Consider the following 55,287-nt stretch of genomic DNA (forward strand, 5'->3'; position numbering starts at 1 on the left):
TACCTGATTCATATTCTTTATAAACCAGATTTTTGATAACCGCATTATCAGCATCTTCAATCCATTGTCCATATTTGTGGCAAACACGCTCTATTTGCTTGGCATTGACCCCTGCACCTGTCAAATTATTGATCACATCTTCTGCTTCACTAAATACCAAATACTGACCCATATAGCACATGGTTTCTTGAGCCAAACTACTAATACCCATAAAACCTGGGGATTGAGCAATAACATGAGACTTGCAGGATTCTATCTTTCCAAATCTGGTTTGTAGTTTTTTTTTAAGTTCTTGCTCTTGGGAACACGACCAACAGATAATTGTAAAACTTCTTGCTCAACATTTGACATCATTGCAGCGTACGTAGATTCGTATTGATATCCATTCTCCATACGAGAAGGATCAGATAACCATTGTTCAAAATGTTTGTCGAAGATTAACGAGGCTTGAGTCTTTATATCCATTAAATATGTTTCTAATAAAAGTACTAAATTTTAACAAAAAGGGAAATTTGTCGTACACCCGTTTTATTTAGAATCAAATGAGTTAAAAATATTTATTATGATATGTAGCCCTTTTGGATTTATTTTTCTGGTAAAATACATGATAGCTAAGACATTAGTCTTGAAAGCAGAAGAATTTGAAGGTTTTTGATTTTGATAGAATAGAGTTGTTTTTGATAATTGTTCTTTTTTTACGTTATAAATTAGTATTTTGTATACTATTTTATAATTCATTGCGATTTCTTTGAGAAAAACAGACGTCACATACTCCTTTTTTCATTTTGCTTGTTTGGTAGTTGTATCAATAGCTATTTTTTTTAATAAATGGCTGTTGGTCTATGTAAAGCCAGTTGTGCCAATAGCATTAATAGTGTTGTACCTAAGGTTTGTTAAGAAGCCAGATTTTTTATTTCCCTTAAGCATGGGAGTAATTACAGCGATTAATGTTTTTATTTACTTAGATTTTGAAAAACACTACACTTTTATTGCCATATTGACTGCAATATTTTATGTGCTATGCGTGTTATTGCTTAAGAAATTTATAACTAAACGAGATATAAAACTGAGACTGTTGCTAACACCACAAGTATTACTAAGTATAATGCTAATAGGATATCTTATTTATTCTTTGATTGAATTAGTGTTTCCGAAAATTATTAATTCTCTAGAAGAAGTCACTCTTGTAACAATAGCTCTTCTTCTTTTTGTTACAGTTTGTTTTTTTATTTATTCAGCAAATCGATTCGAGAAATCAATTTACCTTTTTATAGCAGCTTGTTGTACTTTGTTTGTAGATGGTCTTTTGACTATCAATGAATTGTATTACTATAACAAGGTGTTTACAGTTCTTATTAATATAACAGAAGTCATAGGGCTTTATTTTTTAACTATATTTTTTATAGAAACAAAACTGTTAGATGAAAAATATGTAGATGAAGAATATTTTTAAATTTAACAAAAAATACTATGTTGTTTAATTATGTGATTTTTCTTTTTTTCTTAAAGTATACGAGATGATTTTAATTTGTAAAATAGCTACATTTGTGGTCTATCAATTTTTTAGTAAATGATTTTAAAAGGCCTTAAAAGGAATGCAATAAAAAAAGGTGTAGAAACGTATCTGAGTAAGAGAGACGGAAAATCTCAAAGCATTTCTAATCTTAAGACACTTGCAGTTCTTATCGATGCATCCCAGTCAATTAATGTTGTTTCATTATTGAAACTAGCTAATGAGTTAGGGGTGAAATCTGATAAATTAAAGATAGTAGGGTATAAAGAAGATTTGAAAGAAATTGAAGATGATAAAGATACGACGTATTACAATGATAAAAGCTTTGGAGTTACTGGTGCTGTAAAAAGAAAGTCTTTGCAAAATTTCATAAATGAAGATTATGACGTGTTGATTAATTTTTATGAGAAAGATGCAATAGAATTAAACTATGTAGCGGCAGCATCCAAGGCAAAATTCAAAGTAGGTTTTGCAGCAGTAGATAATCGTATTAATGATTTGATTATTGGAGCAACTACAAATGATACCAACCTCTTTATCTCAGAACTAAAAAAATATTTAAAAATTTTACAGATTATATAGTATGAGTGATTTTTTAAGAGGTACAGGTGTAGCATTAGCTACCCCTTTTAATAAAGATGGTTCAATAGATTATGAAGGAGTGACGTCATTAGTTAATTTCTGTATAGAAGGTAGTGTAGAATACCTTGTTGTATTAGGAACCACAGGAGAATCGGTTACGCTCTCCAAAGAAGAAAAAAAGAAATTAATAGGACATATTGTTGCGGTAAATAACAAACGACTTCCTTTGGTTCTTGGGGTAGGAGGTAATAATACATCAGTAGTGTTAGAAGAGGTTAAAGAAGTGAATTCAGATGATTTTGATGCAATTCTTTCTGTAGTACCTATGTATAATAAACCTAGCCAAGAAGGAGTATATGAGCATTATAAAGCTATAAGTAAAGTGTCTAGGTTGCCAATTATACTCTATAATGTACCATCAAGAACAGGCGCTAATATGACGGCAGAAACTACTTTACGTCTAGCGCAACTGGATAATGTAGTAGGTGTAAAAGAAGCAGTGGGTGACTTTACGCAAGTTCTTAAGATTATTAAAGATAAGCCTGTAGATTTTAAAGTAATTTCAGGAGATGATGCCTTGGCATTACCTGCGGTGACTGCTGGAGGAGATGGAGTTATAAGTGTAATAGGGCAAGGATTTCCTGTTGAGTTTTCAGAAATGATACGACTAGGATTATCAGGAGATATAAAAAAAGCATACAGTATATTGTATAAGCTTATGCCTGTTTTGGATTATGCATTTGAAGAAGGGAACCCAGCAGGGATTAAAAGCATATTAAAAGTAAGAGGAATATGTGATGATCACCTTCGTTTGCCTTTGATTCCAGTTTCTTCTGCTCTAGCAGAAAAAATTAAAGCATATATTGCGCAGTAGTATTTTTCTTAAAAAATAATGGCAAAAAAGATAAAAGATCCAGGAGTAGGTAAATCCTCAAATCAATATGCAAAACGATTTATCAACCCAGATGGATCTTTTAATATTAAACACGTTAATAGATCCGTTTCATTATCTGAAAGTTACAACTATTTGATTAGCATTAGTTGGACTCGTTTTTTTCTATGGGTAATATTGGGATATACCTTGATTAATGTGTTTTTTGCAATTATTTATACATTTTTAGGTATATCTCAGATAACCGAGCCTACGGGAGATATTTTTAAAGATTTTTTGAATGCATTTTTTTTCTCGGCGCAAACAATTACTACAGTAGGGTATGGGGTAATGGCTCCAAAAGGACTTCTCTTTGGTGTTATATCTTCCTTTGAAGCGCTTATAGGGTTGTTGAGTTTTTCATTTATCACAGGGTTGTTATATGGTAGGTTTTCTCGACCAAGAGCAAATATTAGATTTAGTAGTACGATGGTTTTGCGAGGACATAATGAGAATGATTGTATTATGTTTAGATTAATGAGTAGAAATACTAACGTAATGATTCGTCCACATATAGAAGCGACACTTATTTTATCTCAAAAGAACCAAGAAAAAAAGTATGTTAATAATTTTTATAACCTCAAGTTAGAACGAAACTCAATTACATACCTGCCAACAACATGGACAGTAGTACATCCAATTAATGAATCAAGCCCTTTAAGAGATTTTAATAGAGAAGAGTTGAAAAAAATAAATGGTGAGGTATTGATATTGGTAAGTTATTATGATGAATCTTTTGCACAAGAAGTACACCAAGTACATTCTTATGTTTTAAAAAACCTAGAACATGATCAAAGATTTATTCCTGCATTTTATTATGATGATGAAGGTTATACGATTCTTGATCATGAAAACCTTGATAAAACATACTCAGATAAAACGACTTAAGTTTTTGTAGGTCGTTTTTTGTGTTGTGAATATTGATGGGTTTTGCAACAACTGCTTAATTATATAGTTATTGAAATGAGCTAAAATTGTTAATGCAATAGACGCTTATTATGTTTATTAATAAAATTTATCGATCGATTTTGTGGCAGTAATATGTTATGGCAAGTGAATAGATGAATTAAAGTTTTTGTAATACGGCAGAAATACATACTTTTGCCAGATGTTTTTTAAGATATGAAGAAATTACTGTATTTACTTATTTTTGTATTGTTTTTAGGGTCTTGTGGTGAATACCAAAAAGTATTTAGAGGAGAAGATTTACCAGCTAAATATAAGGTTGCAGAAGAGTTGTATAAAGAAGGTAAGTACAAAAAAGCTTTGAGACTTTTTGAGCAGATAGTGCCACAGTTTAGAGGAAAGCCTCAAGCAGAAAGAATTATGTATTATTATGCTGATACATATTATCAATTAGAAGACTTTTATTTATCTGGCTACCAGTTTGAAAGATTTGCAAAATCTTACCCGAAAAGTCAGAAAAAGGAAGATGCAGCTTTCAAAGGGGCAAAAAGCTATTCTCATTTATCACTACGATATAGTTTGGATCAAGAAGATACAGATACTGCAATAGAAAAATTACAAGCTTTTATCAATGAATATCCTGAAAGTGAAAAACTCAAGGAAGCCAATGATTTGGTAGCAAAGCTTAGAGATAAAAAGGAGAAGAAAGCTTACAAGATAGCAAAACAATACCATCATAGAGAAAAGTATAAAGTAGCTATTTATGCATTTGACAACTATTTGGGAGATCATCCAGGTTCATCTTATAGAGAAAAAGTATTGTATTATAAGCTAGAATCAGAATATCTTTTGGCAATAGGAAGTTACCAAGTTTTGGTAGAAGAACGTTTGAAAACTGCTCAAGGATATTATAATAACTATAAGAAGTATTATAAAACTGAAGGAGAATATCTGGAAAAAGCAGATAAAATAGGAGAAGATATAAAAAATAGATTAGAACAATTTAAATAAAATATAGTAGAAGATGGATTTGAAAAAAAGTAATGCGCCGGTAAATACAACGACAATTGATAAAAATCGAATTGATCAGCCAACAGATAATATTTATGAGGCAATTTCAATAATATCAAAAAGAGCTACTCAGATCAATACAGATATCAAAAAAGAGCTTCTTGAAAAACTTGATGAATTTGCTACTTATAATGATAGTCTAGAAGAAATTTTTGAAAATAAAGAGCAAATAGAAGTTTCTAAGTTTTATGAAAGATTACCAAAACCACATGCATTAGCAGTTCAAGAATGGTTAGAAGGTAAAATATACCATAGAAACACAAAAGTAGACACCGAATCACTATAAGTCGATGTCTATTTTAAGCGGTAAAAAAATTCTAATAGGTGTAACCGCTGGTATTGCTGCGTATAAAACAGCCACTTTGGTGCGTTTATTTATTAAGTCTGGAGCAGAGGTAAAAGTAATTATGACTCCTGCGGCAAAAGACTTTGTCACTCCGCTTACCCTATCCACATTATCCAAAAACCCTGTACATTCTACTTTTTTTGATGAAAAAGATAAAGACGCAGTTTGGAATAACCATGTAGATCTTGGGTTATGGGCGGATTTGATGCTTATAGCACCAGCCACAGCCAATACGATGTCAAAAATGGCAATGGGTACTAGCGATAATTTATTGCTGGCGACCTATTTGTCTGCAAAATGCCCAGTGTATTTTGCTCCAGCCATGGATTTAGATATGTATAATCATCCCTCTACTCATCAAACATTTAGTAAGTTACAAGAATTCGGGGATAATATGATTCCTTCAGAATCAGGTGAACTGGCAAGTGGATTAGTGGGGCAAGGACGTATGGCTGAACCAGAAAATATCATTGAGTTTATAGAAAAAGATATCCTAGAAAAGCTACCATTGCGAGGACAGCAAGTTCTTATTACTGCGGGGCCTACCTATGAAGCGATAGACCCTGTACGGTTTATAGGTAATCATTCTAGTGGTAGAATGGGGATAGAATTGGCTACAGCGGCGGCAAACTTAGGAGCGCAAGTGCATTTAGTTTTAGGGCCTTCTGCGCTAAAAGTTGATCATAGTCAGATACAGGTGGTAAATGTAGTAAGTGCGCAAGAAATGTATGGGGCTGTTGTATCATTGTATGATGATTGTACAATCGCTATTGCATCAGCAGCTGTTGCTGATTATAGACCTAAGAATGTTTCAGATCAAAAAATAAAGAAAAAAGATACTACGTTTTCAATTGAATTGGAGCGAACAAAAGATATCCTTAAATGGATGGGACAAGAGAAAAAAAATCAATTTCTTGTTGGGTTTGCTTTAGAAACTGAAAACGAAGAAGAAAATGCTAAAAATAAGCTCAAAAAAAAGAATCTAGATTTAATAGTTCTTAACTCTCTTAATGATAAAGGTGCTGGTTTTAAAGGGAAAACGAATAAAGTGACTTTGATTAATCATAAATTAGAGATTAAAGCGTTTGACTTAAAAACAAAGTCAGAAGTTGCGCATGACATATTTAATGAAATTAAAACATTAAAAGGATGAATAAATTGTTTCTTGTCATAATACTAGTAATAGGGGTTAATCTTAATGCTCAGGAATTTAACGCAACTGTAGCTGTTAATGCTGAGCAAACAGGAAACCCTAATCTGCAAGTTTTTAAGACTTTGGAGCGATCACTGACAGAATTTGTCAATAACACAAAGTGGACAACTGTAGATTATAGAACAGAAGAGCGGATTAACTGTAGTTTTTTTATTACTATAAGTAGTTATGATAATGATAATTTTTCTGCGACTTTACAAGTACAGGCGTCACGACCTGTGTATGAATCTAGCTATAGTACAACTATTTTTAATATAAAAGACAAACAGTTTAATTTTAATTATTTAGAGTTTCAACCGTTGAATTATAATCCTAATAGTTACGAGTCTAATTTGATTTCTGTCGTGGCATTTTATTTATACACTATTTTAGGAATAGATGCAGATACTTTTGAATTAAATAGTGGTACACCATATTATCAAGAAGCTAAAAATATAGTTGGTAATGCTCAAAGTAGTAATACAGCTGGTTGGGCTAGAGAACAGAACCCTAATAGATTTAGGCTTAATGATGATTTATTGTCTGGCACTTATGAAGGGTATAGAGAGGCTATGTATACATATCATAGAGATGGATTAGATGTTATGCATAATAATATTAAGCAAGGAAAAGAGACAATTGCCGAAGCAATGAAATCTTTAGAAGGGATGCATGATGCTAGACCAAATTCGTATATAATGAGAGTCTTTTTTGATGCCAAAGCAGACGAAATTTCAAATGTTTTTTCAGGGGGCCCTTCTGTTAATATTGCAGAAACAATTCAAATACTTAATAGGGTAGCGCCTACATATTCAAAAAGCTGGGAGAATATAAAGTTTTGATAAAGAATGTTTAATGTATTGTGCTTTATCAAAATAAATAATATTGTCATGTAATACATCATGAATTATGATCTATTTAAAAAAAAATAGAAATGAACTGATGTAATCTTTTTAAAACTATAGTATCTTTACTTTTTTATAACAATAAAATTTCACTATCCTTTGTTAAGAGGTCTTTCTATAAAAAACTTCGCATTAATAGAGCAACTACAAGTATCTTTTGATGCCGATTTAATAACGATAACTGGAGAAACAGGAGCGGGTAAATCGTTGCTACTTGGAGCTCTAGGATTGCTATTAGGGAAAAGAGCAGATTTGAGTAGTATCAAAGATAGCTCTCAAAAATGTGTGATAGAAGGAATTTTCGACGTCAAAAAATACAACCTTATTTCTTTTTTTGAAGAAGAGGCGTTAGATTATGAAGACCAAACGATAATCAGGCGAGAAATTTTACCATCTGGTAAGTCTAGAGCCTTTATAAATGATACCCCTGTTACATTAAGTTCTCTAGCTTCTCTGGGAGTTCGTTTGATAGATATTCATAGTCAGCATCAAACATTGGAGATTACTACCAATGATTTTCAGTTTGAAGTATTGGATGCTTTGGCCAGTGCAGATCGACAAATTCAATCTTATAAAAGAGGGCTTGGTTTATTGAAAGAAAAGAAAAAAGAGGTAAGCACGCTTATTGAAAATCAAGAAAAGTTCAATAAAGAATATGATTACAATTCTTTTTTGTTACAAGAATTAGAAGAAGCAAAGCTTAAACCAAGAGAGATAAAAGAGCTCGAAGAGCAGTATGAGAAACTTAATAATATAGAAGAGATACAAGAACGTTTGTCTGGATCAGTTGCTATTGTTTCTTCAGAAGAAATAGGTGTAGCAGATCAATTAAATACTGTAAAAAACAATCTTTCTAAAATAGAATCATATTCAGGTTCTTTGCAAGAGCTGTCCAAACGTATTCAGAGTATTTATATAGAGTTAGATGATGTAAGTAATACGCTCTTAGACGAATTAGAAAAATTGGAAGCTGATCCTGAGAGATTAGAACAAATTAGTCAACGATTACAATTATTACACAATCTTCAAACAAAACATAATGTTTCTAGTATAGAAGAGTTGGTTCTAATAACAGATTCTTTGCGAGAAAAAGTTTCTGCAACAGAATCTTTGAGTGAGGATATAGAACGATTAAATAAAGAAATATCTATCACTGAATCTCAATTGGATGAAGTTGCAAAAACGATTCATAAAAAAAGAAATAAAGCACTCCCGCAATTAATCAAGGAGTTAGAGGTTATCCTTAAAGCGTTGGGAATGCCTAATGCTTCGTTTCAGGCTTCATTGGAGTTGCAAGAAAAATATTTAGTCAACGGAAAAGAGGTGTTGACCTTTTTGTTTTCTGCAAATAAAGGAGGAACATATGGGCAACTTAAAAAAGTAGCCTCTGGTGGTGAATTATCTAGAATTATGATTGCTGTAAAATCTGTTCTTTCTAGATATACCCATTTGCCAACTATTATTTTTGATGAAATAGATACAGGAGTTTCTGGAGAGGTAGCTCATAAAATGGCAGACCTTATGATGAGTATGAGTAAGAACTTACAAGTTTTTAGTATTACACATTTGCCACAGATAGCTGCCAATGGCCAAAATCATTATAAGGTTTATAAAGAGGATGTCAAAAATACGACTATTACTCGCCTAAAATTGTTAGATGAAAAAGAGCGAGTGAAAGAAATTGCCGAAATGATAGGAGGAAAAAATATTTCTGATTCGGCAATAACTCATGCAAAGTCTTTACTAGGTTCAAGATAAGGTCATTAAGTATGTTAAACTAAAACCTATTTAGATTAGTTATGATTTGCCTGTTTTATTATCTTTACCGCTCGTATAACCATACTTTAATTTATAATTAAATGTCACATAATTTATTAAAAGGTAAAAGAGGAATTATTTTTGGGGCGCTTGATGAAAATTCCATCGCCTGGAAAACTGCAGAACGTGTTTTTGAAGAAGGTGGAAGTTTTGTTCTTACCAATGCACCCGTTGCAATGCGTATGGGAGCTATAAATACCCTTGCAGAAAAGACTAATGCTCAGGTTATACCAGCTGATGCAACTTCATTAGAAGATCTGGATAATCTTGTAGAAAAAGCAATGGAGATTTTGGGAGGCAAAATTGATTTTGTTTTACATTCTATAGGAATGTCTGTAAATGTAAGAAAGGGACGTCATTATACAGATCTTAATTATGACTGGAGCCAAAAAGGTTGGGATGTATCTGCACTGTCTTTTCATAAAACAATGCAAACTTTATACAAGAAAAAAGCAATGAATGATTGGGGAAGTATAGTTGCGTTAACTTATATGGCGGCACAACGAGTATTTCCTGATTATAATGATATGGCTGATAATAAAGCTTATTTAGAATCTATAGCGCGTAGTTTTGGGTATTTCTTTGGTAGAGATAATAAGGTGCGTGTCAATACAATTTCTCAATCTCCAACACCTACTACGGCAGGAAAAGGAGTAAAAGGATTTGATGGATTTATTGAGTATGCAGATAAGATGTCACCATTAGGTAATGCATCGGCAGACGAATGTGCTGATTATACAATCACACTGTTTTCTGACTTAACCAAAAAAGTAACACTTCAGAATTTGTATCATGATGGTGGTTTTTCTAATATGGGAGTAAGCCAACTTGTGATGGATAAATTTGTTGACGAAGAATAATAACTTCACAAAAATAAATAGTATATCATAAAAAATCCCATTCTTTATAAATTATGGGATTTTTTATATATACCGATTGCCTATAAGATATGGAAATAAGCTTCTCTTTTATTGTACCTGTCTACAACAGACCTAATGAAATCAAAGAACTGTTAGAGAGTATGACAGTTATGGATTATTCTAAGCCATATGAGATTGTAATTATAGAAGATGGATCATCTGAAACCTCAGAAGATGTAATAAGTACTTTTGTCGATAAACTATCCATAAGTTATTATCAAAAACCAAATACGGGCCCTGGTGATTCTCGTAATTATGGTATGCGAAAAGCAAAAGGGAACTATTTTATTATCCTAGATAGTGATGTTGTGTTGCCAAAGGAGTATCTCTCTAAAGCAGAAAGTTTTTTATCTAAAACCTTTGTACATTGCTACGGAGGGCCAGATGATGCTCATAAGAGCTTCTCAAATCTTCAAAAAGCAATAAGTTACAGTATGACTTCTTATTTGACTACAGGAGGAATTAGAGGTCGAAAAAAGACGGTGGGTAAATTTCAGCCTCGTAGTTTTAATATGGGGTTATCAAAAGAAGCTTTTCAAGCATCAGGAGGGTTTGGTGATATTCACCCTGGAGAAGATCCTGATCTTACCATAAGGCTATGGAAACTAGGGTATGATACTGCATTAATACCTGACGCAAAAGTGTTTCATAAGAGAAGAATTTCTTGGCATAAATTTTATATTCAAGTAAATAAATTTGGTTTAGTAAGGCCAATTTTGAATCAATGGCATCCAGAAACAGCAAAGATGACCTATTGGTTTCCTACATTATTTGTTGGGTATACTCTTTTGTCATTTATATCATTATTTTTTGGGTGGTGGTATTTTATGGCTTTTCTGATTGTGTATCTAGGGGTTATTTTTCTTGGAGCCACAGTTCAATATAAAAATATCTCCATCGGTTTGCAGTCAATTTTGGCGGTGATGATACAATTTTATGGGTATGGCAAAGGTTTCTTGAAATCTTATTATTATATTCATTTATTGAAAAAAACACCCGAAAAACAATTTAAAAAATTGTTCTTTTCAAAGTAATTCATATGTCAGCTAGAAAAAATAATAAATTTTCTTTAAAAAGAAGTAGTGTAAAAACCTTTTTGTTTTTTCTAATATTTACTTCTCTATTGTGGTTGTTTATACAGTTTTCTAAAAACTATACTCAAGAGGTAGAAGTAGTAATACAGTATACTAATATACCTAAAGATAAAATCTTTAATGATAGAAGTGATCAAAAATTAAGAATGATACTTAATGGGAATGGTTTTAGATTGATGAATCATAACTGGAGTAAGCCTACTTTAGAATTTGATGTCAAAAAAGCTATTGTTCAAGAAGAAGATCAGTATTTATTTTATGTTGATAAGGAGTCTTCTCTTTTAAAGAGAAAATTAGATTTTAAAGGAAGAATTTTATCAGTCCAAAAAGATACTTTACGATTAAAAGTAGATCACAACCTTACAAAAAAAATCCCTGTAAAAGTAGATCGGGATATTGAATATGCCGTAGGGTATGGTAGTGGTAAAGGGTTAGAGGTTGCTCCTGATTCAGTACAAATAAATGGCCCTTCGCAAATTATCGATACTATACGATATATTCCAACAGAAGATTTAAAACTAGAAGGATTAAATGTTGACTATTCGTCAGAATTAAAGGTGAGTCTAGAAGAGTTACCAAAAACAATTACAGTTGTTCCCTCACAAGTAAAGGCATCTATATTGGTTAGTAAGTTTACAGAAGGTAGTCAGAAAATTCCAATAACATTGAATAATGTACCAGAAGGAGTAGAAATTAAGATTTTTCCAAAAGAAATTTCAGTAGTCTATAGGGTTGGTTTAGATAAATATAATGAAGTAAGTCCTCGAGATTTTATGATTGTTGCTGACTATGCAAAAGCATCTGAAGAGAGCTTGTATCTTACCCTAGAGTTAATCAATAAACCAGCGTATATTCATGATGAGAGGTTACAGGTGAAACAAATTCAATTTGTGGTTCTAAAGTAAAAGAAGAGTATGATGATAGTAGGATTAACAGGAGGTATTGGTAGCGGTAAATCAACTGTAGCAAATATATTTAAAGAATTAGGGGTTGCTGTGTATATAGCTGATGATGAAGCAAAAAAAATAATGAATACAGATAGAGGTGTAAAAGATAAGGTCATGTTTTTATTAGGAGATGAAGCCTATGTGAATAATGAATTAAATAGGCCGTATATAGCCAATATCGTTTTTAATAATGTAGCAAAACTGAAACAATTAAATGAGATTGTTCATCCTGCAGTTGCAAATCATTTTGATAGTTGGAAAAACAAACAAAGTGGAAATTATGTGATAAAAGAAGCGGCTATACTTTTTGAAAACAAGGGATATGAACAATGTGATTATACCATTTTGGTTTCTGCACCAGAAGAAATAAGAATCCAAAGAGTACTAAAAAGAGATAAGGGTAGTTCTATAAATGATATAAAATCAAGAATGAATAATCAATGGAGTGATGAAAAGAAAATACCTATGGCAGATTTTGTGATAAATAATGAGTATTTAGAAAAGACCAAAGATCAAGTGTGTGAAATTCATAAAAAAATATCTTCTCGAGAGCCTTATAATTCGAATCTTTCATTTTGTTAACATTTGGTTAAACCCTAAAGTAGCTAAATGTTAAAGTCTTACTTTTGATATATGAATAAAAGGTTATTCGTGTTGCTGATAGTTCTTATGAGTTTGTCGTTAATCGGAATTATTTTTGTTCAGGGATACTGGATAAATAATACGGTAGAAAACAATGAAGAACAGTTTTCTTTTAATGCTAAGCAAATACTGACATCTGTATCCAATAGGATTCAGTATAGAGAGTTTGAGGAAATGTTTTTCCCCTTACGAGAAATTTTGGATAGCATTGATGAGCCTGATAATAAAACGATACGTCAACTCTTGGATATTAGTGTTGATAACACGACAAAATCATTTGCGAGAGCAAATGATATTTTAGAAGAAGATCATAAATTATTTTCATCTTTTATTAATTTAGATATAGATACAGTACGATTGAAGAATATTTTAAATCGTAATACTGATTCTGCAGAAAGAAGTAATCAAAATGATTTGATGAAGCAGAATTCTAAGTCTAAGTTAGAAAGAATACAAGGTTTGACAGATCTAGAGCGGGTAGATTATGAGGTAGTTATAGGAGAAATAGCAAGTTTTATACCAATTCACAGAAGGGTTCAGGAACGTGAAGTAGAGTATCTGTTGAAAAAAGAGCTGGAAGAGAGAGAGATAAAAGTAGACTTTGAATACGCAATATATAGTAATGCACTTGCAACCAAAGTACGTTCTGATGATTTTAGTTTGGATTATCCAACAACATATGCAATACCACTTTTTGTAAATGAAGAAGGTGTAAGTGAGTATCAGTTATATGTTAACTTTACTGGAAAAAAACAGTATGTTCTTTCCTCTATAAAAGGGATGGCTATATTATCAATACTGTTTACACTAATTATAGTGGTAGCATATTCCAGTGCTTTGTCACAATTAATGCAACAACGACAGATATCTCAAATTAAAACAGATTTTATTAATAACATGACACATGAACTCAAAACACCTATTGCTACCATTAATTTGGCTTTGGATGCTATAAAAAATCCAAAGATTGCAGGTGATTCAGAGAAGATACATCGGTATATGAGAATGATAAGAGAAGAAAATAAAAGAATGCATGCGCAAGTTGAAAATGTATTAAGGATATCTCAATTAGAAAAAAATGAACTTAACATTAAAAAAGAAAAACAAGAGCTTCATGATGTTATAGAAGATGCTATTACACATGTGTCTTTGATTGTAGAGAATAGAGAAGGTTATATCAAAATGCATTTTGGAGCACTTAAGACCACAATATTGGCTAATGATAGTCATTTGACCAATGTAATTGTAAATATCTTAGATAACGCAATAAAGTATTCTGAAGATGAACCTAAAATTGATGTGTATACAGAAAATGTAAAAAATAGTATAGTTCTCAAAATTAGAGATCAAGGAATTGGTATGAGTAAAGTTGCGCAAAAAAAGATTTTTGAAAAGTTTTTTAGAGAGCATACAGGCGACTTGCATAATGTAAAAGGACATGGGTTGGGGCTAACTTATGTAAAAAGAATTATTGATGACCATCATGGTCAAATTTGGGTGGAGAGCGAAAGGGGAAAAGGCTCCACATTTATAATTAAATTACCGTTAATATCTTAAAATATGGAAACAGAAAACAAAAAGATTCTGCTTGTAGAAGATGATCCAAACTTTGGAACAGTGTTGAAAGATTATCTTGTTATGAATGATTATGATGTTGTACATGCTAAAAATGGTATGGAAGGCTTCGAAAAATTCAAAAAAGATGATTATGATATGTGTATATTGGATGTAATGATGCCTTATAAGGATGGATTTACATTAGCAAAAGAAATAAGAGAAAAAAATGAAGAAATACCTATCATCTTTTTGACTGCAAAAGCAATGAAAGAAGATGTACTAAAAGGGTATAAGGTAGGGGCAGATGATTATCTTAATAAACCTTTTGATAGTGAGGTATTATTGATGAAGATACAGGCTATTATGCAGCGTAAAAGCACAGAGTCTGTTGCAGATAGTAAACAATTTGAATTTAAAATTGGTGGATTCCACCTTAATTCAAAACTTCGCTTTTTAACGTTTAAAGAAGAAGACCCTATTAAGCTTTCTCCAAAAGAGAATGAACTTCTACGTTTATTAGCATTACATCTCAATGATTTGATGCCTAGAGAATTGGCATTAACAAAGATATGGAGAGATGATAACTATTTTACCTCTCGTAGTATGGATGTATATATTGCTAAGCTTAGAAAGTATCTTAAGAAGGATGAAAATGTAGAAATTCTTAATATACATGGAGAAGGGTTTAGGCTTGTTATAAGAAATCTAGATTCTTAGAAATAGTAACGGTAAGACTGATACAAAGAAGTTCACTGTGATTTAATCATAGTGAACTTCTCTCTATATACAAGCTAATTTTTTCAATAGCATCTATATAGTCAAACCATTTGGTTTCGGTATCTTTTTTGAACCAAGTGAGTTGTCTTTTGGCAAAACGTCTGGTGTTTTTTTTGATTTCTGAAATAGCGAAATTTACATCCCATTCCTTATCTAAGTACTTAAAAATTTCTTTGTAGCCAACGGTGTTTAGCGCATTTAAATGCTTATATGGGTAAAGTTCTGTTACCTCATCTAGTAATCCGTTTTCTATCATTATATCAACCCTCTGGTTTATTCTGTCATAAATAATCTCTCTGGTTGCAGTGATTCCTATTTTTATGATATTAAAAGATCTTTTCTTTTTTGGTTTAGAAAGAAAAGAAGAATACGGTTGCCCGCTACCAATGCACACCTCTAGAGCTCTCATTACTCTATGCGTATTTTGTAAATCAACCTTATCATAATATACAGGATCTAACAGTTTGAGTTCTTGTTGTAATGCTTCTATCCCCGAAATATCATATTTTTCTTGAATTTTTTTACGAACCTCTATATCTATTTCAGGAAAATGATCCAACCCTTTGGTTACAGCATCTATGTATAAACCAGAACCACCAATTAGAATAGCGTAATCTTTGGTTTTGAATAGCTCATCGATTTTATTTAAAGCAGCTTTTTCAAAATCTCCAACACTATATTCATCGTGGATACTTATATGTTGAATAAAATGATGCTGTGCTTGTGCTAATTCTTCTGGAGATGGAGCAGCGGTACCAATGTACATTTCTTTATAAAACTGTCTGCTATCTGCTGAAACAATTTCACAATCAAAATGTTGAGCAAGGCGAATACTCAAATTTGTTTTTCCTATACCAGTTGGTCCTGTGATTGCAATCAGGTTTTTATTCATGATCGTTAAATAAGTGTTCTCCGCATTTGTGACAAAACTTAGCACTGTCAGAATGCTCATCCTCATTACAGTTGCTGCATGATTGTGTATTTAGATGTACTTTGTTGATTTGATGTTGAGTGTACTCTGCACTTACAATACCAGTAGGCACTGCGATAATACCATACCCCATGACCATAATAATAGCAGCAATAAATTGGCCTAACGGAGTAATAGGTGCAATGTCTCCATAGCCAACGGTTGTTAATGTAACAATACACCAATAGACACTAATAGGAATGCTTTTGAAACCGCTTTCTTCTCCTTCTACAATATACATTACAGTACCCATGATAATGCATAGAACCAATACAGCAAATAAAAATACGAGTATCTTGGCTCTACTATCTTTGATCGCTTTGGCAAGTCTATTAGATTCACTGATGTAACGAGATATTTTTAAAATCCTAAAAACGCGAAGGAGTCGTAATGCTCTTACTGCAAGAAGTGCACTGGTACCAGTTATAAAAAAAGATAGATATAAAGGAAGTGTAGACAAAAGATCAATTATACCATAAAAACTAAAAACGTATGAAGATGGTTTTTTTATAGAAATAATACGTGCTACATATTCTAAAGTAAAAAATACTGTGATTACCCACTCAGCATAATTTAATAATCTATACGTTTCTAGAGGTAACCCTTTGACGCTCTCTAGCATTACAAAAATGATACTTAATACGATCAAAATAAGCAAAATGACATCAAATAATTTTCCTATACGAGTATCAGCTTCGTAGATGATACTATGTAATTGGTTTTTCCAGGTAATATTGGGTGAATTGTTGTCCAATTTTTTTTTGATTTTGAATAAAAATAATAAAACTTAGATATTAAACTTTAGGAATAGGAATAATCTTCAGTTTTTTATGTGTTCGTACATAACTTTGGATGATATGTTGAGCATCTCTATTATGCGTCATAGGGGTAATAATAGTTCGTAAAATATCAATGTTATTAATTTGATAATTGAGGTTGAAATATCCAATACCTTTAAATTTTCCTTCCTCAATCAATATAATACTTTGTTCATCGATATCTCTACCTTGATCTACTATAATCATATCTTGACTATGAAAAGAGTGATTAAAAATGAGTTTTTGAGCACGAATATTATACTCTTCATAAGTTTCATCAAGAATACAAGCTCCTTGACATTGTTTTATAGTGTAATTAAAACAATTGCTTTTTCCGTTATCTAGTCCCATCAATTTTTGGCATAAGTTGTATTCCTTTGTCCATCGATGCATAAAAGATTTAGCTTGTTGTCTGTTGGAGAAGGTGGTAATACTCTTTTTTCGATTATCAACTTTTGCGACTTTAAAATTTATATACCCGTTTTCGTCTGTAAATTGATATAATGCCTGATCAAATTTTGTTTTACGTAATGCTCTGTTGTATTTGGGTTTAGTACGTTTTATTTCTTCATTTTCCTTTAAGAGGGCTAAAAGTTCACTGCCTGTAGTTTCATACGTTACATTAACAACTTCTTCTTGAATATTTTTTGACTTTCTGTTGTCATTGGTAAAATGCTGATTAAGTCTTTTTTTGATGTTTTTACTTTTACCGATATAAATAATCTTTCCATCTTCTCGATGCATATAATATACACCAGTAACACTAGGAGCCATTTCAATTAACCCCAAAAGTTTACTGTCTACTTGTCGCTTGGTTTCTGTGCGAACGGTTTCTGTAATAATCTTTTTTTCTAGATCCTTTGCCAAAAGGAGCTTGAATAGTTTTACTGTTGCAAGAGCATCGCCATTGGCTCGATGTCTGTCAGAAATAGGGATGCCTAACCCGCGAGTTAGCTTACCAAGACTGTATGATTCTTGATCAGGGATTAATTTTTTAGAGAGTTCTACTGTGCATAGAGATTGTCTTGAGAATTCAAATCCTAATCTAGAAAACTCTGTTCTTAATATTCGGTAGTCAAAACTGGAATTATGGGCAACAATCAGACAATCGGTAGTGATTTCTACGATTCTCTTAGCTACTTCATAAAACTTAGGAGCATTATGTAGCATTTTATTGTTTATTCCTGTAAGATTGACTACAAATGGTTGTATGGGGCGTTCAGGGTTGACCAAACTTATAAATTGATCAACTACGGTATGCCCATCAAATTTATAAATAGCAATTTCAGTAATTCCTTCTTCATTATACTTTCCTCCAGTTGTTTCGATATCTAAAATTGCGTACATAGTGTGGTGTCAGTATAGCTACTATTTTTTTGGTTGTGTAAGATATAATTTATTTTACTAGTTGTAATTTCTGGCTCCAAAGATAGAGCTTCCTATTCTCACCATTGTACTGCCAGAATCAATTGCAGTTTTGTAGTCACCACTCATGCCTATAGATAGTGTTTGTAAATAGGGGTGTTTGGGCTGTAGTTCTTTATAAAAAGTTGAAATCTTTTTAAACTCATTTTTAATTTGTTGTTGGTCACTAGTAAAAGTAGCCATGCCCATGAGACCTTGGATATGAATATTAGTTAGTGATTTAACCTCTTCAGAGTTTAATAATGTAATAGCATCGTTTTGAGTTAAACCAAATTTACTTTCTTCTTCAGCAATTTTGATCTGTAGTAAGCAATTAATAACTCTATTGTATTTTTTTGCCTGTTTGTTGATCTCTTTTAATAATTTGTAACTATCTACAGCATGTATTAAATCTACAAAAGGAGCCATGTATTTAACCTTGTTGGTTTGCACATGCCCAATCATATGCCAGCTAATATCTTTTGGTAGCGCTTCCCATTTTTCTGTCATTTCCTGTATTTTGTTTTCTCCAAAGACACGTTGCCCTGCATTATATGCATTTATAAGGTCATTAATAGGCTTGGTTTTGGATACAGCAACTAAAGTAATTTCTTGGGGAATCGATTTTTTTATAGCTAGTAGATTCTTTTCAATATCATTCATAATCAACAAAGATATCTAAATTCCGTTAGTTTGTTACAATAGATTTTATCATTGCATTATAGAATGTTCTTTGTATTCATTGTTTTTAAAACTCATATATGGTAATGCCACTTCTTAATTTGGGTTCTATATAGGTGCTTTTTGGTGGCATTGTTAACCCTTGGTCAGCAATTTTTTTAATCTGACCTACAGATGCAGGAAAGAGTCCAAAACCTACTTTGTAGTCTCCTTTGTCTACCATGCTTTTTACATAAACAATATCATTTTTACCATGAGAATACTCTATACGAGTATCTGTTCTTAGGTCTTCGATATTAAGAATAGGTTTAAGCACTGTTTTATACAAAATTTGAGCATCTAATTCTTCTAATGCATCTGCAAATTTATATGCTGTTTTTCTTAAGTATAGCGAATAAAATTCACCATCTAAATACATGCTAAAATGATGAGGTTTTGAAGGTTTGTAGACCTCTAAGCCTCTGTTTTCTATACGAAACCATTCATCTAATAAGATAAGAAATTCCTCTTTAGTTAATCCATTGAGATCTTTTATCAATCTGTTAAATTCATAAATTTTTAAATCTGATTCAGGTATAAGGTAACTCATAAAGAAATTATATGATTCATTACCTTGATGTTTTGGGTTACTTTCTTTTAGGTCTTTAGATAATAAATAAGATGAAGCAGAACGGTGATGACCATCAGCAATATATATTGTTTTAATAGAAGTAAAAACCTCTTGAATACTATTTATAGATTCTATATCATCTATTTGCCATAGGTAATGTGTATCTCTATTGGTAGTAGTAAATTCATATTCTGCTCTTTCTTCGATAGTTTTAGAAATGATTGTTGTAATTGTATCATTATCAGGGTAAGTAAGCAGTACTGGTTCGGCATTAAACCCTACTATTTTTAAATACTCTTTAAATGTGTTTTCTCGATACTGAATAGTATCTTCATGTTTTTTGATAATATCATTTTCATAATCTTCTGCACTGGCAGCTGCTATAATACCACAAAAAGACTCTTCTTCCCGGTTTACTATTTTATAGATATAATATGAGGGTACATCGTCTTGTATAAAAATCTGATCTTCTTTGAATTCCAAATATCTATTTCGAACTAATTTATAGCGTTCTTCGCCAGATATTTCTTTTTGATATTTATAACCAGGGTTTACAATATGTAAAAAAGAGTAGGGGTTGTAATCCATTCGAGAATCTCGTTCAAAAGGTGTGTAACTTTGATAAGATCGAGAGGCAATCAAGCCTACTTTATCTCTTGTTGGTCGTATAGCTTTGAACGGATGAATTTTTGCCATTATGATATCGTATTGTTTTTGTGGACTCCAAAAATAGAAAAATCATATGTATCTACTTGATGAATTATGTATTCTGATTACAGAATATAAAAAAAATTACAATTTTTCTTCTTATATATTTAATTTACAGTAATAAAACTCCCTTTTTCTTACGCAGTAAATTCAAAATTATAATAGGTATTTGAAAAAAAGCACCAAAACTACATGTTTTGGTGCTTTTGAAGTACGTTTTTTTAGATGAGAGTTTCTGTCTCAATTTTTCTTTATAAAATCAGTAGGATCTAGATACCCACCAGTTTCTATTGCATACCCGCCACCAATATCCATAAATATACTATCTCTAATTTCTAGATGTAAGTGAGCTTTGTATATGCCATTAGCATTACCAATGGTTCCTATCTGGACTCCTTTTTTTATTAAATCTCCTTCTTTTACGAGTATTGAATTACAGTGTGCATATACAGATTCATAATATTTTCCTTTGAATTTATGTATAACTCTGATTACTTTACCCCAACCTCCTTGGATATCTTTTGCAAAAGAGACATATCCATTAGCTATTGTATATATAGGATCTCCCATATCGGTGTTACCACCTCCAACGCCATTCCAATCATCACCTAAATGATTGTTCTCTTTAAACTTTTGTGCGTTGTAATAGCCTTTTGCATTAGGTTTTCCTACAGGAAAATCAAAACTGGTAGCTATAAAATCAGGATTGTTTTCAAAAACAGTAGTATATTTTTGGTATTGATCCTGTGAGGTGTTTGTATGAGTAACAACGGTAGCCTTACTATGTTGAATAGTTGAAACTTTTTGCTTCTCTTTACAAGATAGTATAATTGCAAATATGGATACTAGTATAAGCCTAGTCATTGTAAATGGATACAATTGATTTTTTAAACGAATTGTTTTGAAACGTTTTCTGCTTTCCTACTTTCAGAATAGTCATAAAACCCTTCTCCACTTTTTACACCAAGTTTACCAGCCATTACCATATTAACTAATAGAGGGCAAGGAGCATATTTAGGGTTTTTAAATCCTTCATACATTACGTTAAGTATAGATAAACATACGTCTAAACCAATAAAATCAGCTAGTTGTAGAGGTCCCATTGGATGTGCCATTCCTAATTTCATCACTGTATCAATTTCTGCTACTCCAGCAACACCATTATACAATGTTTCTATAGATTCATTGATCATAGGCATAAGGATACGGTTTGCTACAAAGCCTGGGTAATCATTTACTTCTACAGGAACCTTACCTAGTGTTTTAGAGATTTCCATAATAGTATTGGTTACTTCATCAGAAGTATTATATCCTCTGATTATCTCTACCAATTTCATAATTGGCACAGGATTCATAAAATGCATTCCTATAACCATATCAGGACGATTTGTTACAGCAGCTATTTGTGTAATCGATATAGACGAGGTATTTGTAGCTAAAATGGTATGTTCTGAACAAACTTCACTTAATTCTTCAAAGATTTTTAATTTTAGGTTTACATTTTCTGTAGCAGCTTCTACAACCAGCTCAGCATATTCTACTCCTTCTTTGATATTAGTATAGGTAGCAATATTACCCAAAGTAGCTTCTTTATCTGCTTCAGATATTTTTTCTTTGGCAATCATTCTATCCAAATTCTTAGTGATAGTGGCTAATCCTTTATCAAGTGATTGTTGTGAGATATCTATGAGTTGTACTTTAAACCCTTTTTGAGCAAAAGTATGTGCAATTCCGTTCCCCATAGTTCCCGCTCCGATTACTGCAATGTTTTTCATATGTGTATTGTTTTTTTGTTAAAGTAAGTGTATTTTGTTTTTATTGTTAATGAGAAAAACAATCAATGATTTTTAAAGCTACCTCTAATGCTTTTTTACCTTGTTCTAGAGAAACAATGGGTGTTGTATTGTTCTTAATGGCTTGTGCAAAGGTATCCAGCTCATCCAGTATTGCATTATTAGATGCAATGTCGGGGTTGTCAAAATAAATTTGTTTTTTTATTCCTTCTGCATTTTGTAATATCATAGCAAAATCATCAGGTTTTTCTGGAGCATCTTTCATTTTTACAACTTCGCATTTTTTCTCAAAGAAATCTACAGAGATATACGCATCACGTTGGAAAAATCTGGATTTTCTCATATTCTTTAGTGAGATTCTACTTGCTGTAAGATTCGCGACACATCCATTTTCAAATTCGATACGAGCATTTGCTATATCTGGCGTTTCACTAATTACAGATACACCACTAGCACTAATATGTTTGACTTCAGAATGTACAACATTTAGTATTGCATCAATATCGTGAATCATAAGATCTAAAACGACAGGAACATCAGTTCCTCTGGGGTTAAATTCTGCTAGTCTGTGTGATTCGATAAACATTGGGTTGTCAATTTTATCGGCTACAGCTGTATAGGCAGGATTAAACCGTTCTACATGACCCACTTGTCCCTTTACATTATAAGTATTGGCGAGATCAATAAGTTGTTTAGCTTCGTCTACAGTATTTGTAATTGGTTTTTCTATAAAAACGTGTTTACCCGCTTTGATCGCTTGTTTTGCTACTTCAAAATGAGCAAAAGTTGGGGTGACTATATCTACTACATCAACAGCATCTATTAATTCCTGAGCAGAATTAAACAATTGATATCCGAATTCATCAGAGATAGCTTTAGCTTGGGCCTCACTAGCATCGTAGAAACCGATTAGTTCATAATTGTCTGATTGTTGTAGAAGACGTAAATGGATTTTACCAAGGTGTCCCGCACCGAGTACTCCGGCTTTGAGCATAATTCAAGATTTTACACAAAAATAGTATTATTTATAAATTTTGAATCCTAATTATATCTAAAATGCAAAATTTTAGTCAGAACATAAAAATAGTTTATAAATCTTTAAAATGTTTATGTAATTTTATCCGGCTAAATAACCCTTATAATAGTGAAAGATACCCTTAGACATGCTGGAAAAAGAAAACAATTGGTAGATGTACTGATCAAAAAAGGGATCAAGAGTAAAGCCGTATTATCTGCTATAGCCAAGATTCCTAGGCATTTATTTATTGATTCTGGATTTGAAGATCATGCATATCAAGATAAAGCGTTTCCGATTGGTGCAGATCAAACGATTTCTCAACCATATACTGTAGCTTTTCAAAGTGAATTATTAAAAGTAGAAAAAGGAGATCAAGTATTAGAAATTGGTACGGGATCTGGATATCAAACGGCAGTTTTATGTGAACTTGGAGTCAAAGTATATAGTATTGAACGGCAAAAAGAGCTCTTTAAAAAAACAAAATTGTTATTGTCAAAATTAGGATATCGACCTAAGTATTTATCATTTGGAGATGGATATAAAGGATTAGTAGAACATGCACCATATAAAGCTATTATTGTAACTGCGGGTGCTCCTTATGTTCCCAAACCATTATTAAGTCAATTACAAATCAATGGGCGTTTGGTGATTCCTGTGGGAGAAAAAGTGCAGATAATGACCCTCTTTGTTCGTAAAAGCGAAACAGCATTTGAAAAACATGAATTTGGAGAGTTTCGATTTGTTCCTCTGTTAGAGGATAAAAATTGAGTTCAGTGAAAAAAGCAGAAGTTATACTTGGCTTTTTTATTTTCTTAGGAATCGTTTTGTTTATATCGAATTATCCTTTTGGAGCTGTAATACTACTGCTTGCTGGTTTGATGTTGTCTGGGTTTTATATAGGATATGGAGTCTTTCTGTTTAATGATATTAGTTTACGAGCATTACTTACTAAAGGAACATCTTTGTTTAGAGATATAAAGGTACAAGATATTATGCTCTCTATCATTAGTAGTATTAGTATTTCTATTCTTATAATGGGGGGTACTTTTTAAAGTGTTGAGGTGGCCTTTTGCTCATGAGAATCTTTTGGTTGGTTTCATTATGGTTGTGATAGCTTTGGGATTTGTTTTGAGAAATCGTTTAGTAAATAAAAGAACGGTTTATAGGAGACTTTTTTTGAGATTAATTGTGTTTGGGGGAATAGGTCTCGCATTGCTAACTCAATCAAACTCTATATTTATAGAATTGAAATACAAAGATTACCCGAATTATATTGAAGCGGTCAAAGAATTAAATGAAGATCCTGATGATATTTTATTACAAGAAAAGGAACAACTAGAATATGATAAAATGAAAGGGAGATAATTAGTAACGATTAATTACTTCTTTGTTATCTAAAATCCTTTTTAATACGATCAAGGTTTCTTTTGTTATCTCTATCTTTTATAGTTTCACGTTTATCATACATCTTTTTACCTCTAGCAAGAGCGATATTAAGTTTTGCCAATCCACGATCATTTACAAAGAGTCGGGTAGGAATGATGGTTAATCCTGAGTTTTTTACTTCTTTTTCAAGTTTTTTTAATTCTTTTTTATTTAATAATAGTTTTCGTTCACTTTTTGGATCGTGATTAAAATAGGTAGCATGAGAATATTCTTCAATATTCATGTTGATTACAAATAGTTCATTATTATTAAATTCACAAAAACTCTCTGCAATACCTGCTTTACCTTCTCGTATTGCTTTTATTTCTGTACCAACAAGTTTGATTCCAGCAGTATATTTATCGATGAATTCATATTCAAATTTGGCCTTACGATTGAGTATATTGATCTTATTCTGTTTCATGTCTGGATATTCGGGGTACTTTTAATAAATAAATACAAAAGTACAAAGCTTTCCTGAAAGAAAGCCAAGTACAAAAAATGAATATACAAATACTTTTCTAAGGTTCTTGAAATTGAATGGTAGATATCTTACTATCTGTACTAAGTTGTAAATCCATTATCAATACAGTTTTATCAAATTCAGCTGAGTAACTGTATATGTTTTCAGCTATTTCTATAAATGTTATACTCTTTAGGTTACCAAATTCTTTATAACAACCATTTATAAATAGAGAAACTCCTTTTTTTGTAGTTGCTTCTTGTAGTTCTGTAGTATACATATCATAAATAGCATCTACATCTTGGGCATTATAATTTTGTTGAAATTTCTTTGTTACGCTTTTGTAAGTAATTTCATCTTGAGATACAGTTGTATGAGTAATTGAGCATAGTAAGATTAGAACGATATATCGTATGGTGATCATATTTTGGGTAGTTTTTAATATTATTTTTTCATTCTTAAATTTATAAAAAAATAATAATTGATTGAAATGAAAGCTTAAGTTTATTTTGGTAATAGTTTGATGGTTAGTTTGTTATTAAGAATTAGGTAATGATTTTGTTATAGAAGTTCTTTAGTTTAACATAATCCTTACACTTATTGATAGGGTAAAGGTTAAATTAGTTTTTTTAAAATTAATTTATATGAGACGCTATTTTGGGATACTATTGGTGACCTTTTCTTTTTTGAATATAACGATTGCTCAATCTTCTGCTACAGAAATAGTTGATAATGCAATTAAAATTTCTGGTGGAACAACATATGATAATGCAGTTGTGTATTTTTCTTTTAGAAATAAAACTTATAGAAGTGATAGAAAGAAAGGGATGTATAAGCTAGAGAGGTTTGTATATACTCCTAATGGTGTAATACATGATGCAGTAGGTAATTCTGGATTAAAACGTGCTATAGAGAATTGCCCTGTAAAAGTTCCAGATTCTTTGGTAACAAGAATAAGCGATGGTGTAAATTCTGTGCATTATTTTGCTAATTTACCGTATGGACTTAATGCTACTGCAGTCAATAAAAAATTAATAGGAGAAGCTACAATCAATGAGATTTCATATTTTAAGATACAAGTAACATTTAACCAAGAGGAGGGAGGTACTGATTATGAAGATGAGTTTATGTATTGGATTCGTAAGGAGGATTTTACAGTAGATTATCTAGCTTATAAATACGCTGTTAATGGGGGAGGTATACGTTTTAGAGAAGCTTATAATCCAAGAGTAGTAAACGGAATACGCTTTGTAGATTATAATAATTATAAGGCAGATGATTTGAGTACTCCTTTGAGTAATTTGGATGAATTATTTGAAAAAGGGAGGTTGAAATTACTTTCAAAAATAGAATTAAAAGATATCTACGTATATCCCAATTAGTTTATGATAAGTACAGTGTCAGTAATTACTTCCCCTGTGATCTTTACAATAAATAATTTACCATAGATTGTCTCATCGATTGAGTTGTATTTATTTTTGCCAATTATTTTATTTACAAAAGTAGGAGTCGTATTACTATGACCTACTACAACTGTTGTTTTTCCAATAGTATTTTGCTGAAAATCGATATCGTTTAGTTTTTTAGGATTGTAAATTTTCATTTCTAATCCTTTGCTTTTTGCGATAGGTGCTGCAGTTTTTTTTGTTCTAATATAATCAGTGGTGTATACGTAATCTATAGGAGTATCCTCAAGTATTTTTGCCCAATTTTTTGATCGTATTTTACCTGCTTCAGTAAGTTTTGGGTTATGATCTTTTGGATTACTTAAATCTTTTTCTGCATGTCTAATAAAAAAATAAGTGGTGGTGGTTGGTTGCTGAGAGTTTTGAGCAGAACCTACCCATGAAAAAGAAACAATAAATAGAGCTATTAATATTCTCATAGTATTTTTAAATACGAAAGCAGTTATAAAAAAATATTTTTTATAACTGCTTGGTTATTCTAACATTCCTGTTTGCCAAACAACTAGTACCATTGATAAGATTGCTATAATAAAAAATCCTATATAAATATAGGTGCTCCTCTTTTTATTAGAGGAACCTAAATTTCGAGAAAATTTCATGATAGTTAAGGTTTAATAGTTGTATTTATAATAAGACTATTAAAAAATAATATTGTTACACTTTTTGTGGTTTGAATTGTGAAATTCTTTCTTCAAAACTTGTTGCAGATATAGGAACTACCACGTTTTGAAATAGTTCTATGAGTTGTTGGTTATGTTTCCATTTTTTTTGTTGTGCAAGATTAAAATGCACAAAGGTGCTCCATAGTATAGCTTTGATTTCTGTTTTATCTTGGTTCCACATTCTTATTTCTACTTGTAATTGATTTTCTGTAAACTGTATAAGCTGTGAATCAATAGTAACTTTTTCCATAAGGAGTGCTGGTCTTATGTAAGCTATTTGATTAGTACCAACAACCCAACTTACTCCTTTGCTTTTTGCGAGATCAAAAATATCGAGGTTATAGCACTCTTTTATTTGATCCTCACGTGCATTAATCATATAGTTGATATATGATGCATTATTGAGATGATTAAAAGGATCACAATCTTGAAACCTTATTAGTGCTTTGCTTTCTGGTGTTTTTGTTAGTGTCATGATTTCTTTATTTATTTTATACCGATTGGTATATTTCAGGTTAAAAAAAATGATAATTATCTTTTTAGCTTTTTATGAATCATGGTATCTATCTGATCCATGGTTTCCAATAAATAGCTGTTATCCTCCATAGTATGAGTCATAAAAATAGCACCTGTTATCATGCTATATAGTCGTTTTGCATATAGTATAGAATCTATTTCTTCTTTTATTTCGTTATGTTTTTTCCCCTTATCAATAAGTTTGGCTACATTGTTTTGAATTTTAGTGATAGCTGATTTTACATGTGCAAAAAGAGTAGGAATCTGATATTTTGCATCTACTCCCATATTGAGTACTGGACACCCACCTGTTTCTTGAGTATAATTGTAATAGTTTCTATAAAAATCGGTAATTAAAAATAATTTCTCAATAGGTGATTTACTTAATGATTGATGCTCTGCAATACGATCTATCATATTTCCTTCGGTCATTTTGAAAGCAGCAATAGCCAGTTCTTCTTTATTTTTAAAATTACCATAAATTGCACCCTTGGTAAGCCCAGTAGCTTTGGTAATATCACTCAAACTAGTTGCAGCATACCCATTTCTATTAAATATAGGAGCAACGGTTTGAGTTATAAATTCCTTAGTCTGTTCGGCTTTTGTAAGCATGTTATTTCTAATAATAAATGTAAATATATAAAAAATATACCAATTGGTATATTTTTTCATTTTGAATAGAATATTTTATGTGAAATTTTAATAAACGGTGTCGTTTATTAAAATTGATTGCGTAGATTTGTTTAATTAAACGTAAGCGTCTAATTATGCCAAAAATAATAGCTAAAAAAGAAGATTGGATAACCTTAGGGTATAAGCAATTTTCTGAACAAGGAATTCGGGGGATAGTGGTCGAAAAAATGGCTCTACAACTAAAGGTTAATAAATCAAGTTTTTATTGGCACTTTAAAACAAAAAAAGATTTTATGAATGAAATAATATCTTTTTGGGTAACCATAGATACTAATAAAATAGTATCATCTATAGAAAAAAAACAATCTGGTAAAGAAAAATTTGAAAAGCTGATAGAGTTGGTATTTAAGAAAGAACCTTATTTAGATTTTATTTTTTTTCTTAAACGATATGCCATAAAAAACAAGGAAATCCAATTATTGATAGATGAAATAGATAAGCAAAGGATTGATTATACCAAAGGTATACTTATAGAAATGGGATTTTCTATAAATGAAGCAACTATAAAATCTACATTATTTTATAAATATTTAATAGGTTATCATGAAATGATACGCTATAAAGAACAAAGCAAAAATTATGTAAGTAATGTAAAAATAGAACTCAATCAATTTATAAAATATTAACTGATGAAAACTAAAAATATATATTGGATTATTACAGGAATACTAAATTTGTTTACTGCTCTGTTACATTTAATAGCGGGTCAAATGGATCTCATAAATCCGTTATTTCTGAGTAACTTAAGTCTTCAAATACAGGCCGAACTATTAGGTGTTTGGCATATAGGTACTATTATCTTATTTGCTTCTTCTTGGATGTATTTTAAATATGGATTTGATACAAAAAGCAACAATAATTTAGAAACAGTTTCTTTTATAAGTTATCTGTATATCGCTTTCTCATTTGCATTTATCTTTTCAAGCTTTTATCAATCTGTATTTGCATTACAATGGGTTTTGCTCTTACCGATAGGAATATTGGGGCTTGTAGGAATTAAAAAATCCAAATCCAATAATTGATTTGGAGGCTCCTATTTGGTGTTTTTATTTTTTATAATTGAGTTACATAGCTTTTTTGCAAACTCAGGTTTGGTGTACATTTGATGTTTTTCTGAGTCCTCAATAAAAACATCAATATTCATAGTCTTATACCACTCTTCTTTTGGAGTATTTATATCATCCTCTCCATAATAGAGAATTGTTTTTGCTTTAGGTTTATTGGTTTCATAGCGCAGTCTTGTAGAAGAGATAGCATATAATGAAGAGGTGTTTTTATTTTTTAATGCAAATTTCCAGCCTATGGTACCCCCAACACTAAACCCAAGAATGCTTACTTTTCCTTTTTCAAGTTTCAGTAAATTTTGAACCGCCAGATTAATTCCTCCATTTACGAATTGATGATGAAGATTCTCTTCTTTATATGTAGAAGTGTCTAGTTCACCAAGTTTACAGCAGTCATAATATTGTATTTCAAAATGCCTTTCAAGCTCTTTTATGTAAAGATCGATCCATTGTGATTTTTTTTTACCCCAAAGATCTGAGAGAATTATTAGTCTAGGTTTCATATAGGCTGTAATAAATGATATTGCTTTGATGGTGAATAAGTATGTGTTTTGCTCAAAAAAACTAAAAAGAGTTATGTTTTATATTTCTGTTTTCCCTATAAAGACACTCACTTTTGGGTGCATAGGATTACCAGTAGTTCTTCTAAATGACACAATCTGACCTGTATGGTACAAAGCATCAGATATAGGGCCATTAATAATATGCCAAAATGGAAATTTTGTATCGTTATCTTCTTTTCTAAAAGTTACATTTAAATCACCAATATTTTCGTTTGTTTTATCAATAGATCGTTCACTTGCTTTTTTGAGATTAAGAAGGGTGTTTTTTCTCAATATTTCAAATGTCATTGTTGATAAATCAGTTGGAGTAAGTCTTACGCAAGGCAAACCATGCATTGTGTTAATAATCATTATAGAAAGCCAATATATATGTTCAATCGTTTCGTATGTACTGTATCCTTCTAATGAAGGTTTATATTCTAAATCATCCTTTGTAAGGTTTTCTGTAGCCCAATAATAACGATAACCAAGACCATCAATTAATCTAGATATGATCGCGCCAGAAGTGTAATGTTTAGGATACTTGGGAATTTGTTGATAAGGTAATTTCATATACAGAAGCGATTAGGAAATATAATTCCAGATATTTTTATGTTTAGCAAGTTGCTGGTAAGTATATAATAATACTTTATTCTTTTCTAGTGATAGAGAAGGGTCTTCTTTGAGAATTTTCATCGCATAATATCGAGCAGTTTTTAATATATCATTATCCCTTACAATATCTGCTATCTTTAGATTGAGAACGCCACTTTGCTGAGTTCCCATAATATCCCCTGGTCCACGTAGCTTTAAGTCTACTTCTGCAATATCAAACCCATCATTGGTACGTACCATCGTTTCTAATCTTGTTTTACTATCAGCCGATAGTTTAAAACTTGTCATAAGAATACAAAAGCTTTGCTCTGCACCACGACCTACACGTCCTCGTAGCTGATGTAATTGTGATAATCCAAATCGTTCTGCACTTTCTATAATCATTACGCTGGCATTAGGTACATTGACACCAACTTCTATTACAGTTGTTGCTACCATAATTTGAGTTTCTCCTTTTACAAAACGATCCATTTCATAGTCTTTATCGGCAGGTTTCATTTTACCATGTACGATAGAAATTTGATATTCTGGAGCAGGAAAAGAACGGGCAATACTCTCATATCCGTCCATAAGATCTTTGTAATCCATTGCTTCAGATTCCTGAATCAAAGGGTAGACCACATAAACCTGTCTTCCTTTTTGAATTTCTTCGGTAATGAATTTAAATACTTTTAAACGATTACTATCATATCGATGTACCGTTTTTATTGCCTTACGACCAGGAGGGAGTTCATCAATGACAGAAATATCCAAGTCTCCATACAAGCTCATCGCTAAAGTTCTAGGAATTGGAGTTGCTGTCATTACCAGAATATGAGGTGGATAGGTGTTTTTATGCCATAATTTTGCGCGTTGTGCCACACCAAACCTATGTTGTTCATCTATAATTGCTAAGCCAAGGTTTTTGAATTGTACTTTGTCTTCCAACACAGCATGAGTACCAATCAAAATATGTAATGAGCCATTTTCTAATTCCTCATGTATTTCTCGTCGCTCTTTGACCTTAGAACTTCCCATGAGTAATTTTATGTTAATATCTAAACCTTTAGTAAGTTCTTTGATCCCCATATAATGCTGATTGGCTAATATAGCGGTAGGAGCCATTAAACATGCCTGAAAACCATTGTCAATAGCAAGTAGCATAGTCATCAAACCTACAATGGTTTTACCAGAGCCTACATCTCCCTGTAAAAGCCGATTCATTTGTGCACTACTGCCAATGTCATTACGGATTTCTTTGATTACTCTTTTTTGGGCATTAGTAAGTTCAAAAGGAAGATGATTTTTATAGAAATCATTAAAATATGCACCAACCTGAGTAAAAGGGAAACCTTTGATTTTGTGTTTGCGAATTAATTTTTTTGTGATAAGTTGTAATTGAATATAAAAGAGCTCTTCAAATTTAAGACGATATTGTGCTTTAGAAAGAAGTTCTTGGCTTTTTGGGAAATGAACATTAAAAACAGCTTCACTTTTAGAGATAAGTTTTAAATCATTGATGATCTCTTGAGACAAGGTATCATAGAATCTTACTTTTGTTTCTATAAACAGCTGTTGCATCATTTTGCTCATTACCCTATTGGTAATTCCCTTGTTAGAGAGCTTCTCTGTAGAAGGATAAATAGGTTGCATTGCTGTCCTTAGGTTTTTTTCATGCTCAGCAAGTAGTTCCATATCAGGATGAGGCATACTAAAACCATTATAATATTTGGTTTTCCCAAAGATAACATAAGAAGTATTCAGCTTTAGATTTTCACGAATCCATTTATGCCCTCTAAACCATACCAACTCTATCGTTCCAGTCTCATCCATAAATTTGGCAACAAGTCTTTTTCCTCTTTTTTGTTCAACAGTTTTAAGGTTGATTATTTTACCAATAATCTGTACTTCGGCAGAATTACGTTGTAATTGATTGATTTTGTAATACTGAGTTTTATCCAAGTATCGATTAGGGAAAAGGTTGATAAGATCCTGATAGGTGTGAATACCCAACTCTGACCTAAGCAAGGTTGCTCGTGATGGACCAACACCTTTTAGATAATCAATCGGAGTTTGTAAAATAGAAGGATTCATTAGGACGAAGATAGCATTTATTAGAAAATAGTTCAACCAAAATGTTGTCACATAACCAGACTAATTTCGTTATTTTGGCAAAGCATTTGATTTATGTAGTTGATAAGGTAAATACAAGTGTATTATAGATATTAATAAGAAAAAGCGAATGAGATTTATTTTAAGTGTTTTTATTATACTTTTTTCCTTTGCAGGAAATACACAGGAAACAAGTTTAGATATATATAATAAAGAAGTTAAACAACAAGGGTATGTTGATTTTTTAGAAGGAAAGATTGATGTTGAACTGGCTATTAAAAAGAAGGAAATACAAGGGGAGGTAATGTATACTTTTAATATACTAGAACCTACTTCATCTATTTATATTGATGCTCAGCAAATGGAAATTAAAGGCGTTATACTTGATAAAAAACAAATAGATTTTAAATATGACGGTAAAAAAATTATAATTTCTTCTGATTTTAAAACCTCAAAAAACCACAGCATCACAATTCACTATAAAGCTAATCCCAAAAAAGCATTGTATTTTTTAAAGGATTATGAAGGAAATGATCAGATCTGGACACAAGGGCAAGGAAAATATACATCTAATTGGTTGCCAAGCTTTGATGATATGAATGAGAAAGTGATTTTTGATCTTACTATTCAATACGATCATAAGTATCAGGTGATAGCCAATGGTAATTTGGTCAGTACAAATGCAGTAAATGATTCTGTACAAAGTTGGAAATATGATATGAAACGCCCTATGAGTAGTTATTTACTTGCTTTTGTAGTTGGTAACTATGAGAAAGTGGTTGAGATTTCTTCAAATGGTACTCCTTTAGAAATGTATTATTACCCAACAGATAAAGATAAATACGAAGCTACATATAGGCATAGTAAAAAGATATTTGATTTCTTAGAAGCGGAAATCGGTTTTTCTTTTCCTTGGCAGAATTATAAGCAAATACCAGTAAAAGATTTTTTGTATGCAGGTATGGAGAATACGGGAACGACCATTTTTTCTGATGCTTTTGTGGTTGATGAGACTGCTTTTATAGATAGAAATTATATTAACGTCAATGCACATGAATTAGCACATCAATGGTTTGGGGATTTGATAACAGAAACTCATGGAACTCATCATTGGTTACAAGAAGGATTTGCAACTTACTATGCACTTCTTGCAGAGAAAGAGATTTTTGGAGAGGATTACTTTATGTATAAGTTGTATGAGAGTGCAGAGCAACTTACAGAGTTATCCAAGACCAAAAATGCCACCTCATTGATGAACCCAAAGGCAAGTTCACTTACTTTTTATCAAAGAGGAGCATGGGCCGTTCATGCACTGAGAAATTTAATAGGAGAGACCAGTTTTAAAATTACGATTCATAACTACCTAGAAAAGTATAAGTTTCAAAATGTGACTACAGATGATTTTATAACAATCGCAGAGGAGGTAAGTGGTACAGACTTAACATCATTTAAGGTATTATGGATAGAAAATATAAAGTTTCCTTCTCAAGAAGCATTAAATATACTTACCAAATCAGAATTTATAAAAAGATATCTAAGTCTGGCACAAGAGCGAACACAGCCATTAGAAGGAAAATGGGGTACTTTGGCAAAAGCATTAGATTTCCCTACAAATGATTATATAGGCCAGGAAGCAGTGTATCAATTAGAAGGAAAGAGCACACCAGAGATCATAGCACTTTATGATAAAGCTTTTGAAACTAATAATGTTTTTGTGCGTCAGGCTATAGCTAATACATTGAGGTCAGTTCCTCAAGGTCTCCAAAAGCAATATGAATCTTTATTAAATGATTCATCATATGCAACTATAGAACCCGCATTATATCATTTATGGACGAGCTTCCCCAAGAAAAGAAAAGAATATCTTGATACTACCAAAGATATCATTGGATTCAATACCAAAAATGTGAGAACATTATGGTTGGTATTGGCATTGAATACACAAGGATATGAAACAGATAAGCATCAAAAATTTTATGTTGAGTTATCAGGATATACCTCGCCAAAATATAATACGAGTACAAGAGAGAATGCTTTTGCATATCTAGAAAGTTTACAGGCTTTTTCTGATCAATCATTAATTCATCTAGCAGAAGGGGTGGTGCATTATAATTGGCGTTTTAGAAATTCGTGTAGAAAAATGATGGATAAATTATTAAAAGACGAAGAATATAAAAAGAAATATGTAGTTTTATTAAATGATTTGCCACAAGATCAACAAGATTTTATAAAAAATAAGTTAACCCCATAATATATAATATGCGCGCATTGGTGATTTCTGGAGGCGGTAGTAAAGGAGCTTTTGCAGGAGGCGTTGCACAATATTTGATTCAGGATTTAGGTAGACAATATGATTTGTTTATGGGGACATCTACTGGAAGTTTGTTGGTATCTCACCTTGCAATGTCAAAAATAAAAGAGATAAAAACTTTTTATACATCAGTAAATCAATCTTCTATATTCAGAAACTGTCCATTTACCATAAAAAAGAAAAGATGGTATACTAGTATTAATATCAATCATTTTAATGTACTACTTAATTTAATTAGAGGTCAAAAATCTTTTGGCGATAGTAGAAACCTTAGGGATTTAGTAGAAAATGCCATTTCAGAACCTTTTTTTGAAGAATTAAAAAACGGAGATAAAGATATAATTATCACAGTAACCAATCTATCTACAAATGAAGTAGAGTATAAATCTATAAAAGATTGTGAGTATCAAGATTTTTTGGATTGGATTTGGATATCTTGTAATTACCCGCCCTTTATGAGTTTGGTAAGAAAGAATAATTGTGATTATGTAGATGGTGGTTTAGGATCTATGGTTCCAATAGAAGAAGCAATAAAGAGAGGAGCTACAGAGATTGATGTTATTATTCTAGAAACTGAAGTAACTCACCTAAATCGTATGCCTACAAAAAACCCTTTTTCTTTGATTACAAATATGGTAGACTTTATGATGGATAGAATAGAGCATCAAAATATTAGAATAGGTAAGTTCAAAGCTATGGAGCAAGATGTTGCTATAGATTTATATTACACACCTACTGTGCTCACTACCAATTCATTAATTTTTGATAAAGAAAAAATGACGCAATGGTGGACAAAAGGTTATAACTTTGCAAAGAAAAAAAACGTTTCGAACCCATTATAATATGCGAGCATTAGTAATTTCAGGAGGAGGTAGTAAAGGAGCTTATGCTGGTGGTGTAGCCCAATATTTAATTCAAGAACAAGGTAAAAAATATGACCTCTTTCTCGGAACCTCTACAGGTAGTCTTTTAATCTCACAATTGGCGTTGGGTAATATAGATAAGATGTATGATATCTATACGAATGTAAATCAACATACGATTTTTAATGTAAACCCTTTTGTTGTTAGGAAAAAAGGAAATAGAGAATTTGTATCTATTAATTTCTTTTCATCTTTATGGCAGTTTATAAAGAAGAAGCGCACTTTTGGAGAAAGTAAGAATTTAAGAAAAGCAATTAGAAGAAATTTTTCTGAGGCAGAATTTAGATTGGCTAGAAAAAAAGTGGACGATGTTGTGGTGACTGTTTCTAATCTTACCAAAAATACGACAGAATATAAATCGATTAATGATTTTTCTTATGAGGATTTTTGTGATTGGATTTGGATATCCTGTAATTATGTTCCTTTTATGAGTTTGGTAACCAAAGACGGATGCGAGTATGCAGATGGTGGATTTGGGTGTATGGTGCCTATTCGAGAAGCGATAAGAAGGGGAGCTACAGAGGTAGATGCAATTATTTTGGAATCAGAGAATATGGAGCACAATAAAGTATTGGGTAAAAATCCATTTTCTCTTATGGTAAACCTATTTAGTTATATGTTGGATCAGGTAGAAGGACATGATACCGTATTAGGTAAATTAGCTGCGATCAATAGAGAAGTACCTCTCAATTTATATTATACACCATCTAAACTTACCGAAAATTCATTAGTTTTTAATAAAAAATTGATGAGTAGTTGGTGGCGACAAGGGTTTGAATATGCTGCTAACAAAGCAAAACTTGCAGAGGAAAACAAAATCAAGGATATAGATATGGCAGGGTAAAAGAGAAATAATTTATAAACCTCCTTTTGATATCATTATAGAAATAGCGAGAATATTATTTATAGAATGAAATATAATTCCTGGGAGTAAACTACCAGATTTTTTTCTTAAACTACCTACAAATAATCCAAATATAAAGAATACAGGAAATAAAAATAAGTCTCCATGTACAGTAGCAAATAATAAAGATTGTAAGACATTTGCCCAGTTAAAAAAAATATATTTTCTACAAGAATCAAGGATAACTCCTCTAAAGATTAACTCTTCATAAATAGGTACAAGAATTCCTATCAACAGATAACCAGTGCCATTGCCATAATTAGATAAAAGTGCCAAAATATCCTCTCTAGTAGATAATAATATATTGGGTATAGAAGTAAGGTCTTCTATTGAGATATCAAAAATACTCATCCCAACTCTGATATAAATTACCGAGATAATTTTAAAAAGAATAAAGTAACCTATTGCGGTAAGTATGCTTTTACCAATACTCCAGTGTTTTAGAAAAAAAACTTTGATATTGGTTTTATTCAACGTAATAAAACTAAAAACAGCAGCTGATAAAATAAAAATAAGAGTGCTTAGTCCAAGTTTTTGATCATTTATTGATTCATCATCATATTCTGTCCAATTAATCCATGAATTTAAAGCTTCTGGCTCGACTAATAAAGAAGCAAATGAAGCAAGTAGAAAGCCAGAACTAACAATCCAGAAACTTTTCAGTCCCCAAGTATAATCAGTAGATGGTGAATGATTAATGATTTTCCATTTATGGCCTATAAAATAAACAGGCAATATCCAGATAGAGGGTAAGATAATGAATAGTAGAAATAGTAGTAATAAACTTGATAAGCCTAAAATATCATGAATTTTCCAAGATAAGAAAGGATGTGTAAAAAAAAGTTTTAAACGATAAATGCATAAAGGGTCCATAGCATAACCATTATCTCTATATGCATTGTAACTATCAATACAATCATCACTGTTTTGAAACTTTAGATCGTGTAAAAAAAGATTGAGTTGAGCTGCATCGTTATTCCAGTTATTTATCGTGTCAGCAACCAAATATTCTCTTGCTAATGTATACTCTTCTATTCCTTCTAAAGTTTTAGCAAGTTTAGCTTTATTATTATAAGTAGAATCGATTGCATTAATTTTTTTATAAATGGATAGTGCAGTGGGATAGTCTTCTAATTTCAATATTAAATTTGCTCTTTGGTTAAGTTGCCAGACAGATGTTGTACTATCGATGCCATTTTGTAAAGACTCTAAGGCTTCTCCTTTTTTTTCTAAAGAGATTAGTATCTTAGAATATTGTAGTATTGAAGTGTATTTTTTATCATAAGAAATAGCTTTCTTTATATAGGTATATGCATTTTCAAAATCATCATTATCATAATTATTTATAGCTATTTCGTAATATATAATTCCAAGATTTTCAGAACTCCAAAGCTCAGGAGTTGTTTTGATAGATTTTTCTGCTTTTTCAAATATTTTTTTAAGTTCATCTCCCCAAGTAAAAGAAGTATGAAAAACTAATACGTCAGGATGATTAGGATATTTATTTAATAAAGCAGTTGTGATACTATCAAAATACTTCTGATTAGGGTTAGAGTCTTCATATTCATCATATTGAGCAATCCGAATAAATTTACATTTTTCTATATGCGTTAGGATATCATTTGGATGTTTTTGAAGATAAGTATCAAATGTATCAAGAATATCATTATAGGTTTTAGTCTCACTATGTTTAAGTTTTTCAAGAAAAAAATCGTGTTTTAATTTTTTGCTTTGCGCATTAATATTAATGCATATAAAAAGATAAAATAGGAAGAAAAAAGGGAGATGATATTTCATTTATGAATTACAATATATCACTAATTTCATTTTTGACAAAAGCTAGTGCAGCATCACTAGGAGCTCCTTTTTCTACAAGTTCAGTAAGAATTATTTCTCGCATTTTATCAGCAGAATCAACTGATTCTTGAAATGTTGTTTTTCTAATCAGAGAAATAGTAGCATTTTTAGCAGCTTTAACAGTATTCCAACATTCATCAGACACATAAATTTGTTGTGTGAGATTATGTTCAAACTCCTGATCGATTGTATTGATCAATAGGGATTCGTAATTATTTTTATCTTCTCCCACAGGAGCCATTCTGGTCAATAATTTACCAGGAGAAATTCTTTCTAAAAATAGAACGATACGTTCATATGCTTGAATTTTTAGTGGTAGCGCTTGTTTTTGATTTTCTCGATGCAAAAGAAATCTACGTCGTCGCTCTTCGTTTGTAGTGTGAAGTTTAAAAAAATAGACAGCAAGTAGCGTGACTAATATTGCTGGAATTAAAGAAATAATTAATGGTATAATTTCAATTTTCATTCTTAGGGTATAAAATTATTTTGTTAATTTGGTTATTCTGAGATTTGTTTGATATAATTTCCGCCAAGATACGTACATTCTTTTAAATCTTGAGTACATGTATATTCAACAGGAGTTTTTGTGTATTTAAAAGATGCTTGTAGTGTTTTTGTTAGTTCACCATCATCTACATTGAGATCTATATCTTGCATAGTAAATTGACAAGGATGCTCATAGCCAGAGGCATGAGTGATCTCTGTAAATTCTTTTCTAAATGTTTTAAAATACTGTGCCAAGCGATCTGATTTTATAGGAGTATTGATCCCTTTTTGTAACCATTTACTTTGCGTTGCTATACCACTAGGGCAATGGTTTGTATGACATACTTGAGCTTGTATACAGCCAATACTCATCATCGCTTCTCTAGCTACATTAATACAATCAGCCCCCATTGCAAATGCCATTGCTGCTTTTGCAGGAAATCCAAGTTTTCCACTACCAATAAAAACAATACGTTCGGTAAGGTTATGTTTCTGAAAGATTTTATAAACGGCAGTAAAACCATATACCCAAGGTAATGATACGTGATCTGCAAAACTAGGAGGGGCCGCTCCTGTACCTCCCTCACCACCATCAATAGTGATAAAGTCGGGCCCTCTGTTGGTCTCGACCATTAATTTTGCAAGAAGCTCCCACTGTTCTGTTTTTCCTATTGCCGCTTTTATACCAACTGGCAAACCAGTTTCTTGAGCAATATCCTCTATAAACTGTAATAATTCTGGTACGTTGTTGAAAGCCTTATGAGAAGAAGGCGATAACACATCTTTACCTATTTCTACACCTCGTATTTTTGCTATTTCAGGTGTGATCTTAGCACCAGGGAGTACACCTCCTTTTCCTGGTTTTGCTCCTTGGGATAATTTGATTTCTATAGCTCTTATAAAAGGGTTGTTAGATACAAGCTCTTTTAGTTTTTCCATAGAAAAATTACCATCTTTATCACGCACTCCAAAATATCCAGTTCCAAAATGAAACATAACATCTCCACCATTACTGTGATAGGGAGAAAGCCCCCCCTCACCAGTGTTGTGATATGCATTTGATTTTTTAACTCCAATATTTAGTGACTCTACAGCTTTTGCAGAGAGAGAACCAAAACTCATAGCAGAAACATTGATAACAGATCCTGGGCGATAGGGTTTTGCTCTTTTGTTATAGATACCCATTACTTTTGCACAAGGAAGAAAAGATTTATCCTCTCTATTAGGATGATCTTTATCCATCTTGTATGGTATCATACAGTTTTTTATAAAAATATGCTGGTGCAAATAAATATCTCGATCGGTACCAAAACCTTCATAATTATTTTCATTTTTTGATGAAGCATAAACCCATCCTCTTTCAATTCTATTAAAGGGTAGTTCTTCTCGATTATTAGCAACAAAATATTGCCGTATTTCGGGACCAATACTTTCTAGAAGATATCTTAAATGTCCGATAATCGGAAAATTATGACTTACAGTATGTCTACGATTGAAAAAAATATCACGGATTGCAATTATAGCTAATCCAATAATGATCCATATCCACCAGGATATAGATCCAAAAAAATTAAGGGCACTTTCCATTTTTATAGTATCTATGGTATATTAAGGTAATCAATAGTTAGTTGAGACATTACTTTAACTCCAAGCAATAACCCGTCCTCATCAATATAAAAATCTGGCGTATGATGAGCAGCAGATTTGTGTGTTCCAGGTGTTTTTCCCCCTAGAAAGAAATAAAACCCAGGGACTTTTTCTTGAAAATACGAAAAATCTTCACCACCAGTAGTGGCTTTTGCTAAAATAACATTTTTTTTACCTGCAACGCCTTGTATGGTAGGTAACATTTTTTTTACAAGATCGAGGTCATTATATGTTATAGAAGTATTATTCTGAAAAGTAATGGTGGCATCACCTCCATAAGCTTTTGCAAGCGCAGGAACCATTTCATTCATACGACGTATGATATGTGATCTCATTTCTGGATCTAAAGTACGAACAGTACCAATCATCTCAGCACTCTCAGGAATGATATTAAACCGTACTCCACTTGTGATTTTTCCTACTGTGATTACCGCAGCCTCTTGTACAAGAGGTGTTTCTCTACTGATAATTGTTTGTAAACCATCAATGATTTTAGCAGAAATAAGAATGGGGTCAACTCCAGACCAAGGAGCAGATCCATGAGTTTGTTTTCCTTTTACATTAATAACAAAACGTTCTACGGCAGCCATTGTTCCTCCTGGTTTATAACGAATTTTCCCTACTTCGGTTCCAGAGTTAATATGTAATCCAAAAATAGCATCTACATCAGGGTTTTTCAATACTCCTTCTTTTATCATTAATTTGGCACCACCTTCTTCTCCTGGGGGTGGACCTTCTTCGGCAGGCTGAAAAATGAATTTAACAGTTCCGTTTATTTTATCTTTATGTTTGGCAAGTACTTCTGCAACTCCCATTAGTATCGAGGTATGAGTATCATGTCCGCAAGCATGACTTACCCCAACTTCTGCATCTAGAAAAGTAGTTTTTACAGTAGACTTAAAAGGAACATCTGCTCGCTCAGTTACTGGCAAGGCATCTATATCAGCTCTTAGTGCAACTGTTTTTCCTTCTTTTCCTCCTTTGAGGATGGCAACTACTCCTGTTTTAGCAACATTTTCAGTTACTTCTAGTCCAAGGTTTTTAAGGTGTTTGGCAATTTTTTTTGCAGTCTCAAATTCTCGATTTGAAAGCTCAGGGTTTTGATGAAAGTCACGCCTCCATGCGATTACTTTAGATTCAATTTCATTTGCTGATACATTAATTTCTGGATCAATTTGTTGCGCGTGAGTAGTGCAACAAATTAATAGAGTAAGAAATAGAGAAAATGGTTGTATTTGTACTTTCATCAGATTCAAAAATTAATAAGACGGTAGTTATTGTTTTGTAATTGTACTAATGCTGTCATTGCTGATAAAGCGATCTGTATTTCAGGAAGAATATCTTTTTTAGAAATATTATAATACGCTGCTGTTTGCCCACATAAAATAATTTGCACTCCTTTTTTTGCCAAATCAGAAATAAGTAGCGTATTTGGGTTGTCAATATTATATTTAGAAGCATATTCAGCATCTGTTAGAATATCAAATGCGGCTGATCCATGAATGACCATTGCAACTTTCAATTTCTTTTCTGGTACTCCTGCGTCTACATGCATGTTGAGATATCTTGCAGCCGTATTAATAAGAGGGTTTACCTTTGTGCTGTCACCAAATGTTCGACCAATATCAAAAACAACTTTTAAATCTTGTTGTATATTAGTCTTAAAATCTGGATTCGTTACAGAGTAAGTCTGTCCATACTCTGTTATAACCGTACCTTTTTTAGTCTTTTGTTGCGAAAAGCTAAAAATGGGAAACAGGATAAAGATATAAAATACGCTATTGATGTTCACTCGTTGAATTTTTGTTTTTAAAGATATTCAAAAATCTATTAATTGAAAGTTAAAATACAAATATGCTTTGTTTTAAGATATAAAAATAAAGCATATCGCCAGATTATGGAGATATGTTTTATGTTATGAGTGTTTTTTTATTCTCTAATTAATTTTCCAATAGACTTATTATTCATAAGAATCATGTATAATCCATTTGCTAGTTCAGAAATATCCACTTGAGCAGTAGGAGGAATGTCTATAATGACTTGGCCTCTTAGATTTACAATTCTTAAAGAGTAATTATCCGCAGTGATTCCTTCTATATGTAGCACATCTCCATCATATACAGGATTTGGGTAATAGATAAAAGTTCTATTTTCACGACCAGTATTAAGAAATGTCTGATTTACATTAAAGGCTTTAGAGGTTACATGGCAGCCAGTTTCATTAAATACATCTACAATATATTCTCCAACTTGTTGAGGTATATGTTCAGATCGATTTGCTCCATCTATAGCAATTCCTTGACGGTACCATTGGTAAGAAGAAAAAAGATCAGGAACCATTAGTTTTTGATTATTTACCGTTATTGATGGTGTCTCAGGATTATCTGATACATTTATTTTTACTTCTGTTCTTGTTGTAATACAATTACCATTTACTCCTTCTACATAATAGGTAGTAGTAGTAGCTAATGCTGGGGTCTCATAGATTCTTCCAGAAGCAATACTGGTCCCTCCAGATGGAGAGTTATACCAATTATATTGACTATTACCTGATAAAGAAAGGGTTACGGATTCTCCTTTGCATATATTTTGATTGCCTATAACGGGTTGTTCAGGGCTTGGTGATACAATTACTTGTACTTCTATTCTTGAGGTAGTACAATTACCAAGTACTCCTTCTACATAATAGGATCTGGAAGCCTCAAGAATTGGGGGAGTATAGGTTGTTCCAGAAGCAATGATTGTTCCTCCAGTAGGCGAATCATACCAATTATATTGACTAGTACCAGATATAGAAAGGGTTACAGATTCTCCCTTGCATATTCTTTGATTAGACACAACAGGTTGTTGTGGGCTTTCTGTTACTGTTACGGTTACTGCAGTTCTGGTTTCTGTAATACAGCCACTGATTACTCCTTCTACATAATAGGTTCTATTAGATGTAAGAATAGGAGTTTCAAAAGTAGCCCCAGAATTTATACTGCTACCTCCTGTAGGAGTAGTATACCATTTGAAGTCACTATTTCCTGTTGCTGTAATAATTCCTGATTTTCCACTACAAACCTGTTGATCGGTAGCAATGGGCTGATTAGGAGATGCTATATTTATTGTTTTACTTATCGTATTATCACCAGACTCATTTGTAGTGGTAAGCGATATAGTATATCTTCCTTTTGTAGAATAGGTGTGCGCTGGGCTCTCAGAAGCAGAAGTAGTACCATCACCAAAATCCCATAAATATGAAGTAATTCTATTGGTAGATCTATTTTGAAATTCAATTGCCAAACAATTAGGAGTTATTTCAAAATCAGATAAAGGAGGGTTTTTATCATCACCAGGGGGATAACTACCAGATATAGTGTAATTACCTAAAGAGGCATAATCAGAATATCCATTATTAACGGTTCCTTCACCAACACCATCAATTTCTATATAATAAATACCTTCATTAAGGTTTTGATTGATAGATGCGCTAAGCCCTGCGGGGTTAGAAACAGCAACTTCTTGTCCTAATTCATTTAGAATTTTGGCTTGTATATTTAGATTTGGATAGTCAGGGTCGGGTTCAAAATTAAAAGAAACATTACCTGTTTCTATTGCAAAAGAGAACATATCTTTATCTTGTCTAGTACTTATTAAACCAAAATTTTGGTCAGCACTTACTTGTCCAGATGGAGCTACTCGTATTGCCGTAGCATCATCGATAAGATCTCCATGATCATCATTTTGAAAACCAACGCCGTTTCTATTGCCAGAAATAATAGCAATATCGTCTTGTGTGTTTGTAGCGGTAGCATATTCTCCGCTACTCCATTGACCGATTTCTCTATCAACACTCCATCCCATAATTGGGCTCCATACACCATGACCATCATAATATTCATCATTAGGAGCACTATCATGTGATAAACCTAGGGTATGCCCTACCTCATGGGAACCTGTTTCTCCAGCAGCTCTGGTGCCTAGATTATATATCCAACATGGGTTATCTACATTTGAAGAAAATGAATTTCGATAAGCAACACCTCCAGCTTCAGGAGCGGCATCATTTGTTGGCGTAAAAATACACATCATTCTTCGGTTTACAGGAGCAGCATCAAAAAGGTCTCTTCGTGTAGTTACGTTAAGGTTAAATGGGCGAAAATCTTCAGCCATTATTTTCCATATCTCAGTTATTTTTTGGTCAGTAAAATTAGGAGATTGTGCATCGATAGTAGCTCCACCAAGCCACGAGGTATTAGATACTCGTTCTCCATCAAAATCAAGATAGATAATACCAGGAGCATCTGGTAAACTTTCTAATTGCAATAAAGTTTTGGCTACAGAAGCATGTTCCGTTTTGGCTTCATTAGAACTTACTTTTTCATAATTAACACATAAGATTGAATTGATATCACTTTCTTTTACATATACCTTGCCATTGGCCTCATTAGAATATAAAGCATACGCTTTTTTATCATTATATAGTATGATAGTACCTTCTAGTTTATTATTCTTTCTTGTGAAAGAAAAAGTAGAAGATTGCTGATTGTTCACATTTCCTATAAGAGAAAGACCAGTATCAGTTTGCTTTTGTACATTAAGTTTGAAAGAAAAAGATTGTTCATTTCCTATCGTAATAGGAGCAGATTTACTTTGTTGTGGATTTGTAAGACTATTTACGAAGCTTTGTTGGTCATTGGATATCAGATATGATTTTTGAGATTGACCATAGGTAGTTACTCCAGCTATAGCAATAGTAGCTGTGAGAAAATACCGTAGTAATTTTCTTTTCATGTTGAGTTTGATTGTTAAGTATTTATTTCGACTGTGACGTATTAAATTTTAGTATTTCAAATTTATTGTGAGTTTTAATTAATGATAAGGTGAATGTTTGGATGTAAAATTAAAATAATTTAGACGTATTTTATGTTAAAAATACGTCTAAAGTCATAAGTTTTCAGAATTTAAAATTCTATAAACTTAAAATTAACTATATCTTATGAATATAGTAATGATTATTATAAGAAGAACATTATAAAATGCTTATGATTCTTTCTAATGGTATGATGGTTGATTGCTTAAGAATAACTTCTTTGTCAGTTATTCCCCATATAGTAGTTTCTACTTTTTTGAGTCCTGTATCATCTACAAAAACAATTTTTACTTTTTGATGCTCTAGATTTCCTAAAGAAAGCGCTCTTTGTAACTCAAGAAATCGATCAATTTGATCTTTTCTTTTATCTAATACATCGTTTTTAGGGAATTTCAAAAATTTAATTTGTTCTTTTTGTACCACTTGTACATTCATGTTTGGGGTCATAAGTGTTAAGTTTTGTTAGATTTTTAATTTTGACTAAAAGGAGTGTTACTCTTTTTTGTTTTGCTAAATATAGTGTATTTTGTCTTAAAAAATTGCATTTAATCTATGTTTTTTGAATTGAAACTTTTAAAAATGTAAGAATATGTTGTTTTTGTTATATTGTTTGTAAAGGGAGTAAATGGGGATTGTTCTTTTTTTTAGAGTAAATAATAGTGGGTTGAAAAATCTATAGATGACAAGTTTTCAGAAATAATATAGCAATCAAAAGTTGTTGACTACGATTTGTTTACAAAAAATCTACACTCTACTTCCATAACCGTAGTTCTTTCCTTAAATTTCGCCTTTAAATTATTTATTACTTTGGAAGAATATATAGCAGAGTTGAATGACGCCCAGAGGGCTCCTGTACTTCAGATAGAAGGCCCTATGATTGTTATTGCAGGAGCAGGTTCAGGAAAAACGCGAGTACTTACATATCGTATTGCTTATTTGATGCATAAGGGAGTAGATTCATTTAATATACTATCTTTGACATTTACCAATAAGGCAGCGCGAGAAATGAAAAAGCGTATCGCTGATATTGTTGGTTCTAGTGAGGCCAAGAATTTATGGATGGGAACATTTCACTCAATTTTTGCCAAGATACTTAGGTTTGAAGCTGATAAGTTGGGATATCCGTCTAATTTTACTATTTATGATACACAGGATTCTCAGCGATTAATTGCCTCTATTATCAAAGAAATGGGGCTTGATAAAGATATCTATAAATACAAGCAGGTAAATTCACGTATTTCATCATACAAAAACAGTTTGATAACTGTAAAAGCATATTTTAAGAATGCAGAATTGGTAGAGGCAGATGCTATGGCAAAACGCCCTCGTATGGGAGAAATCTATGAACAATATGTGGAACGTTGTTTTAAGGCAGGTGCGATGGATTTTGATGACTTATTATTGAAAACTAATGAATTATTGAATCGTTTTCCAGAAGTTTTAGCAAAGTATCAAAATAGATTTAGATATATTCTGGTAGATGAGTACCAAGATACAAATCACTCACAGTACCTTATTGTACGGGCATTATCAGATAAGTTTCAGAACATATGTGTGGTAGGTGATGATGCACAGAGTATTTATGCCTTTCGTGGTGCGAATATTAATAATATTCTGAATTTTCAGAGGGATTATGACAATGTACAACAGTATAGATTAGAGCAAAATTATAGATCTACAAAGAATATTGTAGAAGCGGCAAACTCTATCATAGATAAGAATAAGACCAAGCTAGATAAAGTGGTATGGACTGCAAATGGTCCTGGACCCAAAATTTTGGTAAATCGTTTGGTGACAGATGGAGATGAGGGAAGGTTTGTAGCGAGTTCTATTTTTGAAAACCAAATGCAACACCAATTAGGTAATGGTAAATTTGCTGTATTGTATAGAACCAATGCACAATCAAGAGCTATTGAAGATGCATTGCGTAAAAGAGATATTAAATATAGAATTTATGGAGGATTATCCTTTTATCAAAGAAAGGAAATCAAAGATGTATTAGCATATCTGCGGTTGGTCATTAACCCAAAAGATGAAGAAGCGTTAAAACGAGTAATTAATTATCCAGCCAGAGGTATTGGAATTACTACTGTAGATAAATTGATAGTCGCTGCTAATCATTATGATCGCTCTATTTTTGAAGTTATCGAGAACTTGGATCGTATTAATCTAAAAATTAATAGTGGTACCAAAACGCGATTAGAAAACTTTATAATGATGATCAAAAGTTTTCAGATAACGAATGAAACATCTGATGCTTTTATATTGGCAGAAATGGTGGCCAAGAAAACGGGATTATTACAAGAACTCAAAAAAGATGGTACGCCAGAAGGGATTGCTCGTATAGAAAATATAGAAGAATTACTTAATGGGATTCGAGATTTTGTAGAAGGACAAAAAGAGTTGGCAGATGTAAGAGGGGCATTAGCCGAGTTTTTAGAAGATGTAGCCCTTGCGACAGATTTGGACCAAGATACAGGAGATGATGATAGGGTGGCATTGATGACAATTCACTTAGCCAAAGGGTTGGAATTTCCTTATGTGTATATTGTAGGGATGGAAGAAGACCTTTTTCCTTCTGGGATGAGTATGAATACTCGAAGTGAGCTAGAGGAAGAACGACGTCTGTTTTATGTTGCATTGACACGTGCAGAAACACAAGCATATCTTACATATACCCAATCTCGTTATCGATGGGGTAAATTGGTAGATGCAGAACCTAGTAGATTTATAGAAGAAATCGATGAGAAGTACATAGAATTCCTAACTCCAATGGAGAGTTATAGATATAAACCATTGATTGATTCTGATATTTTTGGAGAAGTAGATAAAAGTAAACTAAGGCTTAAAAAACCTATAACAGGGTCGCCTCCATTAGCACATAAACCTACAGAAGAGCAATTAAGAAAACTTAGAAAACTAAGGCCAGTTACTAATGAAACAACTGGGCAAACAGTTCCTACGAATAATGTTGATGAAAATCTCTTACCAGGAACAACGGTAGAACATATGAGATTTGGTAGAGGAAAAATTTTAAAAATAGAAGGAACAGGTCAAGATAAAAAAGCAGAAATTCATTTTGACAAAGGAGGAATAAAAAAGTTATTACTTCGTTTTGCTAAATTGAAAGTTTTATAAAAATTATTTATCCCTAATAGTATACCGTATACCCCTTTGATATGGCAGAGTTTGTAAAGTTATATAATGAGAACCCTAATCCTAGAGAACTACAGCGAGTTGTAGATTGTTTACGAGGTGGTGGATTGGTTATTTATCCAACAGACACAGTCTATGGATTAGGCTGTGATATTAGTAATAATAGAGCATTAGAACGTATTGCACAAATCAAAGGGGTAAAATTGGCAAAAGCTAATTTTTCATTTATCTGTAAAGACCTGAGTAATCTCTCAGATTATGTGAAACAAATTGATAACGCCGCTTTTAAATTGCTAAAGAGAACACTTCCTGGAGCTTATACTTATATTCTGCCAGGGAATAATAATCTACCTACGGTATTCAAAAAAAGAAAAACAGTTGGTATTCGTGTTCCCGATAATAATATTTGTACGGCTATAGTACAAGAATTAGGAAATCCAATTGTTTCAACTTCTATTCATGACGAAGATGAAGTAATAGAGTATACCACTGACCCAGAATTAATATTAGAAAAATGGGATAGTTTGGTTGATATGGTAGTAGATGGAGGATATGGTGATAACATACCATCTACAGTAATTGATCTTACTAGTGGTGAACCAGTACTCATACGAGAAGGTAAAGGGAGTATAGATATTATTTAACTATAATCCATCTTTAAAAACAAAATAAAGATTAGTATTATGAACGCTTTTTACGTATTCCCGTATGATCCATACCTTGTTTTCTCTCTAGTTCTATCATCTTTTTTGGTCTAAAATTTAAAATCAAAGCCCTTCTTTGACTATCAGTAGTATTACCTTTGCTATAATGTAAAGTAAAACCATCATGAAAAGTGCATCCACCAATATCTAGAGGAATAGATGTTGCTTCACTAGTATCTGTCTTACAGTACAATGCGCCTCCATTGGGTAAATTGCTATGTTCTAGAACGTTTTGATTATGAACAGAAAGAAACCACATACATCCATTATCCTCATATACTTTATCTAGAGCTATCCAACAACTCACTGCTCTTTTATCTGGTAAATCAATCCAATACGCAGCATCTTGATGCCAAGGAGTGGGTGTCTCTGTATGAGGAGCTTTGTTGATAAGCATATCAAAATCTAGTTCCATATCATCACCAAGAAGATCTTTGGCCTGTTGTAAGGCTTTGCTATAAGCAATATGTTTCAATAGTTGAGGTTCTATAAGACTAGGTCTCATTATTTGAGTAATTCTTTCTGTCATTTTTGTATTGGTTTCGTTTTGTCCCGCTAAATCACTTCGTAAATGAGCCGTTTTTTTTGTATCATTCAGTAGATGATTATAAATGCCCAGTAATTTCTGTGCAGAATCAATATCAAAAAGACGATCTACTTTGGTAAAACCATTTTTTAAGAAATCAGTTTTTATAGTGTTCATAATTAGGTGTTTATTTTTATCCAAAGATCAGTAAATCATTTTAGTAAATCTTCTAAATTTGTACTACCTTACTTTTTTATACAAATATTGATATGAATTCAGAAGAGCGTATCGTGCATTTTCTACCAGATTATGGGATCAACAGATGTTTGCAGTTTGGGTATTATAAATATTCTAAGGTTGGTAAGCAGTTGCCAGTACATCAACATATAGATAGTATAGAGATTTGTTTTTGCATAAATGGAGAGCAACACTATCAAGTCAACGATGAGCTTTTTAAGTTAAATGGAAATGATATTCTTATCATTCCTCCTAATGAAAATCATAGTACAGGTGATTATCCAGAGGATAAAGGAGAATTGTTTTGGTTACAAATTACCTGTTCTGATGGAGAAAGTAGTTTTTGCAATTTACCAGAAGAACATTCCTTATACCTTATCGATGCATTAGAAAAAGCTTCTAAACAAGTTTTTAAAGGAGCATTTCAGATAAAATTTATGCTTGATGGATTATTAAATGAATTAGAAACAAGTGATGTAACCTTATCCAGAATATATATAAACCAACTTATCATACAGATAGTATTAGAAGTCATTCAGCTTTCAAAACAAAAACAAGAGTATTCTCCACGACAAAAGCTTAATCTCATTGATGAGTTTATCATAGACAACATGCATCGCATTGTTTATGTAGATGAATTAGCAGTTATTTCTGAAGTTTCGGTTGGTTATTTCAAATCATGGTTTAAAAATACGGCAGGAATTCCCCCAAAAGAATATGTAAATAGATTAAAAATTGAGCAATCAAAAATTGACTTGCTTACAAAGGAAAATATTACTACTGTAGCGTATGACTTGGGTTTTAGTTCTTCGCAATACTTTTCTACTATTTTTAAAAAGTTTACTGGCTATACTCCAAAATCTTACATTTCTTCAAAAGAGAATAGCTGATTGTTTAAAACACAATAAAAAAGACGGGTTTTCTAGCTACGAAAAAAAATATTATCTATTTTTGATGGATATTGGATACAGAGAAAACAATTGTATAAAACTGAAACCAGATGGAAATCATCTTTCTTCTGGGCATATTTTTTTGATCAAGAAACAGTTTTACACACTTCAAACTTTGATTAAACCCCCACCTATCTAAACAGTTACTATTCTGTCAATCCATTTATCATAAGTGTTTGCTAAATAATTTTACTAAGCTGTGATTTATGAATATAAATACATATTTAAATAGAATTGAATATATAGGTACTACAAAAGCAACTTTGGAGGTGTTGAATAATTTGCATACCTGTCATTTATTACGAGTTCCTTTTGAGAATTTAGACATTCATTATAGAACACCGATTCTTCTGGATTTAGAAATGATATATAACAAAATTGTAATCAAAAAAAGAGGAGGGTTTTGTTACGAACTCAATGGGTTGTTTTTTGAACTGTTACAAAATTTAGGATTCAATGTAAAAAGAGTATCTGCAAGAGTATATAATAGTACAAAAGATGTATATGGAGAAGAATTTGATCATATGGCGATCATTGCAGAGATAAATCAAGTAGAATACCTGGTAGATGTAGGGTTTGGGGAGTTTGTTCTTACACCTTTGAAACTAGAAATTAATAGTATACAAACAGATAGTAGAGGATATTTTATCATAGAAAAATATGATAATGAATATTATAAGGTTTCAAAATTAGTTAAAAATAAAAAAATACCAGAATATATTTTTTCTAAAAAAGCTAGAGAAACAGAAGCATTTAGAGAAATGTGTAACTATCATCAAACAAGTTCAGATTCTCATTTTACACAAAAAAGGCTAATAAGTAAGCTTTTGATGAATGGTAGGGTAACAATCTCAGGTAATAGTATTAAAATTACAGAAGAAGGAAAAGAAGTTTTACATCAACAATTTAAGAATCACAAAGAGTATGCTGATCACCTCTTAGAACATTTTGGACTGAATGATAAAGCTATAATCTCTACTACAAAAACAAGTTTTTAAAATAATAAATTATAAATAAAGGATAGTTTGAACGAAATAGAAAAACCCAAAAATAGAAGTCATTTAAGACAGTTGCTAGGAAAAGAATATTTTATTTTAAAACGCAGGCTACATTGGGTTTTTGGTAAAAAAAAGTTTTCAAAACAGCAAAACACAATAGATTTTAAACATTCTGTGTTTAAGCACCAATCTTTGATCTTAAGACCACTCAAAGATGTAGATATGTATCTTCAAGAAAATAAACGTACTAATCTTGAATTAGCAATTAAGCATATAAATGGAGTAGAAATAAAACCTAATGAATATTTTTCTATATGGAAACTGGTAGGCAGACCCACAAAACGAAAAGGATATTTAGAAGGTTTGGTTTTAAAAAGTGGTAAAATAGATAAGGATATTGGAGGAGGATTGTGCCAATTAGGAAATCTTCTTTTTTGGGTTTTTGCTCATAGTCCATTAACCGTTAAAGAACGATACCGACATGGTTTTGACGTTTTTCCAGATGTAAACCGTAAAGTTCCTTTTGGGGCAGGGGCAACGTTATCATATAATTATATTGATTTACAGATAAAAAATGAAACCAATAATAGTTTTGTGATTAAGTTATGGCTGGATGAAACTCATCTTAATGGAGAGTTATTGTCTAAAGAAAAAATGAATGGATCATATAAAGTAGAAGAACGGAACCACCAAATTAAACAACAACTTTGGGGGGGATATTCAAGACATAACCAAATATTTAAAATTTGTACCACTGAAACATCTGAAACAGAAGAAATGATAGTAGAAAATCATGCTATTATGATGTATGAACCACTTCTTCCAAAAAGATAAATTAGACTGTACCCTTTTTTGATTGATAATATCTAAATGCTAAATAAACTTTATTACTATGAATGTTCCAATACCAGGAAAACCAGTTAGAGGTTCTCAATCGGGAAAACCAATAATGGCACTTTTTGATTTGTTAGGGAGACATTGGTCTATGAATATCCTTTGGTGTTTAAAAGAAAACTCTCAATCATTTAGTGAATTAGAAAAAAAAATGTAATGGGATTCCGCCTACTACGCTTAATACGAGACTAAAAGAACTTCAAAAAACATTTATTATAGAAAAAGTTGTTGATGGGTATGCTTTGACAAAAATAGGTGATGAGATGTTTGATCTTTTTGATCCTCTGAGAGTATGGTCTGAGAATTGGAAAAAAAATTTAACTAAAGAAACAGTATACATTATGTTTATTATCAATTTTAATTTTATTAAATCAATTGAAGAGGTTAATACTATTACAGAAGTACATAGAGAGTATGTATCTAAACAGTATGAAAATGATATTTTTATCATTGGTGGCCCAAAAAAACCACGTGATGGTGGTATAGTGCTTGCACATTCTTGTTCTGAAAAAGAATTGCGAACTATTCTAGATAATGATCCTCTCATACTTAATGAGTTTGCTCATTATAGCTTAACAGAATTTAATCCAATGATGGCTACCAAAAAATTAGATTCTTATATTAATAAGCTGAGGTAATACATCTTTTATCTTTATTTGAAATAGAAGTATGGTGAGAAAGATGAAAACATACCGATAATAAAAATGGTATTAGAGGAATGTTCTATTTTTTCTAATTAATATACAATTACAAGAGATTGTTGCTTATTAAGTGAGGTTTAATATTCTTAGACTTGTTTTGGAATTAAGGGGTTGTTTCAAACGAATACTTCGTGGGATTGTCTTAGCGTAGCCTATTCAAAGTAGGAGTAAACCACTAGGCAGTATCCAAAATTTTGTATAAACAGAATTTTGGATACTATTTTTATAATCAGTAGTTTTTTACCATCAAGTAAAACACATAAATATTAGTTTACATGTCTTGAGGAGTAACTAAGAGGACTTCTACACTTCCTCCTCTTTCTGAGCGTTGTACATTACAAATTCGCTCTGTTTGCGCAGGCCCCGTAGGTAAACTTGGACAAGGAGGATTACCTATTAATTGAATGCAATCTGTGCAATTTACAGGATATACCCCAGGATTACCTTTGTTCTCTTGCAATCCTCGGTTATAGATGGTATCAATAGGAGTTTTGACAGGGCCATAGTTCCACCCCAAATCTTTATCAACTTTCATCATCATATAACAATTGACGCCATTTACACAACTGATATCAAAGGCTTCAAAGCAAGGTTCAAGTGGGTTTAATGTAAATTCTGCAATATTGGTTCCTGTTTTTCCCATATGAAAACTAGCATTGGGTACAGGGCATTGCGGTTCGATATAAAAACCAATGTTTCCACTAAAACATTGACCTTTGGGGTCAAACTCTTGTGATTTTTTTTTCTCTAAAATAAACTTTCCCCTCAAGGAATTTACTTTTTCAAGAAAACTAAAATCATCAACACTTACTGGAATAGGGCAGCATTGATTGGTGCTGTTTTTTGCTGCAAAAGTTACAAATACCTCTACAGCGGCATCGGTTTGGTTGGTGACAGTTAATTTTGTGTAATTTGTTGTAATACCCATTATAATATGATTTTTGATTTGTAAGAAGTATGCTAATAGTACAAAGAATATTTGACGTCAATAAGAGTATAAATACCTGTTTTTAGGAGTATTTTTATCCATTTTATCGTAATTATTATGAGGTATAACCATAGTACGTATGGTTTCTGTCTTTGATACGATCAAAAATTAAGTAAGAAGTAGTATCAAATTATAAGTCATTTAGTAGCCTTTAATTTGATGATTTTTAGGTAATAATGTATAATTTATTTGATATAGGTAGTATGTTATATTGAATGATTAGAAGAAGTTTTCAATTGTGTTTTATATACTAGCTGTGTATCTGTATCAAGAATTAGAAGTCCTTGATTCACAGTGTCTAATTGTTTTATTAGGCTCTAGTTTATAATTGCGTTGATATTAGTTTTTGATATTGTGCTTCGATATTTCTGTAATTCTTTATAGCGTTAACATCTAGGACAGTTTTTTGT

Annotated in this window: 58 protein-coding genes; 31 read left to right on the plus strand and 27 right to left on the minus strand. The window is 31.9% G+C overall.

The window, feature by feature from the left end:
* A partial coding sequence (locus CVD18_RS06375; protein ID WP_199185047.1) for a hypothetical protein occupies window positions 1-211 on the minus strand: 211 nt, incomplete at its 3' end.
* Window positions 212-252: 41 nt separating this feature from the next.
* Entirely contained in the window at window positions 253-465 is a 213-nt protein-coding gene (locus CVD18_RS06380) for a hypothetical protein (RefSeq protein WP_103863630.1), read from the minus strand.
* Between the two features lie 283 nt (window positions 466-748).
* On the opposite strand from CVD18_RS06380, the gene CVD18_RS06390 reads away from it, so the two are divergent.
* The 15 genes from CVD18_RS06390 to CVD18_RS06460 all read left to right on the plus strand — a co-directional run bounded on the left by CVD18_RS06390 (window position 749) and on the right by CVD18_RS06460 (window position 15,141).
* Entirely contained in the window at window positions 749-1,453 is a 705-nt protein-coding gene (locus tag CVD18_RS06390; RefSeq protein ID WP_146052720.1) for a hypothetical protein, read from the plus strand.
* Between the two features lie 117 nt (window positions 1,454-1,570).
* Complete coding sequence (locus CVD18_RS06395; protein ID WP_233194490.1) at window positions 1,571-2,095, plus strand: hypothetical protein; 525 nt, start codon at window positions 1,571-1,573, stop codon at window positions 2,093-2,095.
* Window position 2,096: 1 nt separating this feature from the next.
* Window positions 2,097-2,969 carry a 4-hydroxy-tetrahydrodipicolinate synthase gene (dapA, locus tag CVD18_RS06400; RefSeq protein ID WP_103864617.1) on the plus strand — a complete coding sequence of 291 codons (873 nt, stop codon included), beginning with the start codon at window positions 2,097-2,099 and terminating at the stop codon, window positions 2,967-2,969.
* Between the two features lie 18 nt (window positions 2,970-2,987).
* Window positions 2,988-3,914 carry an ion channel gene (locus CVD18_RS06405; RefSeq protein ID WP_103864618.1) on the plus strand — a complete coding sequence of 309 codons (927 nt, stop codon included), beginning with the start codon at window positions 2,988-2,990 and terminating at the stop codon, window positions 3,912-3,914.
* Between the two features lie 234 nt (window positions 3,915-4,148).
* Window positions 4,149-4,943 carry an outer membrane protein assembly factor BamD gene (locus tag CVD18_RS06410; RefSeq protein WP_103864619.1) on the plus strand — a complete coding sequence of 265 codons (795 nt, stop codon included), beginning with the start codon at window positions 4,149-4,151 and terminating at the stop codon, window positions 4,941-4,943.
* Between the two features lie 13 nt (window positions 4,944-4,956).
* Window positions 4,957-5,289, plus strand: coding sequence for a DNA-directed RNA polymerase subunit omega (locus CVD18_RS06415; protein ID WP_101449737.1), 333 nt, complete (start codon window positions 4,957-4,959; stop codon window positions 5,287-5,289).
* A gap of 4 nt (window positions 5,290-5,293) precedes the next feature.
* Entirely contained in the window at window positions 5,294-6,502 is a 1,209-nt protein-coding gene (gene coaBC / locus CVD18_RS06420) for a bifunctional phosphopantothenoylcysteine decarboxylase/phosphopantothenate--cysteine ligase CoaBC (protein WP_103864620.1), read from the plus strand.
* On the plus strand, window positions 6,499-7,383 hold the full coding sequence (locus tag CVD18_RS06425; protein WP_103864621.1) for a DUF4835 family protein: 885 nt from the start codon (window positions 6,499-6,501) through the stop codon (window positions 7,381-7,383). The genes coaBC and CVD18_RS06425 overlap by 4 nt, the downstream gene beginning before the upstream one ends.
* Before the next feature lie 162 nt (window positions 7,384-7,545).
* Entirely contained in the window at window positions 7,546-9,204 is a 1,659-nt protein-coding gene (recN, locus tag CVD18_RS06430; RefSeq protein WP_103864622.1) for a DNA repair protein RecN, read from the plus strand.
* Window positions 9,205-9,305: 101 nt separating this feature from the next.
* Window positions 9,306-10,124 carry an enoyl-ACP reductase gene (locus CVD18_RS06435; RefSeq protein WP_103864623.1) on the plus strand — a complete coding sequence of 273 codons (819 nt, stop codon included), beginning with the start codon at window positions 9,306-9,308 and terminating at the stop codon, window positions 10,122-10,124.
* An 89-nt stretch (window positions 10,125-10,213) separates the two neighbouring features.
* On the plus strand, window positions 10,214-11,218 hold the full coding sequence (locus CVD18_RS06440; protein ID WP_103864624.1) for a glycosyltransferase family 2 protein: 1,005 nt from the start codon (window positions 10,214-10,216) through the stop codon (window positions 11,216-11,218).
* A gap of 5 nt (window positions 11,219-11,223) precedes the next feature.
* Complete coding sequence (locus tag CVD18_RS06445) at window positions 11,224-12,183, plus strand: CdaR family protein (protein WP_103864625.1); 960 nt, start codon at window positions 11,224-11,226, stop codon at window positions 12,181-12,183.
* A gap of 9 nt (window positions 12,184-12,192) precedes the next feature.
* Window positions 12,193-12,807, plus strand: coding sequence for a dephospho-CoA kinase (gene coaE, locus CVD18_RS06450; RefSeq protein ID WP_103864626.1), 615 nt, complete (start codon window positions 12,193-12,195; stop codon window positions 12,805-12,807).
* Between the two features lie 51 nt (window positions 12,808-12,858).
* Window positions 12,859-14,424 (plus strand): sensor histidine kinase KdpD, encoded by a 1,566-nt coding sequence (locus CVD18_RS06455; protein ID WP_103864627.1) that lies wholly within the window; start codon window positions 12,859-12,861, stop codon window positions 14,422-14,424.
* Window positions 14,425-14,427: 3 nt separating this feature from the next.
* Window positions 14,428-15,141: a response regulator transcription factor gene (locus CVD18_RS06460; protein ID WP_103864628.1), complete on the plus strand. Its 714-nt coding sequence runs from the start codon at window positions 14,428-14,430 to the stop codon at window positions 15,139-15,141.
* Between the two features lie 46 nt (window positions 15,142-15,187).
* On the opposite strand, the gene miaA is transcribed toward CVD18_RS06460, so the two are convergent.
* The 8 genes from miaA to CVD18_RS06500 form a co-directional block, all read right to left on the minus strand.
* On the minus strand, window positions 15,188-16,093 hold the full coding sequence (miaA, locus tag CVD18_RS06465) for a tRNA (adenosine(37)-N6)-dimethylallyltransferase MiaA (protein WP_103864629.1): 906 nt from the start codon (window positions 16,091-16,093) through the stop codon (window positions 15,188-15,190).
* Window positions 16,086-16,925, minus strand: a complete 840-nt coding sequence (locus tag CVD18_RS06470; RefSeq protein ID WP_103864630.1) for an ion transporter — start codon at window positions 16,923-16,925, stop codon at window positions 16,086-16,088. The genes miaA and CVD18_RS06470 overlap by 8 nt, the downstream gene beginning before the upstream one ends.
* Window positions 16,926-16,965: 40 nt before the next feature.
* The gene (locus CVD18_RS06475) at window positions 16,966-18,336 is read right to left on the minus strand and encodes an exonuclease domain-containing protein (protein WP_103864631.1); all 1,371 of its coding nucleotides are present in this window, start codon (window positions 18,334-18,336) and stop codon (window positions 16,966-16,968) included.
* A gap of 57 nt (window positions 18,337-18,393) precedes the next feature.
* On the minus strand, window positions 18,394-19,056 hold the full coding sequence (locus tag CVD18_RS06480; RefSeq protein WP_103864632.1) for a YggS family pyridoxal phosphate-dependent enzyme: 663 nt from the start codon (window positions 19,054-19,056) through the stop codon (window positions 18,394-18,396).
* A gap of 85 nt (window positions 19,057-19,141) precedes the next feature.
* Entirely contained in the window at window positions 19,142-20,380 is a 1,239-nt protein-coding gene (locus CVD18_RS06485; protein WP_103864633.1) for a DUF1015 domain-containing protein, read from the minus strand.
* A 252-nt stretch (window positions 20,381-20,632) separates the two neighbouring features.
* Window positions 20,633-21,256, minus strand: coding sequence for a M23 family metallopeptidase (locus tag CVD18_RS06490; protein ID WP_103864634.1), 624 nt, complete (start codon window positions 21,254-21,256; stop codon window positions 20,633-20,635).
* A gap of 23 nt (window positions 21,257-21,279) precedes the next feature.
* A complete protein-coding gene (locus tag CVD18_RS06495; RefSeq protein ID WP_103864635.1) occupies window positions 21,280-22,167 on the minus strand; it encodes a 3-hydroxybutyryl-CoA dehydrogenase in 888 nt (295 codons plus the stop codon).
* 46 nt (window positions 22,168-22,213) lie between these two features.
* Window positions 22,214-23,179 (minus strand): Gfo/Idh/MocA family protein, encoded by a 966-nt coding sequence (locus CVD18_RS06500; RefSeq protein ID WP_103864636.1) that lies wholly within the window; start codon window positions 23,177-23,179, stop codon window positions 22,214-22,216.
* Between the two features lie 150 nt (window positions 23,180-23,329).
* Here CVD18_RS06500 and CVD18_RS06505 point away from each other — a divergent pair, with 150 nt between their 5' ends.
* The 3 genes from CVD18_RS06505 to CVD18_RS22515 all read left to right on the plus strand — a co-directional run bounded on the left by CVD18_RS06505 (window position 23,330) and on the right by CVD18_RS22515 (window position 24,568).
* Window positions 23,330-23,971 carry a protein-L-isoaspartate(D-aspartate) O-methyltransferase gene (locus CVD18_RS06505; protein WP_103864637.1) on the plus strand — a complete coding sequence of 214 codons (642 nt, stop codon included), beginning with the start codon at window positions 23,330-23,332 and terminating at the stop codon, window positions 23,969-23,971.
* 5 nt (window positions 23,972-23,976) lie between these two features.
* Entirely contained in the window at window positions 23,977-24,255 is a 279-nt protein-coding gene (locus tag CVD18_RS06510; protein ID WP_146052721.1) for a hypothetical protein, read from the plus strand.
* Between the two features lie 124 nt (window positions 24,256-24,379).
* Window positions 24,380-24,568, plus strand: a complete 189-nt coding sequence (locus tag CVD18_RS22515) for a hypothetical protein (RefSeq protein WP_158250403.1) — start codon at window positions 24,380-24,382, stop codon at window positions 24,566-24,568.
* 25 nt (window positions 24,569-24,593) lie between these two features.
* Here CVD18_RS22515 and smpB read toward each other — a convergent pair whose 3' ends face one another.
* Complete coding sequence (gene smpB, locus CVD18_RS06520; RefSeq protein WP_103864640.1) at window positions 24,594-25,052, minus strand: SsrA-binding protein SmpB; 459 nt, start codon at window positions 25,050-25,052, stop codon at window positions 24,594-24,596.
* A gap of 97 nt (window positions 25,053-25,149) precedes the next feature.
* The gene (locus tag CVD18_RS06525) at window positions 25,150-25,515 is read right to left on the minus strand and encodes a DUF3887 domain-containing protein (RefSeq protein ID WP_103864641.1); all 366 of its coding nucleotides are present in this window, start codon (window positions 25,513-25,515) and stop codon (window positions 25,150-25,152) included.
* 220 nt (window positions 25,516-25,735) lie between these two features.
* On the opposite strand from CVD18_RS06525, the gene CVD18_RS06530 reads away from it, so the two are divergent.
* Window positions 25,736-26,473: a DUF6503 family protein gene (locus CVD18_RS06530; RefSeq protein ID WP_103864642.1), complete on the plus strand. Its 738-nt coding sequence runs from the start codon at window positions 25,736-25,738 to the stop codon at window positions 26,471-26,473.
* Here CVD18_RS06530 and CVD18_RS06535 read toward each other — a convergent pair.
* The 3 genes from CVD18_RS06535 to CVD18_RS06545 form a co-directional block, all read right to left on the minus strand.
* The gene (locus CVD18_RS06535; RefSeq protein WP_103864643.1) at window positions 26,470-26,976 is read right to left on the minus strand and encodes a histidine phosphatase family protein; all 507 of its coding nucleotides are present in this window, start codon (window positions 26,974-26,976) and stop codon (window positions 26,470-26,472) included. The genes CVD18_RS06530 and CVD18_RS06535 overlap by 4 nt on opposite strands.
* A 235-nt stretch (window positions 26,977-27,211) precedes the next feature.
* Window positions 27,212-27,694 carry an acyl-CoA thioesterase gene (locus CVD18_RS06540; RefSeq protein WP_103864644.1) on the minus strand — a complete coding sequence of 161 codons (483 nt, stop codon included), beginning with the start codon at window positions 27,692-27,694 and terminating at the stop codon, window positions 27,212-27,214.
* 56 nt (window positions 27,695-27,750) lie between these two features.
* Window positions 27,751-28,347 carry a TetR/AcrR family transcriptional regulator gene (locus tag CVD18_RS06545; protein WP_103864667.1) on the minus strand — a complete coding sequence of 199 codons (597 nt, stop codon included), beginning with the start codon at window positions 28,345-28,347 and terminating at the stop codon, window positions 27,751-27,753.
* A 155-nt stretch (window positions 28,348-28,502) separates the two neighbouring features.
* Here CVD18_RS06545 and CVD18_RS06550 point away from each other — a divergent pair, with 155 nt between their 5' ends.
* Together CVD18_RS06550 and CVD18_RS06555 are read left to right on the plus strand one after the other, a co-directional pair.
* On the plus strand, window positions 28,503-29,054 hold the full coding sequence (locus tag CVD18_RS06550) for a TetR/AcrR family transcriptional regulator (RefSeq protein WP_103864645.1): 552 nt from the start codon (window positions 28,503-28,505) through the stop codon (window positions 29,052-29,054).
* Between the two features lie 3 nt (window positions 29,055-29,057).
* The gene (locus tag CVD18_RS06555) at window positions 29,058-29,450 is read left to right on the plus strand and encodes a hypothetical protein (protein ID WP_103864646.1); all 393 of its coding nucleotides are present in this window, start codon (window positions 29,058-29,060) and stop codon (window positions 29,448-29,450) included.
* Between the two features lie 11 nt (window positions 29,451-29,461).
* On the opposite strand, the gene CVD18_RS06560 is transcribed toward CVD18_RS06555, so the two are convergent.
* The 3 genes from CVD18_RS06560 to recG form a co-directional block, all read right to left on the minus strand.
* Window positions 29,462-29,995 (minus strand): alpha/beta hydrolase, encoded by a 534-nt coding sequence (locus CVD18_RS06560; RefSeq protein ID WP_103864647.1) that lies wholly within the window; start codon window positions 29,993-29,995, stop codon window positions 29,462-29,464.
* 78 nt (window positions 29,996-30,073) lie between these two features.
* The gene (locus tag CVD18_RS06565) at window positions 30,074-30,607 is read right to left on the minus strand and encodes a hypothetical protein (RefSeq protein WP_103864648.1); all 534 of its coding nucleotides are present in this window, start codon (window positions 30,605-30,607) and stop codon (window positions 30,074-30,076) included.
* Between the two features lie 12 nt (window positions 30,608-30,619).
* On the minus strand, window positions 30,620-32,722 hold the full coding sequence (gene recG / locus CVD18_RS06570) for an ATP-dependent DNA helicase RecG (RefSeq protein ID WP_103864649.1): 2,103 nt from the start codon (window positions 32,720-32,722) through the stop codon (window positions 30,620-30,622).
* Window positions 32,723-32,870: 148 nt separating this feature from the next.
* Between recG and CVD18_RS06575 the strand changes: the two genes are divergently transcribed.
* Genes CVD18_RS06575 through CVD18_RS06585 form a run of 3 tightly spaced genes read left to right on the plus strand, consistent with a single transcriptional unit; the run spans window position 32,871 to window position 36,818 of the window.
* Complete coding sequence (locus CVD18_RS06575; RefSeq protein WP_103864650.1) at window positions 32,871-34,991, plus strand: M1 family metallopeptidase; 2,121 nt, start codon at window positions 32,871-32,873, stop codon at window positions 34,989-34,991.
* An 8-nt stretch (window positions 34,992-34,999) separates the two neighbouring features.
* On the plus strand, window positions 35,000-35,893 hold the full coding sequence (locus CVD18_RS06580) for a patatin family protein (protein WP_103864651.1): 894 nt from the start codon (window positions 35,000-35,002) through the stop codon (window positions 35,891-35,893).
* A gap of 1 nt (window position 35,894) precedes the next feature.
* Complete coding sequence (locus CVD18_RS06585; RefSeq protein ID WP_103864652.1) at window positions 35,895-36,818, plus strand: patatin family protein; 924 nt, start codon at window positions 35,895-35,897, stop codon at window positions 36,816-36,818.
* Between the two features lie 12 nt (window positions 36,819-36,830).
* Here the strand turns inward: CVD18_RS06585 and CVD18_RS06590 are convergent, their stop codons facing one another.
* From CVD18_RS06590 to CVD18_RS06620, 7 genes are all read right to left on the minus strand, one after another.
* The gene (locus CVD18_RS06590) at window positions 36,831-38,675 is read right to left on the minus strand and encodes a type II CAAX endopeptidase family protein (protein ID WP_103864653.1); all 1,845 of its coding nucleotides are present in this window, start codon (window positions 38,673-38,675) and stop codon (window positions 36,831-36,833) included.
* A gap of 7 nt (window positions 38,676-38,682) precedes the next feature.
* Window positions 38,683-39,201, minus strand: a complete 519-nt coding sequence (locus CVD18_RS06595) for a hypothetical protein (RefSeq protein WP_103864654.1) — start codon at window positions 39,199-39,201, stop codon at window positions 38,683-38,685.
* Between the two features lie 32 nt (window positions 39,202-39,233).
* Window positions 39,234-40,808, minus strand: a complete 1,575-nt coding sequence (locus CVD18_RS06600; protein ID WP_103864655.1) for an FMN-binding glutamate synthase family protein — start codon at window positions 40,806-40,808, stop codon at window positions 39,234-39,236.
* An 11-nt stretch (window positions 40,809-40,819) separates the two neighbouring features.
* Window positions 40,820-42,115, minus strand: a complete 1,296-nt coding sequence (locus CVD18_RS06605) for an amidohydrolase (protein WP_103864656.1) — start codon at window positions 42,113-42,115, stop codon at window positions 40,820-40,822.
* 5 nt (window positions 42,116-42,120) lie between these two features.
* The gene (locus tag CVD18_RS06610) at window positions 42,121-42,660 is read right to left on the minus strand and encodes a DsrE family protein (protein ID WP_103864657.1); all 540 of its coding nucleotides are present in this window, start codon (window positions 42,658-42,660) and stop codon (window positions 42,121-42,123) included.
* A gap of 137 nt (window positions 42,661-42,797) precedes the next feature.
* Complete coding sequence (locus CVD18_RS06615; protein ID WP_103864658.1) at window positions 42,798-45,644, minus strand: PKD domain-containing protein; 2,847 nt, start codon at window positions 45,642-45,644, stop codon at window positions 42,798-42,800.
* A 238-nt stretch (window positions 45,645-45,882) separates the two neighbouring features.
* On the minus strand, window positions 45,883-46,170 hold the full coding sequence (locus CVD18_RS06620; protein WP_233194491.1) for a hypothetical protein: 288 nt from the start codon (window positions 46,168-46,170) through the stop codon (window positions 45,883-45,885).
* 360 nt (window positions 46,171-46,530) lie between these two features.
* On the opposite strand from CVD18_RS06620, the gene CVD18_RS06625 reads away from it, so the two are divergent.
* Both CVD18_RS06625 and CVD18_RS06630 read left to right on the plus strand, forming a co-directional pair.
* Window positions 46,531-48,861, plus strand: a complete 2,331-nt coding sequence (locus CVD18_RS06625) for an ATP-dependent helicase (RefSeq protein ID WP_103864659.1) — start codon at window positions 46,531-46,533, stop codon at window positions 48,859-48,861.
* A 41-nt stretch (window positions 48,862-48,902) separates the two neighbouring features.
* A complete protein-coding gene (locus tag CVD18_RS06630) occupies window positions 48,903-49,523 on the plus strand; it encodes an L-threonylcarbamoyladenylate synthase (RefSeq protein WP_103864660.1) in 621 nt (206 codons plus the stop codon).
* A gap of 37 nt (window positions 49,524-49,560) precedes the next feature.
* Here the strand turns inward: CVD18_RS06630 and CVD18_RS06635 are convergent, their stop codons facing one another.
* Window positions 49,561-50,286, minus strand: coding sequence for a phytanoyl-CoA dioxygenase family protein (locus CVD18_RS06635; protein ID WP_103864661.1), 726 nt, complete (start codon window positions 50,284-50,286; stop codon window positions 49,561-49,563).
* 92 nt (window positions 50,287-50,378) lie between these two features.
* Between CVD18_RS06635 and CVD18_RS06640 the strand changes: the two genes are divergently transcribed.
* From CVD18_RS06640 to CVD18_RS22960, 5 genes are all read left to right on the plus strand, one after another.
* Window positions 50,379-51,236: an AraC family transcriptional regulator gene (locus CVD18_RS06640; protein ID WP_233194492.1), complete on the plus strand. Its 858-nt coding sequence runs from the start codon at window positions 50,379-50,381 to the stop codon at window positions 51,234-51,236.
* 266 nt (window positions 51,237-51,502) lie between these two features.
* Window positions 51,503-52,294 (plus strand): arylamine N-acetyltransferase, encoded by a 792-nt coding sequence (locus CVD18_RS06645; protein ID WP_103864663.1) that lies wholly within the window; start codon window positions 51,503-51,505, stop codon window positions 52,292-52,294.
* A 27-nt stretch (window positions 52,295-52,321) separates the two neighbouring features.
* The gene (locus CVD18_RS06650; RefSeq protein WP_103864664.1) at window positions 52,322-53,128 is read left to right on the plus strand and encodes a VanW family protein; all 807 of its coding nucleotides are present in this window, start codon (window positions 52,322-52,324) and stop codon (window positions 53,126-53,128) included.
* Between the two features lie 58 nt (window positions 53,129-53,186).
* Window positions 53,187-53,345, plus strand: coding sequence for a hypothetical protein (locus CVD18_RS22955; protein ID WP_199185048.1), 159 nt, complete (start codon window positions 53,187-53,189; stop codon window positions 53,343-53,345).
* A gap of 106 nt (window positions 53,346-53,451) precedes the next feature.
* On the plus strand, window positions 53,452-53,826 hold the full coding sequence (locus CVD18_RS22960) for a YciI family protein (protein ID WP_233194493.1): 375 nt from the start codon (window positions 53,452-53,454) through the stop codon (window positions 53,824-53,826).
* Window positions 53,827-54,160: 334 nt separating this feature from the next.
* On the opposite strand, the gene CVD18_RS06660 is transcribed toward CVD18_RS22960, so the two are convergent.
* Window positions 54,161-54,817, minus strand: coding sequence for a hypothetical protein (locus CVD18_RS06660; protein WP_103864665.1), 657 nt, complete (start codon window positions 54,815-54,817; stop codon window positions 54,161-54,163).
* Between the last annotated feature and the right edge of the window lie 470 nt (window positions 54,818-55,287).

It is taken from the genome of Aquimarina sp. I32.4 (genome assembly GCF_002924285.1).
GTDB lineage: Bacteria > Bacteroidota > Bacteroidia > Flavobacteriales > Flavobacteriaceae > Aquimarina.

Excerpts from the sequence above, each read along its gene's own strand:
- CVD18_RS06380 (WP_103863630.1), bottom strand. The coding sequence starts at position 465 with ATGGATATAAAGACTCAAGCCTCGTTAATCTTCGACAAACATTTTGAA.
- CVD18_RS06395 (WP_233194490.1), top strand. The coding sequence starts at position 1,571 with ATGATTTTAAAAGGCCTTAAAAGGAATGCAATAAAAAAAGGTGTAGAA.
- dapA (WP_103864617.1), top strand. The coding sequence starts at position 2,097 with ATGAGTGATTTTTTAAGAGGTACAGGTGTAGCATTAGCTACCCCTTTT.
- CVD18_RS06405 (WP_103864618.1), top strand. The coding sequence starts at position 2,988 with ATGGCAAAAAAGATAAAAGATCCAGGAGTAGGTAAATCCTCAAATCAA.
- CVD18_RS06410 (WP_103864619.1), top strand. The coding sequence starts at position 4,149 with ATGAAGAAATTACTGTATTTACTTATTTTTGTATTGTTTTTAGGGTCT.
- CVD18_RS06415 (WP_101449737.1), top strand. The coding sequence starts at position 4,957 with ATGGATTTGAAAAAAAGTAATGCGCCGGTAAATACAACGACAATTGAT.
- coaBC (WP_103864620.1), top strand. The coding sequence starts at position 5,294 with ATGTCTATTTTAAGCGGTAAAAAAATTCTAATAGGTGTAACCGCTGGT.
- CVD18_RS06425 (WP_103864621.1), top strand. The coding sequence starts at position 6,499 with ATGAATAAATTGTTTCTTGTCATAATACTAGTAATAGGGGTTAATCTT.
- CVD18_RS06435 (WP_103864623.1), top strand. The coding sequence starts at position 9,306 with ATGTCACATAATTTATTAAAAGGTAAAAGAGGAATTATTTTTGGGGCG.
- CVD18_RS06440 (WP_103864624.1), top strand. The coding sequence starts at position 10,214 with ATGGAAATAAGCTTCTCTTTTATTGTACCTGTCTACAACAGACCTAAT.
- CVD18_RS06445 (WP_103864625.1), top strand. The coding sequence starts at position 11,224 with ATGTCAGCTAGAAAAAATAATAAATTTTCTTTAAAAAGAAGTAGTGTA.
- coaE (WP_103864626.1), top strand. The coding sequence starts at position 12,193 with ATGATGATAGTAGGATTAACAGGAGGTATTGGTAGCGGTAAATCAACT.
- CVD18_RS06455 (WP_103864627.1), top strand. The coding sequence starts at position 12,859 with ATGAATAAAAGGTTATTCGTGTTGCTGATAGTTCTTATGAGTTTGTCG.
- CVD18_RS06460 (WP_103864628.1), top strand. The coding sequence starts at position 14,428 with ATGGAAACAGAAAACAAAAAGATTCTGCTTGTAGAAGATGATCCAAAC.
- miaA (WP_103864629.1), bottom strand. The coding sequence starts at position 16,093 with ATGAATAAAAACCTGATTGCAATCACAGGACCAACTGGTATAGGAAAA.
- CVD18_RS06475 (WP_103864631.1), bottom strand. The coding sequence starts at position 18,336 with ATGTACGCAATTTTAGATATCGAAACAACTGGAGGAAAGTATAATGAA.
- CVD18_RS06480 (WP_103864632.1), bottom strand. The coding sequence starts at position 19,056 with ATGAATGATATTGAAAAGAATCTACTAGCTATAAAAAAATCGATTCCC.
- CVD18_RS06485 (WP_103864633.1), bottom strand. The coding sequence starts at position 20,380 with ATGGCAAAAATTCATCCGTTCAAAGCTATACGACCAACAAGAGATAAA.
- CVD18_RS06490 (WP_103864634.1), bottom strand. The coding sequence starts at position 21,256 with ATGACTAGGCTTATACTAGTATCCATATTTGCAATTATACTATCTTGT.
- CVD18_RS06495 (WP_103864635.1), bottom strand. The coding sequence starts at position 22,167 with ATGAAAAACATTGCAGTAATCGGAGCGGGAACTATGGGGAACGGAATT.
- CVD18_RS06500 (WP_103864636.1), bottom strand. The coding sequence starts at position 23,179 with ATGCTCAAAGCCGGAGTACTCGGTGCGGGACACCTTGGTAAAATCCAT.
- smpB (WP_103864640.1), bottom strand. The coding sequence starts at position 25,052 with ATGAAACAGAATAAGATCAATATACTCAATCGTAAGGCCAAATTTGAA.
- CVD18_RS06525 (WP_103864641.1), bottom strand. The coding sequence starts at position 25,515 with ATGATCACCATACGATATATCGTTCTAATCTTACTATGCTCAATTACT.
- CVD18_RS06530 (WP_103864642.1), top strand. The coding sequence starts at position 25,736 with ATGAGACGCTATTTTGGGATACTATTGGTGACCTTTTCTTTTTTGAAT.
- CVD18_RS06535 (WP_103864643.1), bottom strand. The coding sequence starts at position 26,976 with ATGAGAATATTAATAGCTCTATTTATTGTTTCTTTTTCATGGGTAGGT.
- CVD18_RS06540 (WP_103864644.1), bottom strand. The coding sequence starts at position 27,694 with ATGACACTAACAAAAACACCAGAAAGCAAAGCACTAATAAGGTTTCAA.
- CVD18_RS06545 (WP_103864667.1), bottom strand. The coding sequence starts at position 28,347 with ATGCTTACAAAAGCCGAACAGACTAAGGAATTTATAACTCAAACCGTT.
- CVD18_RS06550 (WP_103864645.1), top strand. The coding sequence starts at position 28,503 with ATGCCAAAAATAATAGCTAAAAAAGAAGATTGGATAACCTTAGGGTAT.
- CVD18_RS06555 (WP_103864646.1), top strand. The coding sequence starts at position 29,058 with ATGAAAACTAAAAATATATATTGGATTATTACAGGAATACTAAATTTG.
- CVD18_RS06560 (WP_103864647.1), bottom strand. The coding sequence starts at position 29,995 with ATGAAACCTAGACTAATAATTCTCTCAGATCTTTGGGGTAAAAAAAAA.
- CVD18_RS06565 (WP_103864648.1), bottom strand. The coding sequence starts at position 30,607 with ATGAAATTACCTTATCAACAAATTCCCAAGTATCCTAAACATTACACT.
- recG (WP_103864649.1), bottom strand. The coding sequence starts at position 32,722 with ATGAATCCTTCTATTTTACAAACTCCGATTGATTATCTAAAAGGTGTT.
- CVD18_RS06575 (WP_103864650.1), top strand. The coding sequence starts at position 32,871 with ATGAGATTTATTTTAAGTGTTTTTATTATACTTTTTTCCTTTGCAGGA.
- CVD18_RS06580 (WP_103864651.1), top strand. The coding sequence starts at position 35,000 with ATGCGCGCATTGGTGATTTCTGGAGGCGGTAGTAAAGGAGCTTTTGCA.
- CVD18_RS06585 (WP_103864652.1), top strand. The coding sequence starts at position 35,895 with ATGCGAGCATTAGTAATTTCAGGAGGAGGTAGTAAAGGAGCTTATGCT.
- CVD18_RS06590 (WP_103864653.1), bottom strand. The coding sequence starts at position 38,675 with ATGAAATATCATCTCCCTTTTTTCTTCCTATTTTATCTTTTTATATGC.
- CVD18_RS06595 (WP_103864654.1), bottom strand. The coding sequence starts at position 39,201 with ATGAAAATTGAAATTATACCATTAATTATTTCTTTAATTCCAGCAATA.
- CVD18_RS06600 (WP_103864655.1), bottom strand. The coding sequence starts at position 40,808 with ATGGAAAGTGCCCTTAATTTTTTTGGATCTATATCCTGGTGGATATGG.
- CVD18_RS06605 (WP_103864656.1), bottom strand. The coding sequence starts at position 42,115 with ATGAAAGTACAAATACAACCATTTTCTCTATTTCTTACTCTATTAATT.
- CVD18_RS06615 (WP_103864658.1), bottom strand. The coding sequence starts at position 45,644 with ATGAAAAGAAAATTACTACGGTATTTTCTCACAGCTACTATTGCTATA.
- CVD18_RS06620 (WP_233194491.1), bottom strand. The coding sequence starts at position 46,170 with ATGACCCCAAACATGAATGTACAAGTGGTACAAAAAGAACAAATTAAA.
- CVD18_RS06630 (WP_103864660.1), top strand. The coding sequence starts at position 48,903 with ATGGCAGAGTTTGTAAAGTTATATAATGAGAACCCTAATCCTAGAGAA.
- CVD18_RS06635 (WP_103864661.1), bottom strand. The coding sequence starts at position 50,286 with ATGAACACTATAAAAACTGATTTCTTAAAAAATGGTTTTACCAAAGTA.
- CVD18_RS06640 (WP_233194492.1), top strand. The coding sequence starts at position 50,379 with ATGAATTCAGAAGAGCGTATCGTGCATTTTCTACCAGATTATGGGATC.
- CVD18_RS06645 (WP_103864663.1), top strand. The coding sequence starts at position 51,503 with ATGAATATAAATACATATTTAAATAGAATTGAATATATAGGTACTACA.
- CVD18_RS22955 (WP_199185048.1), top strand. The coding sequence starts at position 53,187 with ATGAATGTTCCAATACCAGGAAAACCAGTTAGAGGTTCTCAATCGGGA.
- CVD18_RS22960 (WP_233194493.1), top strand. The coding sequence starts at position 53,452 with ATGTTTGATCTTTTTGATCCTCTGAGAGTATGGTCTGAGAATTGGAAA.
- CVD18_RS06660 (WP_103864665.1), bottom strand. The coding sequence starts at position 54,817 with ATGGGTATTACAACAAATTACACAAAATTAACTGTCACCAACCAAACC.